At 66.6% G+C, this 57,671-nt stretch carries 48 protein-coding genes, 1 pseudogene and 1 CRISPR repeat array (1 of these 50 only partly in view); of the genes and pseudogenes, 28 read left to right on the top strand and 21 right to left on the bottom strand.

Annotated elements, in window-relative coordinates; translation table 11 throughout:
- From AB0B50_RS04310 to AB0B50_RS04290, 5 genes are all read right to left on the bottom strand, one after another.
- A protein-coding gene (locus AB0B50_RS04310; RefSeq protein WP_362325367.1) for an ABC transporter permease crosses the window boundary here: on the bottom strand, positions 1 to 696 show its 5' portion. Its footprint begins 378 nt before the window's first position; only the first 696 of its 1,074 coding nucleotides appear in the window; its start codon is at positions 694 to 696; its stop codon lies beyond the left edge, outside the window.
- Positions 693 to 1,712, bottom strand: coding sequence for a sugar ABC transporter substrate-binding protein (locus tag AB0B50_RS04305; protein WP_362325364.1), 1,020 nt, complete (start codon positions 1,710 to 1,712; stop codon positions 693 to 695). The genes AB0B50_RS04310 and AB0B50_RS04305 overlap by 4 nt, the downstream gene beginning before the upstream one ends.
- A gap of 118 nt (positions 1,713 to 1,830) precedes the next feature.
- Positions 1,831 to 2,826 (bottom strand): sugar ABC transporter substrate-binding protein, encoded by a 996-nt coding sequence (locus AB0B50_RS04300; protein WP_362325361.1) that lies wholly within the window; start codon positions 2,824 to 2,826, stop codon positions 1,831 to 1,833.
- A 156-nt stretch (positions 2,827 to 2,982) separates the two neighbouring features.
- Positions 2,983 to 3,774 (bottom strand): GntR family transcriptional regulator, encoded by a 792-nt coding sequence (locus AB0B50_RS04295; RefSeq protein WP_362325358.1) that lies wholly within the window; start codon positions 3,772 to 3,774, stop codon positions 2,983 to 2,985.
- 208 nt (positions 3,775 to 3,982) lie between these two features.
- The gene (locus tag AB0B50_RS04290; protein WP_362325355.1) at positions 3,983 to 5,629 is read right to left on the bottom strand and encodes a tyrosine-type recombinase/integrase; all 1,647 of its coding nucleotides are present in this window, start codon (positions 5,627 to 5,629) and stop codon (positions 3,983 to 3,985) included.
- A 177-nt stretch (positions 5,630 to 5,806) separates the two neighbouring features.
- Between AB0B50_RS04290 and AB0B50_RS04285 the strand changes: the two genes are divergently transcribed.
- The 3 genes from AB0B50_RS04285 to AB0B50_RS04275 all read left to right on the top strand — a co-directional run bounded on the left by AB0B50_RS04285 (position 5,807) and on the right by AB0B50_RS04275 (position 8,414).
- Positions 5,807 to 5,998, top strand: coding sequence for a DNA-binding protein (locus tag AB0B50_RS04285; RefSeq protein WP_362325352.1), 192 nt, complete (start codon positions 5,807 to 5,809; stop codon positions 5,996 to 5,998).
- Between the two features lie 306 nt (positions 5,999 to 6,304).
- On the top strand, positions 6,305 to 7,228 hold the full coding sequence (locus AB0B50_RS04280) for a recombinase zinc beta ribbon domain-containing protein (RefSeq protein ID WP_362325349.1): 924 nt from the start codon (positions 6,305 to 6,307) through the stop codon (positions 7,226 to 7,228).
- 235 nt (positions 7,229 to 7,463) lie between these two features.
- The gene (locus AB0B50_RS04275) at positions 7,464 to 8,414 is read left to right on the top strand and encodes an MBL fold metallo-hydrolase (protein ID WP_362325346.1); all 951 of its coding nucleotides are present in this window, start codon (positions 7,464 to 7,466) and stop codon (positions 8,412 to 8,414) included.
- Here AB0B50_RS04275 and AB0B50_RS04270 read toward each other — a convergent pair.
- Complete coding sequence (locus AB0B50_RS04270) at positions 8,333 to 9,205, bottom strand: helix-turn-helix domain-containing protein (RefSeq protein ID WP_362325343.1); 873 nt, start codon at positions 9,203 to 9,205, stop codon at positions 8,333 to 8,335. The two genes, AB0B50_RS04275 and AB0B50_RS04270, sit on opposite strands and share 82 nt — an antisense overlap.
- Positions 9,206 to 9,524: 319 nt before the next feature.
- Between AB0B50_RS04270 and fabG the strand changes: the two genes are divergently transcribed.
- The 13 genes from fabG to AB0B50_RS04205 all read left to right on the top strand — a co-directional run bounded on the left by fabG (position 9,525) and on the right by AB0B50_RS04205 (position 16,431).
- Entirely contained in the window at positions 9,525 to 10,235 is a 711-nt protein-coding gene (fabG, locus tag AB0B50_RS04265) for a 3-oxoacyl-ACP reductase FabG (protein ID WP_362325340.1), read from the top strand.
- Between the two features lie 139 nt (positions 10,236 to 10,374).
- Complete coding sequence (locus AB0B50_RS04260) at positions 10,375 to 10,716, top strand: hypothetical protein (RefSeq protein WP_362325337.1); 342 nt, start codon at positions 10,375 to 10,377, stop codon at positions 10,714 to 10,716.
- A 363-nt stretch (positions 10,717 to 11,079) separates the two neighbouring features.
- Positions 11,080 to 12,039: a ParB/RepB/Spo0J family partition protein gene (locus AB0B50_RS04255; RefSeq protein WP_362325334.1), complete on the top strand. Its 960-nt coding sequence runs from the start codon at positions 11,080 to 11,082 to the stop codon at positions 12,037 to 12,039.
- A 78-nt stretch (positions 12,040 to 12,117) separates the two neighbouring features.
- Entirely contained in the window at positions 12,118 to 12,414 is a 297-nt protein-coding gene (locus AB0B50_RS04250) for a hypothetical protein (protein WP_362325331.1), read from the top strand.
- Positions 12,411 to 12,626, top strand: a complete 216-nt coding sequence (locus AB0B50_RS04245; protein ID WP_362325328.1) for a hypothetical protein — start codon at positions 12,411 to 12,413, stop codon at positions 12,624 to 12,626. The genes AB0B50_RS04250 and AB0B50_RS04245 overlap by 4 nt, the downstream gene beginning before the upstream one ends.
- A 261-nt stretch (positions 12,627 to 12,887) precedes the next feature.
- Positions 12,888 to 13,460: an SMI1/KNR4 family protein gene (locus tag AB0B50_RS04240; RefSeq protein ID WP_362325325.1), complete on the top strand. Its 573-nt coding sequence runs from the start codon at positions 12,888 to 12,890 to the stop codon at positions 13,458 to 13,460.
- A gap of 848 nt (positions 13,461 to 14,308) precedes the next feature.
- Positions 14,309 to 14,548 carry a hypothetical protein gene (locus tag AB0B50_RS04235; protein ID WP_362325322.1) on the top strand — a complete coding sequence of 80 codons (240 nt, stop codon included), beginning with the start codon at positions 14,309 to 14,311 and terminating at the stop codon, positions 14,546 to 14,548.
- 37 nt (positions 14,549 to 14,585) lie between these two features.
- Positions 14,586 to 14,858 (top strand): hypothetical protein, encoded by a 273-nt coding sequence (locus tag AB0B50_RS04230; protein ID WP_362325320.1) that lies wholly within the window; start codon positions 14,586 to 14,588, stop codon positions 14,856 to 14,858.
- Complete coding sequence (locus AB0B50_RS04225) at positions 14,855 to 15,043, top strand: hypothetical protein (protein WP_362325317.1); 189 nt, start codon at positions 14,855 to 14,857, stop codon at positions 15,041 to 15,043. Before AB0B50_RS04230 ends, AB0B50_RS04225 begins: the two co-directional genes overlap by 4 nt.
- 200 nt (positions 15,044 to 15,243) lie before the next feature.
- The gene (locus AB0B50_RS04220) at positions 15,244 to 15,519 is read left to right on the top strand and encodes a hypothetical protein (RefSeq protein ID WP_362325314.1); all 276 of its coding nucleotides are present in this window, start codon (positions 15,244 to 15,246) and stop codon (positions 15,517 to 15,519) included.
- Positions 15,516 to 15,716 (top strand): hypothetical protein, encoded by a 201-nt coding sequence (locus AB0B50_RS04215; RefSeq protein ID WP_362325311.1) that lies wholly within the window; start codon positions 15,516 to 15,518, stop codon positions 15,714 to 15,716. The genes AB0B50_RS04220 and AB0B50_RS04215 overlap by 4 nt, the downstream gene beginning before the upstream one ends.
- A 259-nt stretch (positions 15,717 to 15,975) precedes the next feature.
- Complete coding sequence (locus AB0B50_RS04210; protein WP_362325308.1) at positions 15,976 to 16,161, top strand: hypothetical protein; 186 nt, start codon at positions 15,976 to 15,978, stop codon at positions 16,159 to 16,161.
- A complete protein-coding gene (locus AB0B50_RS04205) occupies positions 16,162 to 16,431 on the top strand; it encodes a hypothetical protein (protein ID WP_362325305.1) in 270 nt (89 codons plus the stop codon).
- A gap of 680 nt (positions 16,432 to 17,111) precedes the next feature.
- On the opposite strand, the gene AB0B50_RS04200 is transcribed toward AB0B50_RS04205, so the two are convergent.
- From AB0B50_RS04200 to AB0B50_RS04185, 4 genes are read right to left on the bottom strand one after another with little or no spacing between them, the layout of a single operon-like run.
- Positions 17,112 to 18,305: a TIGR02679 domain-containing protein gene (locus tag AB0B50_RS04200; protein ID WP_362325302.1), complete on the bottom strand. Its 1,194-nt coding sequence runs from the start codon at positions 18,303 to 18,305 to the stop codon at positions 17,112 to 17,114.
- Positions 18,295 to 22,614 carry an SbcC/MukB-like Walker B domain-containing protein gene (locus AB0B50_RS04195; RefSeq protein WP_362325299.1) on the bottom strand — a complete coding sequence of 1,440 codons (4,320 nt, stop codon included), beginning with the start codon at positions 22,612 to 22,614 and terminating at the stop codon, positions 18,295 to 18,297. Before AB0B50_RS04195 ends, AB0B50_RS04200 begins: the two co-directional genes overlap by 11 nt.
- Complete coding sequence (locus AB0B50_RS04190) at positions 22,611 to 23,789, bottom strand: DUF2398 family protein (protein WP_362325297.1); 1,179 nt, start codon at positions 23,787 to 23,789, stop codon at positions 22,611 to 22,613. The genes AB0B50_RS04195 and AB0B50_RS04190 overlap by 4 nt, the downstream gene beginning before the upstream one ends.
- Positions 23,786 to 25,459: a DUF2397 domain-containing protein gene (locus AB0B50_RS04185; RefSeq protein ID WP_362326770.1), complete on the bottom strand. Its 1,674-nt coding sequence runs from the start codon at positions 25,457 to 25,459 to the stop codon at positions 23,786 to 23,788. The genes AB0B50_RS04190 and AB0B50_RS04185 overlap by 4 nt, the downstream gene beginning before the upstream one ends.
- Before the next feature lie 163 nt (positions 25,460 to 25,622).
- Between AB0B50_RS04185 and AB0B50_RS04180 the strand changes: the two genes are divergently transcribed.
- From AB0B50_RS04180 to AB0B50_RS04170, 3 genes are read left to right on the top strand one after another with little or no spacing between them, the layout of a single operon-like run.
- Positions 25,623 to 26,288: a ParB/RepB/Spo0J family partition protein gene (locus AB0B50_RS04180; protein WP_362325294.1), complete on the top strand. Its 666-nt coding sequence runs from the start codon at positions 25,623 to 25,625 to the stop codon at positions 26,286 to 26,288.
- A complete protein-coding gene (locus tag AB0B50_RS04175) occupies positions 26,285 to 27,724 on the top strand; it encodes a methyltransferase domain-containing protein (protein ID WP_362325291.1) in 1,440 nt (479 codons plus the stop codon). The genes AB0B50_RS04180 and AB0B50_RS04175 overlap by 4 nt, the downstream gene beginning before the upstream one ends.
- Before the next feature lie 4 nt (positions 27,725 to 27,728).
- Complete coding sequence (locus AB0B50_RS04170; RefSeq protein WP_362325288.1) at positions 27,729 to 28,250, top strand: hypothetical protein; 522 nt, start codon at positions 27,729 to 27,731, stop codon at positions 28,248 to 28,250.
- A gap of 48 nt (positions 28,251 to 28,298) precedes the next feature.
- Here the strand turns inward: AB0B50_RS04170 and AB0B50_RS04165 are convergent, their stop codons facing one another.
- Complete coding sequence (locus AB0B50_RS04165; protein WP_362325286.1) at positions 28,299 to 29,123, bottom strand: hypothetical protein; 825 nt, start codon at positions 29,121 to 29,123, stop codon at positions 28,299 to 28,301.
- A gap of 132 nt (positions 29,124 to 29,255) precedes the next feature.
- On the opposite strand from AB0B50_RS04165, the gene AB0B50_RS04160 reads away from it, so the two are divergent.
- Positions 29,256 to 29,798, top strand: coding sequence for a hypothetical protein (locus AB0B50_RS04160; RefSeq protein ID WP_362325283.1), 543 nt, complete (start codon positions 29,256 to 29,258; stop codon positions 29,796 to 29,798).
- Positions 29,785 to 31,323: a terminase family protein gene (locus tag AB0B50_RS04155; RefSeq protein ID WP_362325280.1), complete on the top strand. Its 1,539-nt coding sequence runs from the start codon at positions 29,785 to 29,787 to the stop codon at positions 31,321 to 31,323. The genes AB0B50_RS04160 and AB0B50_RS04155 overlap by 14 nt, the downstream gene beginning before the upstream one ends.
- Positions 31,324 to 31,689: 366 nt before the next feature.
- Here the strand turns inward: AB0B50_RS04155 and AB0B50_RS04150 are convergent.
- Positions 31,690 to 32,458, bottom strand: a pseudogene (locus AB0B50_RS04150) (transposase).
- A gap of 235 nt (positions 32,459 to 32,693) precedes the next feature.
- The gene (locus tag AB0B50_RS04145) at positions 32,694 to 32,969 is read right to left on the bottom strand and encodes a Clp protease N-terminal domain-containing protein (RefSeq protein WP_362325277.1); all 276 of its coding nucleotides are present in this window, start codon (positions 32,967 to 32,969) and stop codon (positions 32,694 to 32,696) included.
- A 995-nt stretch (positions 32,970 to 33,964) separates the two neighbouring features.
- On the opposite strand from AB0B50_RS04145, the gene AB0B50_RS04140 reads away from it, so the two are divergent.
- Positions 33,965 to 35,698 carry a hypothetical protein gene (locus AB0B50_RS04140; RefSeq protein ID WP_362325274.1) on the top strand — a complete coding sequence of 578 codons (1,734 nt, stop codon included), beginning with the start codon at positions 33,965 to 33,967 and terminating at the stop codon, positions 35,696 to 35,698.
- Here AB0B50_RS04140 and AB0B50_RS04135 read toward each other — a convergent pair.
- The gene (locus tag AB0B50_RS04135; protein ID WP_362325271.1) at positions 35,676 to 36,203 is read right to left on the bottom strand and encodes a hypothetical protein; all 528 of its coding nucleotides are present in this window, start codon (positions 36,201 to 36,203) and stop codon (positions 35,676 to 35,678) included. The genes AB0B50_RS04140 and AB0B50_RS04135 overlap by 23 nt on opposite strands.
- Positions 36,204 to 36,451: 248 nt before the next feature.
- Between AB0B50_RS04135 and AB0B50_RS04130 the strand changes: the two genes are divergently transcribed.
- The 5 genes from AB0B50_RS04130 (at position 36,452) to AB0B50_RS04110 (ending at position 39,177) form a co-directional block, all read left to right on the top strand.
- A complete protein-coding gene (locus AB0B50_RS04130; protein ID WP_362325268.1) occupies positions 36,452 to 36,979 on the top strand; it encodes a hypothetical protein in 528 nt (175 codons plus the stop codon).
- A 124-nt stretch (positions 36,980 to 37,103) separates the two neighbouring features.
- Positions 37,104 to 37,535, top strand: a complete 432-nt coding sequence (locus AB0B50_RS04125; RefSeq protein ID WP_362325266.1) for a head decoration protein — start codon at positions 37,104 to 37,106, stop codon at positions 37,533 to 37,535.
- Positions 37,532 to 38,581, top strand: a complete 1,050-nt coding sequence (locus AB0B50_RS04120; protein ID WP_362325263.1) for a major capsid protein — start codon at positions 37,532 to 37,534, stop codon at positions 38,579 to 38,581. The genes AB0B50_RS04125 and AB0B50_RS04120 overlap by 4 nt, the downstream gene beginning before the upstream one ends.
- Entirely contained in the window at positions 38,578 to 38,787 is a 210-nt protein-coding gene (locus AB0B50_RS04115; protein WP_362325260.1) for a hypothetical protein, read from the top strand. The genes AB0B50_RS04120 and AB0B50_RS04115 overlap by 4 nt, the downstream gene beginning before the upstream one ends.
- Before the next feature lie 69 nt (positions 38,788 to 38,856).
- On the top strand, positions 38,857 to 39,177 hold the full coding sequence (locus tag AB0B50_RS04110) for a hypothetical protein (protein ID WP_362325257.1): 321 nt from the start codon (positions 38,857 to 38,859) through the stop codon (positions 39,175 to 39,177).
- A gap of 247 nt (positions 39,178 to 39,424) precedes the next feature.
- Positions 39,425 to 40,796: direct repeats of the CRISPR family, unit length 29 nt; unit sequence GGGTCCATCCCCGCGTGTGCGGGGAGCAG.
- Between the two features lie 5,002 nt (positions 40,797 to 45,798).
- On the opposite strand, the gene AB0B50_RS04105 is transcribed toward AB0B50_RS04110, so the two are convergent.
- The 5 genes from AB0B50_RS04105 to AB0B50_RS04085 are packed head-to-tail and all read right to left on the bottom strand — an operon-like array spanning position 45,799 to position 50,879.
- Positions 45,799 to 46,518, bottom strand: coding sequence for a type I-E CRISPR-associated protein Cas6/Cse3/CasE (locus AB0B50_RS04105; protein WP_362325254.1), 720 nt, complete (start codon positions 46,516 to 46,518; stop codon positions 45,799 to 45,801).
- Positions 46,515 to 47,363, bottom strand: coding sequence for a type I-E CRISPR-associated protein Cas5/CasD (gene cas5e, locus AB0B50_RS04100; protein ID WP_362325251.1), 849 nt, complete (start codon positions 47,361 to 47,363; stop codon positions 46,515 to 46,517). Before cas5e ends, AB0B50_RS04105 begins: the two co-directional genes overlap by 4 nt.
- Entirely contained in the window at positions 47,360 to 48,688 is a 1,329-nt protein-coding gene (locus AB0B50_RS04095; protein ID WP_362325248.1) for a type I-E CRISPR-associated protein Cas7/Cse4/CasC, read from the bottom strand. The genes cas5e and AB0B50_RS04095 overlap by 4 nt, the downstream gene beginning before the upstream one ends.
- A 14-nt stretch (positions 48,689 to 48,702) precedes the next feature.
- Positions 48,703 to 49,296, bottom strand: a complete 594-nt coding sequence (gene casB, locus AB0B50_RS04090; RefSeq protein ID WP_362325245.1) for a type I-E CRISPR-associated protein Cse2/CasB — start codon at positions 49,294 to 49,296, stop codon at positions 48,703 to 48,705.
- Positions 49,293 to 50,879 carry a type I-E CRISPR-associated protein Cse1/CasA gene (locus AB0B50_RS04085; protein WP_362325242.1) on the bottom strand — a complete coding sequence of 529 codons (1,587 nt, stop codon included), beginning with the start codon at positions 50,877 to 50,879 and terminating at the stop codon, positions 49,293 to 49,295. The genes casB and AB0B50_RS04085 overlap by 4 nt, the downstream gene beginning before the upstream one ends.
- 76 nt (positions 50,880 to 50,955) lie before the next feature.
- Between AB0B50_RS04085 and AB0B50_RS04080 the strand changes: the two genes are divergently transcribed.
- Positions 50,956 to 51,822 (top strand): HD domain-containing protein, encoded by an 867-nt coding sequence (locus AB0B50_RS04080; protein ID WP_362325239.1) that lies wholly within the window; start codon positions 50,956 to 50,958, stop codon positions 51,820 to 51,822.
- 131 nt (positions 51,823 to 51,953) lie between these two features.
- Here AB0B50_RS04080 and AB0B50_RS04075 read toward each other — a convergent pair whose 3' ends face one another.
- Both AB0B50_RS04075 and AB0B50_RS04070 read right to left on the bottom strand, forming a co-directional pair.
- A complete protein-coding gene (locus AB0B50_RS04075; RefSeq protein WP_362325236.1) occupies positions 51,954 to 56,402 on the bottom strand; it encodes an AAA family ATPase in 4,449 nt (1,482 codons plus the stop codon).
- A 38-nt stretch (positions 56,403 to 56,440) separates the two neighbouring features.
- The gene (locus AB0B50_RS04070; RefSeq protein WP_362325233.1) at positions 56,441 to 57,304 is read right to left on the bottom strand and encodes a hypothetical protein; all 864 of its coding nucleotides are present in this window, start codon (positions 57,302 to 57,304) and stop codon (positions 56,441 to 56,443) included.
- Positions 57,305 to 57,671 lie beyond the last annotated feature (367 nt).

Raw genomic sequence — 57,671 nt, 5'->3', positions numbered from 1 at the left:
GCCCACCGCGAAGATCCAGTTGCCGACGCGGGTGCGAAGCAGGATCCAGGTGGCGACCGCGATCAGGGCGAGCCACCAGACGATGGTGATCTTGAAGTCGACGCCGCCGATGGTGATCGACGAGGCGAAGACCTCCTTGGCGGAGGAGAACCCCTCCATGTCGGAGATCGACTTGGTGGAGACCGTGCCGCTGATCAGCTTGGTGAAGCCGAGATTCATGCCGGTCAGCATCAGGAACGTACCGAGCGTGATGATGAAGCTCGGTGGATCGGTGCGGGTCAGCATGACGCCGTTGAAGACGCCGATCGCAAGGGTGGCCAGGAGGGAGACCCCGACGCCCACCCAGACGTTCGCGGTCATCTGGTAGCTGAACATCGACGAGATCAGCGCGGAGGTCGTCACCATGACGCCCGCCGAGAGGTCGAACTCGCCGCCGATCATCAGGAGCGCCACCGGCACCGCCATGATGCCGATCGTCGACGCGGCGTAGAGGACCGTGGCCAGGCTCGTCGTGCGCAGGAAGCTGTCCGCGACGATCGCGAAGAAGATGAAGACGGCCACGGCGCCGACGACCGAGCCGAGCTCGGGGCGGCCCATCAGCTTCTTCACGGGCGAGGTCTTCAGGAGGCGCTCGTCCGTCGGGGTGCCCGGGGTGCCCGGTGTGCCCGGTGCGGGCACGAGGTCTTTCGCGGTCATCGGGTCCCTCGCTTCGCGTATTCCTCCAGCTCGGCGGCCTGGTCCTTGGTGATGATCTGCGGGCCGGTCAGCACCGGCTTGCCGCCGCCGAGGACGTCGGCGTTGTACTTGTACAGCCACAGCAGGTCCACGGCCTCGTAGCCCTGGAGGTAGGGCTGCTGGTCGACGGCGAAGCCGAGGTCGCCGGACTTCAGCCCGGCGGCCACCTTCTCGTTGAGGTCGAAGGTGTCGATCTCCGCCTTGCTGCCCGCGCCGTCCTTGGCCTTCACGGCGGCGTCCGCGAAGGGCGCGCCGAGCGTGACGACCGCGTCCACGTCCTTGTCGGACTGGAGCCTGGCCTCGATGGAGGACTGCACGTCGGGCATGTTGGTGCCCGTCACGTAGAGGTTCTCCAGCTTGCCGTCGAAGGTCTTCTTGGCCCCCTCGCAGCGCTGCTCGTGGCCGACGTTGCCCTGCTCGTGCAGGATGCAGAGCGCCTTCTTCTTGCCGCGCTTGTTCAGCTCGTCGCCGACGGCCTCGCCCGCGATCGTCTCGTCCTGCCCGATGTGGGTGAGCGCCCCGAACTCCTTGGACTCCGCGGAGCCGGAGTTCACCGTGATCACCGGGATGCCGGCCTTCTTGGCGCGGGCCAGCGGGCCCTTCATCGCGTCCGGCTTGGCCAGCGACACGATGATGCCGTCGACCTTCTTGTCGATGTAGGAGTCCACGAGCTGGGCCTGCTGCTGGGCCTCGTCGTCATGGGCGTACAGGAACTTGATGTTGTCCTTGCGTGCCGCCTCTTCGGCGCCGTTCTGGACGATGTCCCAGAAGGTGTCGCCATCGCCCGAGTGGGTGACCATGCCGAAGGTCCAGCGCGGCGTGCTCACCGCGGCCTTCCCCTGTGCGGCGGCCGCCTTGCGGGCGTCCTCGGCGCGCTTGCCTCCGGTACTGCTGCATCCGGTGAGGCCCGCGGTCACACCGAGCACCGCGACCAGCGCGGCGCCCACCGCTCGTACCCCTGTCTTCACCCTTGCCACGACGCCGTGCCCTTCTTGCTCTGCTGCTCTGTGCGGCCGGTCCGGATCCCCGGCCCCAGCCGCCCAAGTATCGACCACGCGGATCGCGCGTGTGTTCATCGGGTACCGCGGCGTGTGGTCACCTGGTTCCCCTGGCGGTGTACTTCTCCAGCTTCGGTACGTCCTTCCCGGTGACGATCGCGGGTCCGGTGAGGACGGGCCTGCCGCCTCCCAGGACGTTGGCGTTGGTCTTGTAGAGCCACAGTTCGTCGACGGCGAGGTAGCCCTGGAGGTAGGGCTGCTGGTCGACGGCGAAGCCGACCTCCTTGGCCTTGAGGCGCTTGACGACCTCGGCGTTCAGGTCGAACGTGTCGACCTCCGCCTCGCTGCCCGCGTCCTCCTTGGCCTTCACCGAGACGGCGGCGATCGGCGCGCCCAGCGTGACGACGGCGTCGATGTCCTTGGTGGCCTGCAGCTTCGCGCTGACGGACGACTGGGCGCCCGGCGCGTTGGTGCCCTCGACGTTCAGGTTCTCCACGGTGCCGTCGAAGGTCTTCTCGACGCCCGCGCAGCGCTGCTCCAGGGAGACGTTGCCCTGCTCGTGGATGACGCAGAGGGCCTTCTTCTTGCCGCGCTTGTTCAGCTCGTCGCCGACGGCCTCGCCCGCCACGGACTCGTCCTGGCCGATGTGGGTGAGCGCGCCGAACTTCGCGGAGAACTCGGCCCCGGAGTTGATCGAGACGACCGGTATCCCGGCGGCGGTCGCCTTGGCGAGCACCGCCTTCATCGCCTCGGGCTTGGCCAGGGTCACGACGATGCCGTCGACCTTCTTGTCGACGAACGACTGGACCAGCTCGGCCTGCCCCTTGGCCTCCTTGTCGTTGGCGTAGAGGAACTCGACGTTGTCCTTGCGCGCTGCCTGCTTGGCCCCGCTCTGGACGATGTCCCAGAAGGTGTCGCCCTCTCCGGAGTGCGTGACCATGGCGATCTTCAGGCGCGGCGTGGTGACGCCCTTGCCGCCGCCGTCGTCGTTCGCCTTGTCCTCGTCGTCCTTGCCGCCGGATCCGCTGCAGCCTGCGGCCAGAGCGATCACGGCGATCAGGACTGCGGCCGTGCGGGATGTGCGCGTACGCATGGTGGGACCACCTCTTCTCCCGGCCGCCTCGGTGCGGCTGGGGGAGTTCTAGCGGTGGGCGCACGGGAGCGTCAATGGCTTTGTCAGAACATTCTGACGACCGTTGGTGAGTTGGTATCTACGGCCGTACGCGGCGCCTGCGGCCGCGCTCGGCCGCTACGGGCGTACGAGGAGCTGGAACTCGAAGGAGTAGCGCGCCGCCCGGTAGACGTGGGAGCCGAACTCGACCGCACGCCCCGTGTCGTCGAAGGTCGTGCGCCGCATCGTGAGCAGCGGGGCACCGGCCGGCTCGGCGAGCAGCTCGCCCTCCTGCGCGGTGGCGGCGCGGGCGCCGACGGACTGGCGCGCGCTGTGCAGGGTGAGCCCCGCGGCACGCATCAGGCGGTAGAGCCCGGTGGCCTCCAGACGCTCGGTGTCGAGGTCGAGGAGGCCGGTCGGCAGATGGTTGCGGAGCCGGGCCATGGGCTCGCCGTGCGCGAGCCGCAGCCGCTCGACGAGGTGCACCGCGTCTCCCTCGGCGACCCCGAGCGCCGCCGCGACCTCGGCGGACGCGGGCTCGACGGTGTTGCGCAGGACGCGGGTCTCGGGGCGCTGGCCCGCGGCCTCGAGGTCGTCGTAGAGGCTGCTGAGCTCCAGGGGGCGCTTGACCTGGCTGTGCACGACCTGCGTGCCGACGCCGCGGCGCCGTACGAGCAGGCCCTTGTCGACGAGGGACTGGATGGCCTGGCGGACGGTGGGCCGGGACAGGCCGAGCCGCCCGGCGAGCTCGATCTCATTGCCGAGGAGGCTGCCCGGGGTCAGGGCGCCGCGCTCGATCGCCGCCTCCAGCTGCTGGGCCAGCTGGAAGTAGAGCGGGACCGGGCTGCTGCGGTCGACGCCGAGCCGCAGCGCGACGGTGGGGTCCTTGACCGGCTTGTCCTGGGCTGCTTTGGCGACTGGTTTGGACACGGGGCGAGCGTAGTCCCGGGAAATGATGACGGGAAGTTCTGAAGTTCTGTTGTCCGGACAAAAGTTTGACAGTACGTGAGAAGCCTTTGCCTACCTGACCAGCAACGATGCATCAAATCGCCCCCTCGGAGAGAGCTCCGAGGGGGCGATCCCATATCCCGGGGGACAACCGGGGGACAGCGTGTCAGGCAGCGTCTGGGGGACTCCATCAGGCAGCAGAAGGGTGTACAAGGTGAAGATGGCTCTCGCTGCCCTGGCCTGGCCCGCTGGCTTCGGGTGCTGTCTCCCCCAGTTCCACGGCAGGTTCCTCCTCGGCCACAGGGGCCGCAGCGAGGGGCTCCTCCGGGGTGGGCGGCTCTACCGCATGGTGGCGCGGTACGAGATCAACGGTGGCGTTGGCGGCTGCCTGCTCGAATTGCGGCATCAGTGAGGTGTAGGTGTCGGCGGTGAGCTGGTAGCTGCTGTGGCCGAGGAGGGCCTGGATGGCCTTCATGGACAGGCCGGCGGCGAGGCTGAGGGATGCGGCGCAGTGGCGTAGGTCGTGGAGTCGGATGGGTGGCAGGCCGAGGCGTTTGACGAATCGTTCGAAGTTTTGGGAGACGTTGATGGGGTTCCAGGGGCTTCCGTCGGCTTGGGTGAAGACTTTGCCGGAGTGGACGTAGGGGCCGTAGGTGTCAGGGTTGTCGCGGTGCTTTTGTTCCCACTCGTCTCGTTGGGCTGTCTGTACGTCCCGCAAGGCTTTGAGTAGGGCGAAGGTGGCGTGGTCGAGTGTGAGGCTGCGTCGGCCTGCGCGGCTCTTGGGGGTGTCTTCCCATACTTCGTAGGCGTTGTTGACGGATAGCTGCTCGACGATCCTGGCGGTGCCGTGGGTCATGTCGACTTCGGTCCAGGGCAGTCCTGTTGCTTCGCCGCGGCGTGGGGCGCGGAACACCATGAGGTGCCACATGATGTACATGGGGTGTTGAACTGCGGCGTCGAGGAATTCGCCGGTCAGGCTGGGGGTCCAGACCATGACGGGGCTGGGCTTTTCGCCGGTGAGCCTCCAGCGGGCGATGCGTTCTTCTGTCCAGACCAGGGCTTCGGGGCGTTCGTACTTGGGGAGGGTGACGGACTTCGCCCAGTTTTCCGGGATGAGCTTCTCGGTGACTGCGTCGCCGAGGGCTGAGGCGAGGGTGTCCTTGAATCTCTTCTGCGTGGCGGGGCCGGTGTCCTGGCGGGGTCTGGCACGTGCTTCTTTGAGAGCGGCTTTGGCTGCGTTCCACCGTTGGCGCAGGTGTGGGGGGCGGGGCAGGGGCGCTTGCTTCCATGCTCGGTAGGCGTCGTCGCATTCGGCCTTGGCTTGTTGGGCTGCTATCCGGTTGGCTTCTTTGACCTTGTTGTACTCCCAGATCTGTTTGAACATCTCCTGGATGTGGCGCTCGCGCAGTTCGCGCATGGCGAGGTGGCCGAGTGTGGGTATGAGGACGCGGTCGATGGTGTCGCGGTAGCCCTCGCGGGTACTGCGCTTGAGGTCGACTCGCTTGTCGAGCCAGCGGTTGAGGTAGGCGGCGACGGTTTCTTTGGAGTCGACGTCGATGCCGCCTGCGGCTTCGTCCCAGAGTTTCTGTGCTGCTTCTTGGGCCTTCTTGGAGGTGGCGAAGCCGCCTTTGCGGGGTCGGCGGCGTTCGCCTCCGGGTCCGTCGGGGAGGTTGAGGTAGTAGTACCAGGAGCCGTGGTCGCGTTTTTTCAACTGTGGGCATGCGGAGCCGAGTTCTCGGACCTTTGGTGTGCCGTTCGCGTTGAGGATCGGCTGGCCGTTGGCGTCGAGTTTGGGTTCGGTGCACTTGCAGCGGCGGTAGGTGCTGCCGTTGAACACGTTGGGCCCCCTGGTTTGGGCTGGATCATCCGTACGTGTCCTGATCTTGCTGTAGCGAAGGGGATGCTTCCTTGGCCGCCGTATGCTTCCGGTCAGGTGGCGCGGGGATGAAGGATTTGACCACCTATGACCTCATCTGCGAGTGCTCATGCCGCTCCTGCCCGCGCGCGGGGCGGGATGTCGATCGAGGAGCTGCGGTCGCTGCCGGCTGCGGTGAGTGTGGCTACGGCCGCGCGGGCATTCGGTATCGGCACGGACAAGGCGTACGCGTTGATCAAGGCGGAGAAGTTCCCGGCGAAGACGATCCCTGTCGGTGAGACGCAGAAGGTAGCGACGCTGAGTTTGTGGGCAGCCCTGGGGGTGTCGTAGCGGGGCGCAGTCCGGGGCCGGGAAGCTCAGCCGCCCGCACTCCCGGCCCCGCCCAGGCTCCCCTCGTCGCCCACCCGTGCGTGTTCGATCGGGTACGGGGAGCCGTCGCCTCCGGATACGCGATCTTCGTGGCGTGCGTCACGTCAACTTAGGCACGTAGAGCTTTGACGTGGGCAAACGCCACTCCCCCAGGCCAGCCAAGCCTTCATTGTCTACTTTGACTACTCAATGAAGCTATCGTGACCTATTACCGGGCTAAGGGGTCGCTACTGGGCAGGCGATCGGCTCGTGATCGGACGGAGACGCATGGCACGGCTGACTGGCTACCTGAGCCACCGCGGGGGGCTCCATCCCCAGGAGGCGGCAGGTCTGCGCAAGGCCGCTTCACTGCTGTTTGACCAGCAGAGCAGGGCAGAGACCTGCCGGTCGATCAACGCCCAGGGATACCGCACCACACACGGCAACGAGTGGGCGCCGGAAGTTCTGGCTCGAGTCCTCAGCCATCCCCGGATGGCTGGACTAGACGACGAGGGCGAGCCCATCGAGGGCTTCGGCGACACAGTGTTGACACCGGATGAATACCGGCGCCTGCTCGCCCTGTTCGCTTCTCAGGCTGAGCAACAGCCCGCACCGCGCGAAGCGTTCGACTACCTCCTCACCGAGGGCCTGTCGGAGTGCGGCCTGTGCGACTGGAACATGGTGGGCACGCGGGTGACCAGCGGCGGCAATCCCGCCTACCGATGCCCTCCACCTCGCCCGGGACAGGCCTCTTGCGGACGAGTGCGGATCAACGCCGACCGGCTCGAAGGCCCCGTGGCGGAGGAAGTGCTCGCCGAGTTGCTCAGGCCCGGTGCGCAGGAGCGGCTGATGTCGTTGCTGGAGGATCTTCGCGGGGAGGCGGAGCGTTTGAGGTCGCATGTCGAGGGTGCGGAACAGCGTTTCGCGAAACTGCGCGAGATGCGTGACGTGTTGGTGCCTTCGGCGTATGAGGCAGCGGAGAAGGCAACCAGGCAGGACGTTCGTGAGGCCCGCAACCGGCTCCGATACCTGGAGCAGTTGATCGATGTCCCCGTTGCGGGCGTCTCGGACTTGGTTGCGTGGTGGAAGTCGGCGCCGCGGACGTGGCAGCGGGCCCTGATCGGCGTGGAGATCGTCAAGGTGCGCGTGCTGGCTTCGGGGCGCGGGAGGCATCGCGATCCCAGCGCCCGGTTGCAGATTGAGTGGCGCTGACCGCCTTCTCACATCCTTCCGTGCCGTCGATCGGCAGGGAGACTCACGACGTCGGCGCCGTTCCACTCAGCGGGACTTACCCGGACCGCCAGGTGGCACGAGGCGTGCCGTTGGGGGCGGCGGCCCGTTGCCCGGCATGGTCCATGCGTGCAGTAGGGACGGCCCCGGCTTGCCCTGACCAGGGATGTCGTCCATAAGATTCTGCCGCTTTGCCGTCTTTGGTCGCTTACGCGACATGAATTGGAACTTCACAGTGCCTTCCCCTGCCCTTCAGCAGCTGTCCGCCACGACGTGGGCGTGGATCAACGACCGCCCCCACTGGGGTTTCAGTAACTGCGGCGTGATCGCCAGCGATAGCCAAGGCCTGCTGGTCGACACGCAGTTCACGCTCGACGCGACACGCGATCTACTGGCTGCAGTCGAAGCGGCTCTGCCGGGCACGGAGATCACCGCGGTGGTGAATACGCACGCCAACGGGGATCACACCTGGGGCAATCAGCTCGTCGAAGGCGCCCAGATCATTACGTCGGAGAGTTCCGCCCGCCACGCGTGCAGCGAGATGAGCCCCGAGCAACTGACCGCGCTGTGCGAGGCCGGACGCACAACGGCCGTGGGCACGTACGCAGCGGAACACTTCGGGCACTTCGACTTCTCCGGCATCACCGTCACCAGCCCCACCGAGACCTTCACTGGCCGACTAGAAGTCAAGGTGGGGCAGACACTGGTCGAACTCCTCGATCTGGGGCCGGGGCACAGTGCGGGTGACGTCGCCGTCCACGTTCCCGATGACGGCATTGTCTTCGCCGGGGATGCCTTGTTCAGCGATTCCCACATGGTGGTGTGGTCCATGTCGCTGTCCGCATGCATCGCGGTCTGCGATCAGCTCTTGGCGACTGGGGCGGAGACTTTCGTGCCGGGGCACGGGCCAGTGCTGGATCGCGTCGGCGTTACCGAGGTGAGGGATCGTCTGGCCGCGGTCGCTCATGCCGCCGACCGGTATGCGCTTACTGGCACGCCCCTGACGGAAGCGGCCCGACTGATTGCGGCAGAGCACGCGGGGGCGTGGGCACACCCGGAGCGGTTGTTCACACAGGTAGCGGCCGCCTACGCGGAGGCCGGCGTAGGCGGTGTGCCGACGGGGACGCTGGCGTTGGTGGAGGGCATGGCCGGGGTGGCCTGCGGGTAGCCGGAGTCGCCGGGCGGCATGACGACCATCATCTTGGTGTTGTTGCACAGGCGAGCGAAGGTGATGAACTCCACCTCGAACACCCCGTCGCGGTTGGGTAGATGCAGGCGGCGAAGGTCGCCGTCGGGGTGCGTTTTGGCGGTGTGGTCCTCTTCGAGGATCTTCTTGGCGTCCGGGTCGCGCTCCTTGATCTCCTCGACGACCTCGGCGAGCCGCCTGTGGCCCGGGTTGACCTGGGCGGCCAGGCGCAGCTGGGAGGCCATCGGTTTGGCCCAGGCCTCTTCCCAGTCGATGAGCTGAAGACGGGCCTCGGGGTAAGTCAGGGCCCAGATCATCACGTTGATGCCGTGATTCATCCAAGGGAAGTCCCGGCCGGCGGCCTCGTTGAAGACGCGGATGTCCCAGTCCGGGCCGAAGGTGTAGGCGGGCCATATCTGTTGGTGCACGAGCGCCGAGACCGTGGGGTCGAGATGGGCGGCGTCGGGGCGCTTAAGCGGTGCGGGTTCCTGGCCGGTGGCGAAGTAGAAGAGGTGCACGCGTTCGGCGTCGTTCAGGTTCAGGATGCGGGCGACGCGGTCGAGGAAGTCGGCGCTGTAGTTCTCCTCGATGCCGGTCTCCAGCTTGCGGTACCAACCCTCCGACATGCCGGTGAGCAGGGCCATGTCGAGCTGCGTGAGGCCTTTGCGGTTGCGCTGACCGTACCGGTCAGTGAAGCCGGGTACGGCGCGCGGGTCTTGGCGCTTTCGCCAGGTGCGCAGCATGCGGGTGATTGGCGGCAGGGCAGTCGGCATGGCTTTTGACACCTTATTAGGTCACAAGAACGAAAATATTTGGCCAGACCTTAACGCACTTTTTGTCCCTGATGACCCACCCAGACCCTGAGGTTGACCACCCACAAGCAAACATAACGCCCATAATTATCTTCTGACGGATGATTCCGACAGTGTCACTACCGGTGGCGTCACAACCGGTAGTGACAAGGGCGAACTAACGCGCAGAAATCAGGGCAAGCTGTGCGGTGCGCAGGGGAGCACCCTGTCGGCCGCCCTCGGACAGGCAGTCCATCCGGTGGCCTGATCTCTCACGTCATACTTGGAAGGTGACCCCTCTATGGGCCGCAGCGTCTTCATCACCGGTGGCAACCGAGGCATCGGATTCGCGATAGCCAAGATGATGGCCGACGCCGGAGACAAGGTCGCGGTCACCTACCGCTCGGGCGAACCGCCCACCGGCCACGGCATCTTGCCCGTGCAGTGCGACATCACCGACCCCGAGCAGGTGGAGCTCGCGTTCAAGCACATCGAGGCGGAGCACGGACCGGTCGAGGTACTCGTGGCGAACGCGGGCATCACCCGCGACAGCCTGCTGCTGCGGATGCCGGAGGAAGACTTCGCCGCGGTCATCGACACGAACCTGACGGCCTCTTACCGGGTCGCCAAGCGTGCCGCGCGGGGCATGCTGCGGGCCCGCAAGGGCCGCCTCATTTTCATCTCCTCTGCCGTCGCGATGCACGGCGAGGCGGGCCAGTCCAACTACGCGGCCGCCAAGGCCGGATTGATCGGCTTCTCTCGGTCCTTGGCACGTGAGCTGGGCTCGCGCAGCATCACATCCAACGTCGTCGCCCCCGGACTGACCTCCACCGACATGACGGCAGCACTGCCCGAAGACCGCCTGCAGACTCTGCTCGCCCAGATCCCTCTCGGCACGGCCGCCCGGACCGAGGACATCGCCGCAGCGGTGCGGTTCCTCGCCAGCGACGAAGCCGCCTACATCACCGGCGCCGTCCTGCCCGTTGACGGCGGCGCGAGCATGGGGTACTGAGCACGGCGGCACCAGGCTGACAGGGGGACGCCGCCCATCATCACCCAGGGGCCTGGACCTTGGGGTCAAGGCCGCCTGCCACGGCGGTTACTACGCAGGAACCAGAGGCAATCCGGTCCTGACGTTCCCAGGGGGCCACGTGATTGACGAAGAGCGCATCAAGGCGCTCGCCAACCTGCCCAGCCCTCGACGGGCGGGTCCCGGGATCGACGCCGCGGGGATCGTTCGCACGCTGAGCGGCCTTCACGGCGAAGCCGCCCTGATCGCACAGCCGGTCCAGTGGAGCAACGGCCTGTGTGCGCAGCACCCGTTGAAGACCGGTGATGCGCACACTCCGGTTGCGCCCGACCTGGCCGAGCGTGTGTGTCGCGTCTGCCCGATCCGCTCCGCCTGCCAGGCTGCCGTCAGCGCCGGTGTACCGGCGCAGGTACGCCGATGGCGCAACTGGGCGGACGACATGGATGGTTCGGCCGAGCAGTAGATCGAGAATGCCTGTGGGCACCGGTTACCACCGGGGCCCACAGGCATTCTCTGTTCACCGGCACCGGCGCCTTCAGGACCCGGCATCCGTAGCGACTCCTGACGGCACCACTCGGCCTCCTCGGCACCGGCCCAAAGCCGCTCGTTCACCCGCCCAGACGCGGCATGGCGTTGTCGGCTTGGCCGTCCTCCACTCCTGAAGCGGCAAGGGAATCCACATCTCCGCAGGTCAGAGCCCTGACTCTGCGTGATCGAGGTCACTCCGGGGTGCACTTCCGGGAGTAGACACCCCCCTCGTGGAGAGTAGAATTTACGTACAAGGTGAGGGCAAGGAAACCTCACCACCTACTCCAAGGAGCATCCCGTGCAGCGCGTCCTCAAGATGAGCCAGGTCCACCGCAACCCGCGCCAGCCGCGCGAGTACTTCAACGAGGACGCACTGAACGAGCTGGCCACGTCGATCGACACGTACGGCCTCATGCAGGCCATCGAGGTCCGCCCCGACAATGAGAAGGGCGGCTACGAGATCGTCGCCGGAGAGCGCCGCTGGCGTGCGCACCAGATCCTTGGCCGCACCAAGATCCGCGCCACGATCACCTCGGAGAAGGGTGAACTCCAGCGGTTCAAGCGGTCGATGTCGGAGAACGTCACCCGCGAGGACATGACGCCGTTCGAGGAGGCCCACGGCTACCAGCGGATCTTGGATGAGGAAGAGGGCGCGACCATCGAGTCCGTGGCCGCTGACTTCGCCAAGACCACCACGTACGTGAAGCTGCGTCTGGCGCTGCTGGACCTGCGTATCGAGATTCAGGAACTGGTGCAGGACGGGAAGATCGGCACGCAGGCAGCCGTGCAGATCGCCGCGCTCAACCTCGCCAACCAGGGCTCGGTCCTTTCGAAGTTCGTACGCGGCGAGTTCGCCTCCGACAACGAGATCGTGCACTTCGCGTACGCGATGAAGCAGCAGCAGGACCAGGCGGTTCTGCTGGTCGTCGAGGAGATGACCGAGGAGCAGCGCACCGAGCGCGCCGCCGCGCAGAAGCAGACCCGCAGCACGCTCGACAAGATCGAGCAGGTTCGTGAGCTGCTGGATGAGATCGCCCGGACGAAGCCGATGAAGCTCGCGGAGACGCTGGAGACGCAGGTCGGCGCTCGCCTGGACCAGCTTGACCGGGTCGCGGAGTCGCTGACCAAGGCGCGCTTTCAGCTCAAGCAGGCCAAGGCGCACGCCGAGGCCCTCGAACTGGTCACCGTCAATCCGGAGGCCGAGGCGGACAGCACGGCCGAGGACGTCAGTGCCAAGCCTGAGATGGCTGCCGCCTGACCATCACCCACCCCGGGGCGGGCGCTGCCGCCCCCCGGCTCCCTCACCAACAGCACTGCACCGGAAGGCCATTTCGTCATGCGCTTCAGCGCGCCCCTCACTGCCGCGCAGGCCGAGCTGCTCGGCAAGGACATCGGCATGATCGCCGCGATTGCCGCCCAGGCCCTCAACCACGCGCACGGCGTGAATATCGAACGCCTGGTGGCCACCTTCACCTCGTCTGCCGCTCTGGACGTCACCGCGGGCCGCTACTTGAAGCACCTCGAGGACGGCTTGCCGCGCGGAGAGGCCGCAGGCCGCGCAGCCACGGCCCTCGTTCACGACTGGGCGGATGCGGTCCTCGAAGCCTCCTCCGACAGGGAGCCTCGCGCGTGAGTGCCGGACCGGAGTGGAGCGGCATGCAGCCCACCGACTTCGACCATGCCGCTGCCTACCAGCTGCCCGTGCACGCGCCCGTACGCGTTCCCGCACGGTCCGACAGGTACGGCACCGAAGCCCTCTTCGGCGACCCCGTCCACGACAACCGCCCCTCCCCCAGACCCACCACCCGACCTGGCGACATCGAGGGCCAGGACGAGCTGTTCTAACTCTCCGGAAGGAACCCCACTCTGATGAATCCGACCTTGGGCACCCTGAAAACGGGAGGACGCGAAGATGAGCTACGGGACATGGCCGCCGGGCAAGGCGTCCGCGCCGTGCCGACCAGAACACCGACCGTCGGCCGGGGTCTTCCCCCTGCCACACGGCAGGACTTGTCCATAGCGCAAAGTCGTTGATCCACACGCGGTGCCCGCCTCCCAAGGGCAATGCGGGCACCGCGCTCAGCACAGGGGCAAAGGAGTGGCCGTATGACGGTTGAGGAGTCTTGGGCGAAGATCGAACGCTGGATTGCCCAGCAGGCCCCGGAGGAGGACCCACTGCCGGCCCCCTGCACCCGTGAAGACCTTCAACGCCTCTATGAACACCTCGGGTTGTGGCTACCTGAGGACGTTGAGCGGTCACTGTTACGGCATGATGGGTCCGGCCTCACCGAGATCCTGCCCCCGGGGTACACGCTCCTCGGCGTCGAGGAAATCCTCAGGAACCGTTCGATCTGGCTGGAGTATGCGACGCCCGATGACACGAACCTGGACTTAGAAGACAAGACCTTCCTCGTTCCAATCGCTGAGCTCAGCGTCACGAAGCTGATGGTCGACACCAGAACAGGCAGACTCGGCTCCTGGGACATCGAGGAAGGCTACTTCCTCAGCACAGACCCTCTGCGCACCTCTTTGTCCGTGGCCCTTGCGTTTGTTGGGAACCTGCTGGCCTCTTCGCCGCCCTGGATCGTGCCCCTCCCAGGAGGGGGCGAGTTGGAAGTAACCGACGTAGACCCAGATTTTCCCGGGACGCTCGTGTGGACCGATGGCCCCATTGACTGACACCCAAGAAGTCTGAGCATGGGGAAACGAATCTAGCGGCATGTTGCCGCCCGGCCTGCCCACCGAGCTGACGGACCCGGGCGAGCGGAACTCGCGCGCCACGGCTCCCAAATCGACGGATCGGCACGCGGGTTCTCGCTCACTCTCCTCCGGAAATCCGCGAACCTGCGCGCTTCCCCGACCCGTTAGGAGGAGCGGTGTCCGCGCAGCTGGCACTCCGGGCCGCTCTGCTACAGCCCAGCCGACAAGTTGCGAGCGCAGGCTGAGGAGATCCACCGGCACCACCAGGCGCATCCGCACTATCCGCCGTCGCGGCCGGCAAAGGCCCGGCGCAAGCGGCGTCAGCGGCCGCCGTTCCGGCATGTTCCCCGCGGCCCGGGCGATATCGGGCCGGGGACATGGCTGTGGGTGAAGCCGGGTGGCCTGCACCCGGGGTGGGGGGACATCCACCGCCTGGCGATGCTGATCCGCCCGGACCGCGAGGTCTGTGACGTGTGGGTGTATGACAACGGCACCGTACATCAGGTCAAGCCTCACTTGCTGCTTCTCGATCCGAGCCCGATGCGGGCTGCTGCCGACGCTGCGGACCGGGCGGCTGGAGCGCCCCGGCGGTGGCTTCGGTGGACTGTCGCCGAGCATCTGACACAGGGCGATCTTGGTGCCGGTGCAGCCTCGCAGGATCGGTCTGTTCAGCCGAGCCTGTTCGACTGCGATGCAACTCGGCAGACATGAGCGCCAGTTGCAGTGGTCGAGGTTACATCTGGGGGCTGGACACCCAGATAGTAAAGAGTAGAATTTATACAATACGGAGGGGTTCACCAGGCCAGGCGAACCCAGAGAGGGGAATCATGCCGACCACCACGACCATCGTCGACGCCTACGAGGCGCTCGGCGCCCTGGCGCCCGAGTGCGGCATGTGTGAGGGCTCCGGGATGGTCACCTTCCTTCTCGGCCCTTACGAGCACTCGCGGGAGTGCGACCAGTGCCACGGCGTGGGTCGCTACCTCGCATGCCCGCACTGCACGGACGGCGTCGCCCCGTCCGGGGACACCTGTCGGACCTGCGAGGGCTTCACCGCTCTCGTTTGACCTCATATAGGTCACAACCTAACGGAGGAATCGCATCATGCATCTCGGAGATGGCCTCGTCTGCGAGGCCCTGGCCAAGGGCCTGCACGCCAACCGGTGGTCCACCGGCCAACTGATCCACCTCGCCATCGTTCTGCCCGACGAGGCGGTACAGCACTTCGAGCGCCCCACAGACGGCGGCCCGGACTCCTGGCGTGCCACGACGTTCGAGGGCAGAGCGTCGGGCTTCACCTTCGACGAACCCGTCACAGCCGAATGGGGCGTCACTCTCGACACCCTGACCACCAAGAACGAACGGACCACGTCATGACCTTCGACCAGCACACCGTCGTCACGCCCGCCAAGCCCACCCCCAGCGACAAGCTCAGGCCGTTCGGCCGCATCGTCAGTCACGCCGAGGCCCCGCTCACCGGGGAACGGATGAACATGGTCCTGTGGGACGGCGCGGCCAAACCGCTCGCGTACTACGACGACGAGCTCGCCATCGCCGACTGACCTTAAATAGGTCGCGATCGAAATTCGTGTTAGGTTCGTTCACGTGATCGAGCCCAGGCATGGCCCGACCACCCTCCCGCTTCTGGTCGGGCAGCGACCCCCCGCGCCCCGCCCGCCCAGAACGGCTCGTCCGATACGAGCCACCCCTTGGGCCGGGACCCGCCCCCAGCGGGTCCCGGCCCACCCATGGAGAACCAGAGATGCCTGCCACCCACCACACCGAAACACCCCCGGTCGCGCACGACGACCTGTACCAGGCCCACATCGCCGAACGGTACGGCCGCCCGCTGCACGAGATCCTCTGGGAAGAAACCCGGCGCCCCCTGCCCGAACTCCTCAAGGAACGCCACCGCCCCCGGCTCTCGCAGGCATCCACGCCCCAGCGGCGCACGCCACAGCCCGACCCAAACGCCGCCGCCCACCGCGCAGTCCTCCTTGAGGCCGACATCCCTCGTCGCCGCCGGAGCACCCCGTGACCGAAGAACAGTTCCGCCGTCACGTCCGCAAGATCGCGACACTACGCGGCTGGGCCCTCACCTACCACACCCACAACTCGCAGCGCAGCGACGCCGGATGGCCCGACGAGGTCTACGGCCACCCCAAGGCCAAGCGCGTCATCTTCGCCGAGTTCAAGTCGAACACCGGGCGCATACGCCCGGCGCAACGCGACTGACTCAACCACTTCCAGGCATGCGGATTCGAGACCGCACTGTGGCGCCCCAAGGACCTCGACCACATCACCGCTGTCCTCGCCCCCGACAGCCCCCGAGCCCAACTTCCCGACTCCTTCTGACTAAGGACCCACCTCATGCACCACAGCTCCAAGCAGGACACCGCCATCCCGCCCATGCCCGGCGCCACTTGGTGCAGTTCCTGCGACAGCTGGTTCAACCCGATCACCAACACCTGCCGCTGCAACAACCGTTGAACTCATGAATCCCACCGCAGACCACCCGGGCAACGCCCCCATGCTGGGCCCACTCCCCGGGCAGGCGCTCACCGAGATCGCCCGCCTTGCCAACATTCTGTGTGAGCACCTCACCGACGATCAGTGGCGCCTCTCGGCCCGCATACGGCAGCTCGCCGAGTCCAACCTGCACCACGCCGGAGAACACTGAATGCACGCCCGATTCCAACCCCTGCCCAACAGGCGGCACCCGCACGACACCTACGAAACCGCCGCGGCTCTGCGCGACCGCCCCGGCGAATGGGCCCACGTCGACACCCACCCGAACAGCAACCGGGCCTCCAACCAGGCCCACCGCATCCGCACCGGCAAGCTCGCCGCGTTCCGTCCCGCCGGCGAATTCGAAGCCACGGTCCGAAACAACGGTGAAGACGTCATCTACGTCTATGCCCGCTACATCGGAACCGACGCCACACTATGAAGCCCAACGACCACACGACGGCGTCTTCCCGCTCGTTGCAGGCAGCCCAACCCACGCCACGCCCTGCTTGGGCCCGCATCGGTTCCGGCGCATCAGCCATATCTTTCACGAAGTCTCGGTACGCATCCGGCAACGCCGTCATGACCAGTCCTCCCGCCGTGGCGCACCCTGAGACAGGGCAAACCGGCGCCGTAGGCGGCGGGCACAGGTAAGCCACGGCATCCCCTTCGGGGAGGTGAGGGCCCTGTCATTACCAGACGGAGACCTGTCAAAATGTGATGCAGATGTGTGAATGCGGGAGACGAACGGGGACGCATGGGGAACGAAGACGCGTCGGCAGGTCGGCCCGGCGGCGGATTCGGCGGGGGGAACTCTCCGATCACGGAGGCGATGACGCGCGCTGAGATGATTGAGGCTTGGCAGACACACCGGGCCGCCCGCCGCGCTGCTGTGGCGACTAGACCCGAGGATCGGGTTGACGGATTCGCTTTACGCAAGTGGAGGAAGGCTGGAGTCTTCGGCGCGGAGGCGGCGGCTCGTGTCGAGGACATGCTGCGGGCGCTCTTGACGTCGGTGGATGCCGAAGATGACGCCCTGAAGTGGGGCGCCGACACCGTTCGCGCGTGTTTAGGTGGGCAGCCAACGCCCCAACTCCTCCCTGCGGTCAAAGCCCTGCTGGTTCAGATGGCGCCCAGATCACGTAGGAGCTGAGGAAGCACCTGCTCCTCGTACTCGTGGACGGTGTCGTTGGCTGCCGTCGTCCGCAGCTCGTACCTCCACAATCGGCTGGAGGGCGCGTACTCGCGTAGTAAAGCGACGATCCTTTGGCCTGCGTTGTCGTCATCAGCACGAACGCGGAGCTGCGCTCCCGCACGTTCTAGGCCAGTGATCAGCTCCAGTGCGGCTGATGAAGGCCAGCCGTATGTGCAGACAAGCGGAGCGCAGCTGGCACCGTACTGCTCGGCCGCAGCTTCGACGATCGCAGGGTTTTCGCAGATGTAGACCGTGTCCACGTCCGGGGTCGGGGACCAGGCCCCGCGGAGTGAGCGGTGGGTGAGCCATACCGGCTCTCCGACCGTGGCCGCCGCGGCGGCAATGGGCACGGCTGGCGCCGCGCCTGTGAGCGCCAGGTTGAGACAGAGCACCAGACTTGAGACCTCGTCGCAGGCGATGCCTCGTGCCGCCCAAGCCGTACGCCAGTTCTCACCCGCAGTGATGGTGCTCGGCGTGACGCAACTGGCCAAGTCCACCTCAGCATCGGCTTCGAACGCTGTGCACCCAGCGATCAGCACTGCCACAGCTCGGCCGAGTTCGTTGTCCTTGTCCAACGCGTGTGGATCGTCCAGAACGGCGGCCGCGAAAACGGGGAGGGATATGGAACCCTGATCCGCAGTTGGCAGCTTCTTCCAGATGGCGCTCACCTGGTCTGTTTGGTGCTTCAGTTCTCCAGATCCGGCTCTGGGACGGGCCCTGAGCTTAAGGAACCACTGAGCGACTGCGTTTGGGATGCCGACAGAGGCGAGACTGCATAGAGACTCATGCAACTCGCTCTCCCGCTCAGCTCGCGCCTTGGCCTTGAGGACCCGCAGGTCATCCAGCTTGCCCTTTGTCTCTGCGAGGGACCTGAGTGTCACAGACCGACTAGCGAGCGCATTCTCCAAGGGGGTAACGCTGACGCCCTTGCCGGAGGCCACCCAGGTGAGTCCCAGGAGCTTCCCTACTTCACGCCTCTCCGACTCGGTGAGTTCCACGTTGATTTCGCCGCGCACGACGCCTCGCTGTGCGATCCGCCGTCGTACTTCCTCGATGACCTTGTTGGGGCCAGGCAGTTTGGCCCAGGCCAACAGTGAGGCGTCGATGTCGTTACTCGCCACTGAACTCTCCTGCCGTAGAGAAGAGGTCTGGGACCGGCTCTTGGCCCTCACCCGCAGCGGTTGCCGCGGCACGTGCCGCCAGGTGGGCTGGATCGGGGAGCTCCAGGGGCTCCATGCGTCCTGCTGCCCAGAGCATGAGCGTGAGATCGGCTCCGGGCAGGGGATGTGGTGCTCGAACGACCTCGTACATGGCGGCGCTGGGTACGGATGCGGTGTTCACCAGCGGGCCCGGGCCAGCCAGGAGGTAGTCCATGTCGAATTCGTGGAGCAGGCCGAGGACGCTGGAGCGGTTGGGGCCGTCCACACCGTCGAACGCTTCGTCCAGCCACAAGGGCCGAGGCCCCGCCGGCGTGCCCTGGTACATCGTGGCGAGAGCCGCGACCAACGGAAGCATGAGGGTGACGACGCGTGCGCCACCGGAGAGTTCTCCGTGTGCATCACGTTCGAGCGGTGTCCACCGGCCCGTACCGATGCGGCTGTCGATGACGACGGTGAACCATCGTCGGTAGTCCAGGACGTCCGTTAGTCGGCCGCGCCAGTCTGTTTCTCCTTCGTCCTTGGCTCTGCGCTGTGCTTCCTCAACGCGGCTACGCAGGAAGAACTGGATCTGGTCTTGGGCCTCCTTGGACAGCAGGTCGAAGGTCTCGCCGCTAAGGGCTTCGAGGACCTCGGCGCCGTGGGGGTCTTCCTCCAGGGGTGCGCGGCGAAGTCGGAGGGTGATCCGGCTGGTCCCTGTCGGATGCTGTGCGAGCGTCTCGTTGATGGTCTTCTCAAGTGAGTGGACGGTCTCAAGCCGGTCGCGTAGGTGCTCGATAAAGGTGGAGCCGAGCAGTTCGTCCAGGGTTTGGTGCCAGGCCTGGTCGTAGCCTCGTTGGAGCTCTTCGTGCTGCTGTGCCAGCCGGATGAGGGCTTCGCGTGGGCTGTACCCGATGCCCGAGCTGTCGACGATGACTTCGACCACTGGCTGTTCTTCGGGGTCATCGGAGTCGATGATGCGGACGGTGCGTCCGGCCGACACTTCCAGGATGGATCGCAGTTGTGTTGTCTCTTCAGCGAGCTTGCGCCAGGCTCGCTGAATGCGGATGTTCTGCGCGTGGGTGTCTCGCTCGGGCCAGTCCGTCAGAGTGATCGCTGCTCGCGCCGCGCGCGCCGATTCCAAGGCGCCGGAGGTCGTTTGAGATTGCGTCGCCTCGATCTCGAACGCTTCGATCAGGCCGCAGTCGACCAGTCTGTTCCAGTCTCCTGTGGCGGTCTCGCGCAGCTGCCTGGCTTTCGTTCGTTCCGTTTCAATCGACTGGAGCTGGGTTTCTGCCGCCACGCGTTCTTCAACCTGTTTGGAGCGCGACTTCCTCCTCGACTCTGCGCTGAGGTTCTGCTCCTCGAAGAGTCTGTCAATCTCCTGCACGCGATTCAGGAGATCTCGCCCGTCCTTTGAGAGGGCATCCAAGGCTGTACGTGCCTGCACGTCCAAGAGTTCGGCCTTCTGCCTCATCTCCTGCGCCTTGGTCTCCTCCTTTGACGCCCGGGCGGCCTCCCGTTCTGCGATGCCCTGCGCTTGTTGAACGTTCCGCCGTTCCCCCTGCAAAACCCTTCGCTCAGTGCGCAACGTCTGCAGCCGTCCGCTGAGTGAGACAAGCTGCCGCTCAAGCAGTTGCAACTGCTCATCTGCTTGGGGAAGGCTGTGCGCTTCGCGCCAGGTCGAGGCTGTCCTCCGGGCTTCAGAGACCTTCTCTTCGAGCTTGTCGAGCGACTCCTGCTCGAATGCGAGGCGGCCCGCAGTCTCGTCCTTGTGCTTCTCCGCCGCGGAGACCGCACGCGCCAAAGTGACGAGGGTCGAGTCATCTGGGGCTTCCTTGGACAGTTCCCTCAACTGCGATAGCGCGTCACCGGCTGCCTGGGCCGCCGCGCTGGCCTCACCGATCTGTACGGCAAGCGTACGCAGCTCGTTGAGGAGCGTGGCGATGCGCTGCTCTCGGCGTGCTTGGCGTGCCGCGCTGCCGATGTAGCAGGCTCCGTTGTCTGGGGCCTTGCACTGCCCGCTCATGTCTGCGACGGACCAGCGACCGTCTGCCGCGATGTACGGGCCGCGAGAAGGGAGCGGTCCTGTAGTGACCCATGCGATGGAAGACAAGAGGGTCGTGACGGAGTCGGTCAGGGTGTCCGCATCAGCTGCAGGCGCGAGTACGGTGGCCAGCGAGATACCAGTGGGCTTCTCGCTGCTGGAGGACACAACCACTTCGATTCCATCCCGGTCGGCATCCCACTTGCCGTCGGGGGTCACCCAGGAATCGAGGAGCCCTGCCGCCGCGAGAGCCGCCTCGATGACGCCGAGTTCCGCAGCATCCGTTCGTTCGGCAGGGTCGACAAGCCTCCAGAGCGGTGCACCAAGATCAGACGGAAACGAAGGCCTGGCCCGCCGAGACCAACCGTATGGTTCCGGGGGATCTTCGTCAGGGTGACTCTGAAGGCGGTCGATCTCTCTCTCCTTCTCATCGGCCTGCTCCTGGAGGCCTTCGGCTGTCGCCTCGGCCTTGTTCTTCGCTGTCATCAACAACTCGCGCCGAGGCCCGAGAAAGTCCTGCTCGATGAATTGCCGAAGCACAGGGCTGGCGTGCGCCCCCTGGAGTCGACTAACCACTTCCGTCCAGGTCTGGACTTGCTGTTCCGGCGGCGGGTCTGAAATCTCGACGGACCACCGCCCGATGTGGTCGACGAGCTGCTGTCGTTCGCCGTCTGCGTGCTCAATCGCTGCGGTGAGACCTCGGCCCGCCTTGTCATCCGCCTCCCTGAGCGTGCGGACCTCCGCATCCTTCACTGCCGCGTTATGCCGGGCTGTCTTGAGATCTCCGAGCAGGCCGCGCAGGTGGTCTAGGTGGCCGCGGCGTGCCTCATACGAGGCTTGGACACGGGCGTCATCCCCGCTGGCGATCCATTGCTGGACGGCTTCACTGAACCCCGCCTCACCGGCAAGCTGGGCCGTGCCATCGGCAGCCTCCTGGATCTTCTCCTCATGAGTAGCCGCCCCCTCGCCGAGTTGTTTGGCCCCCTCTAGGGCTTGATCAGCGGAACCCCTGGTGCCCTTCGCGTACGCGTCCTGCTTTTCGGCATCCTCAGAGTGACGCTTCGCTTCATCGGTGAGTATGCGAGCCCGCTCCTGCGCTGCTTCTGCATTGACGTAGGCGTCACGCCGCCGGATCTCGTCCCGCTCGGTCCCCAGGTCGCCCCGCAGCCGTTCCTCGACGGCTGCCTCCTCGTCGAGCGCGTTGATCTTCTCAGCCGCCGTGTCACGGCGTTCGCCCTCGCTGCGCGCCCTTCGGGTGATCTCGTCGAGGCTGCTCTGTGCTGCCACGACGTTGTCTGCAGCGTGGCGGACCGTGGCTCCGGCCCAAGGAGTCCAGGCGCGCCGGTTGAAAACGCTCAGAGCGTCCCGTGCCTGCTGTGCGCTGTCACGGTCGCTGGTGATCTTCTCCAGCTGGTCCCAACCTTCAGCGAGCTGGCGGATCTCGTGCTCCCGCAAGGGAGGGAAGGCCATCCGCAGCTGCTCGGATAGGAACTTCATATCGAGGTGTTCGCCGAGCTTCGGGGTTCGGATCACACGCAGCATGCGGACGTAGCCGTCGAGGGCGCTCCCGTCGCTGTCGAAGACGAGGCGCGCGAGGTGCCTCTTGTAGGTCTCCGCGGTATCGCAGCTGTGCCATCCGTCGGTTGATTCAAGATCGCTCGCGGGTACGGTGACGGCACCCTTCACGAGCAGAATGCCGTCTCGGACGCGGGCTGGCCCTTCACACACTGCCCAAGTCAACTGCGGTCTACCGGATTTGGCGCGTTTGGCTTCTGCGTAAAGCAGAGCGGTCACGTACTCCGGCCCAGTGGCCGTCATGCGGCCATACTCGACCCAGATCCATCCGCGGCTCGCCGACTTGGATGCGTCCCGTCGGTCCTTGTCGGAATCAGTCGGCTCCAGGTAGTACCGGAAGCGTTTCTTACTGTCCCCGAGGGTGTCGATGAGATGAGGCCCTGTGTTTCCGGCGAGCATGATCAACGTAGTGAGGGTCATCAGCGTCGACTTGCCGGTCTCGTTGCGCCCCATGAGCTGGGCACGCCCCCCGCTGGCCCAGAACTCCGCCACTTCGAATTCCCACATGTTGACGACACCTGCACGCAGCTGTTGCCATCGGTCGGTGCGTGTGGGTTCTGGGAGCCCTCCCGACAGTGCCGATTCGCGCCAGCGCAGCAGCCGTTCGGCGGAGAGCATGTCACCGTCTGCACCACGGAATTCGGGGCTGACAGTAGGGGTAGTGTTGTTCACTCTGAGGCCTCCGTGAGGGACGTCGAGGCGTGCCAGCCCGCGCCCGGTTCTGGGTCCCGGTATCGGCCAGCGGCAGCCGTCAGCGTCCAGTTGCCTGAGTCATCCACATGGACAAGACCCGCATCGCGCAGTGTCGATTCGGCGGTAGGTCTGATCCGTTCAGGGCGTTGCTTGAAGTAGTCGGTGAGATCAGCGTGATGCTGTCGGTGCAACCCTGAGGCCAGGGCGTCGACTTGGTGTGATCGCAAGGAGACGGTGCCACCAGCCGCTGGCTGCCCCGTAGCGCCTGCCGCGTCACACATCATGAGGGCCACCCACGACGCAGCGGCAGCCTTGGGCCAGTCGAGCGTCGCCTCCGCCGTCCATGTGTGGTCGGGGTGGAGGATGAGGACCAGGCCCTCGGCACGGACTTCGACGGTGCCTCCGGTCATAGTCCGCGCTGCCTCCGCCAAGCGGCCTGCCATGCTCTTGGCGTATGCCGCGTCGTCTTCGTTCAGGTCGACGTACAGCAGCGCCGGCGTCTCGATGAGGATGCGCAGCATGCGCGACCAGCGGGTTGCTGCCAGGAGCTCGCTCTCTGCCGTGGCCGCCAGGGCCAGGGCCACGGTGTGAGGGTCGAGGAACTGAAGGAGCGCGGCACGGTCTATGTCGTACCCGGCTCCAATGCCGGTACGTGCCGCCTCCCAGACTCGCAGCATCTCTTCGTCGCGTGTGCGCCGGACGAGCACCCCGTGGGACTCCAGACGCCGGACCGCAAGCAACAGCATGGAGCGTTCTGGACCGTGTTCCGGATCGTAGGCAGTCACTGGGCTCGTCTCGAGACTGGTGGTCACGCGTACCTGGTCAGAGATGGCTTGCAAGGTGGTGCTGCTGTCCCTCTCTTCGCAAGCGGCAGCGGCCAGGAGCGTGAGAACGAGCTCGCGCCGCCTCGGTGCTTCCGAGGTGTAAGGGGCTGCGATTGTCCCGGCATGTGGCGTGCGGTGGAGTCTGACGATCTGCCCGGCAATGATGAGTCGGTAGCCGAGTCTGCGGAACCATTCGGCAAGTTGCCGCTGATGGCGTATGGCGAGCCGGTGCAGCCTGCCGTCGTTGGCCGTGGTCACCAGCGGCCTGGTCAGGAGTCCGACGAAGGCACTCTGCTCCTCGAACCGCTTGTTGACGGTAAGTGCCTTCATCCTTGCTCAAACTCCAAGGTCACGTCATCGAGCACGATGACTCCTTCGGGCAGCTGGACGATCGCTGACGGTGCGGCTTCGGGGGCCGGGACCATGCGAATTTGCCATCGCGCGTCCTCGGTGGAGGCACTGAGAGAGCCGTCCGGATGTTTTACGCCCGCCCGCGCAGTGGACAAAAGCTCGAAGAGTAAGACCCCTTCCGCATCGGTAAGTTCACCCCATGCGCTGAGTGGTTGACCGGATCGACGCAGGACGCCTGCTTCCGCTTCGGCAAGCTCACGGCGAGCCTGGGCCGCCTTGCTCCGGGCGACGGCACGGCCACGGGAAAGGTCGGGGATGCGCCCCGGTGTGCCTTTTAATGCTTGGTGGCCTCGTGCTCGCAGCCGACGGTCGACTGCTGCGGGAGGGGCCTCCCAGAACGACGAGCCGGCGGGTGCAGCATCCGGAGCGTTGAGCGCCAGGTGGACTGGCTGGTAGAGGCCCGTCGCCCTCCGCCACAGGTTCCAGGCTGTCTGGTCGTCTTCGGCTCGTTCCAACTCGCCGGCCAGGGCGAGCACCTCTGCCCGTCGGCTTACCGCTCCGCCGACGGAGAGCAGTGTTCTGTGACTGCGCAGCACGTCCGGCACAGCGTCCCTGACCTGACGTCGAAGGCGGCGAGACTCGTTATCCCGGCCACAAAACCAAGCCCTCAGCGTCACTGACGCATCCGTCAACTCGTGGACCGTGTCGGCGAGAACATCATCAGGCGCCTCTGGGCCAAGACGATGCAGAGCAATCGCTCGCCAGGTATCCACATCGATCTCTGCCACCTGCACAGCGAGAGTCCCGATAGCCGGCGTATGCAGGTCGACGCTCGCGCCCCATACATCAACGTAGTTCCGCAGCAGGGCAGTAAGAGATTCGATCTTGTCCGTGCTGGGGGCACCGCTCAAACCGTGAGCCATCGCCGACTGCCAGCGATGGGCGGCGCGTTGCATGTCGCTCAGGGTCAGCTGGACCTGGGCCCACGCTGTATCCGCCGTCTCGTGGTCTTGTCCGAGTGCCGCACCGCAGAACTCCTCGACGTGCTTGGCGATGAGAGCGGGCCCAAGAAGCGCAGATGTCGACGTGTCATGCTGCGCCCGCTCTTGAGTAGTAACGAAGCGATGGAGCTCAGCTGCCTGCTGAGTGAGCTGGTATCGCTCACGGTTACGGAGGAAGTCCGCTTCAAGCTCAGCACGGTCCTGCCAGCTCTCGACGGTCCCCCACTTGAAGAGCTGCGTCATCTTCTGGTCGAGTTCCAGAGCATCCTCGCGGAGCAGACTCTCCACGACTCCCTCGCCATAACGCTCAGTTGCGTGCTCATGGAGCAGCCGCGGAAGATCCGCCCGAGCAACTCCCGTGAGGGACCGCGCCTGCGATTCCAGAAGTACATCGACAATCAGCCGATACGGAGCAGAATTTCGGACAGTTAAATAGGAAGCGAACCGAATGCGCCCGGGAAGTCCCGCAAGAGCCCACGCATCCACCTCTGTTGCCGCTCCATCACCGCTCCCTCGCTGCCGAGGCAACGCACTCGCACGAGCGTTCGGAACTGCGCTAATTGCTACTCTCTCATCCACCGGTGATTCCTCCCAGCAGTGCCTCGATGCGCTACTCAAGGACCGTAGCTTCGGACACTGACAATCCATCGGCGGTTGCCGCTCGCTGCCGATCAAGAAACGTTCCCAGAGAACATCGACGCGAGACATGACACATGTGATTTGACAACCCCTGGCCTGTCCGCCCCACTGGCGAAAGCAATCTTGCTTGGCTCGCCTAGGCTCGAGGATGGGCGTGGGGCTGGAGAGCCTCGTGCCCATCGCTCCTCACATACCGGCCTCGCTCGCGGATCTAGCCGTCCCGGTCGATGAACTGGCCCTGTATCACCGCAACCCGCGTACCGGCGACCTCGACTCGATCACCGAGTCCCTGTCCACACACGGCCAGTACAAGCCGATCGTCGTCAACCGTGGCACCCTGACCGGCCGCCCGAACGAGATCCTCGCCGGCAACCACACCTTCAAGGCGGCCAAGCAGCTCGACTGGAGCGAGATCGCCGTCACCTGGCTCGACGTCGATGACGACACGGCCGCGAAGATCGTCGTCGTCGATAACCGCACCTCCGACCTCGCCGGGTACGACACCCTGCTCCTCGCGGACATCCTCCAGGACCTCCCCGACCTGACGGGCACCGGCTACGACCAGGGCCAGCTGGATCAGCTCCTGGACGAGACCGCGCTGCCCGAGCCGATCGAGCTGCCCAGCGACGGCGCCGGCACCGGAGCGGCTGCCACCGTCGACTACCTGCAATGGGGCTACCTTCAGTGGTCCTCCACGCGGGTGCGCGTCACCCAGGCCGAGGTCGAGCTCCTCGACGCCCTGTACAAGCGTTTCGTCGACGACAACGACTCGGACATGGGCTTCGGCTGGCACGTCCTCAACGACGAACACCGCGCCGAGGAGGGGGCAGCGGCGTGAAGAGCCTCAACGTCCGTTTCGATCCCGCCTACCCGCTGTCGAAGCTGCGGCCCGCGGACTACAACCCGCGGCGCCTATCCGAGGACGCCTTCGTGCGGCTGCAGGCATCGCTGCGCAGGCACAGTGTGGTCAAGCCGGTGATCCTCAACGCCGACGGGACCCTGGTCGCGGGCCACCAGCGAACCAAGGGACTGAAGGCGGTCGGCCTGGACACGACCCCGGCGATGATCCTGCCGCAGAAGGTGCGGCTCCAGGACGAGATCAAGTTCAACCTCCTCCACAACCGGGTCGAGACCGAGTCGTCCGTCGTCTACGCGGAGCCGGGGCCAATCGGCCAGTGGTCCTGGATTCCGTGGCAGACCATCGAGGTCGAGGAGTCGAAGAACCTCCCCTTCCAGCAGGCGATCGGCTTCATGACCGCCGCCCACGGCCCGTGGGGCTCGGTCGTCATCGACGACCAGGGCCGCATCGTCCTCAACGCCGAATACGCGGCCGTCGCCAAGTCCCAACGCTTCGATGTCCTGGCCTGGACGGTCGCCTCCTTCGACGCCGGGCAGCTTGTGCAGGATCTGACCGGCGAGTACGGCGTGTACGACTGGTCCGGCCTCGAGGACCAGGCCCCGGTGTGGAACCAGCACATCGTGCAGCCCAACCGGCTGCGCGAGCACTCCTCCAAGGCGAAGGCCGACAAGGTCCGTTACAAGTCCGAGGTGTGGGAACGGCTCGTGCTGCCCTGGCTCACCACTTCCGACCGTGTGGTGGACTTCGGAGCCGGCCACGGCGACTACGCCCGCCACCTGCGCGCCAAGGGCTACCGGGTGCAGGAATACGAGCCGTACCGCACCCTCAAGGGCAAGTACTCCCTCGACATCCGCACCATCGTCGGCCAACTCCGCGGCATCGAACGCGAACTCCGCAAGAACGGCCTCTACGAGGTCGTCGTCCTCGACTCCGTCATCAACGCCACCACGAGCCTGGACTACCAGCACTGGGTCCTCACCACCGTGAACGCCCTGTGCGCCGCGGACGGCCAAGTCTGCATCGGTACACGCAACTTGGACCGCGAGGTGGCGTACGAGAACTCCGATCACTCCATCAGCCGCGATTCCACCCGGCTCGCATTCCTGGACGCCGAGAACGTCGACATGCGCTTCGTCCGCGGCAAGTGGCAGCGCATCCGCTACCACACCCCCGAGTCGCTGCGCGGACTCCTGTCCCGCTACTTCGAGGACGTGGAGATCAGCGATACCACCCGGGCCACCGTGAAGGCGACCTGCCGCAAGCCGCGCCCCCTCCCCGACACCGAATACGAGAGGGCTTTTTCCGAGGAATTCAACATGCCCTACCCCAACGAATTCCGGCACAACAAACATGACGGAATATCGTCAATTTTGATAGAATTGACCAAGGAAAGGAATTGTAAGCTAGAGGGGTAAGCAAGTGGAAATTGGGGCGGAATCGGTCCGCGTTCGCGTAGACATCGAAGCTCGCGACAGATACAGCATCATGTGGCTGGCCGGCATACGCGAACTCGACCTGACCCAACACTGTCTGAAGACGTTCGCCGACTGCGACCGTCCTCACATCAGCACCAAACTGCGACACCAAACACTGCACCTGCCCTACGCGAACCCGCCTGCGGCCTGGTACTTGTGCGCACTGCCGATCCCCTGGGACTGGTCCCGCAACGCGCATCTCGCCTTCGAGTACGCACCCGGCGAGACCTGGCAGGGGGACGCGCTCGTCACCGGGCTCGGCGTCAGGCTCACCAACGCCGTACCGGTCACCGGATGGGGGGAGCACTCGATCCCATCAGATGCTTCCAACAGGAACTCACGGCTGTACCGAACATGCCGCAACTGGCAGTTCGCATGGTGGCTACGCCAGAACCGCAACACTCCACAGGTCCCACCGCAAACCGAGCAACACCGTGGAGGAGCAGAGCAGCTGACCCTGAACTGATCCCTTTGCAAACATTCCAACCAGGCTCAAACAACCTCTGCGAGGTGGTCACTCAGAATTTAGATACTCAGATATCGCTGTAATGAGGTCCTCCCTAGCAGCCTTGAAGGGAGAAGCTGCCTCACTGACGCGTGTATCGAAGGCGTCCCTATGAGGGTTCGCCGCCCAACGAAGGAGCGCGCCGCGATCAACATCGGAGAGAAACTCGCAGCGCGCGAGCTCCGCCGTCGCGGCGCGCTCCAGCGGCAACATGGCGCGCCGGTACGCCACACCGTCAGGGCTGTCGAACGGGGCAAAGACGGCCGCCGTCTCAGAGAGGCTGCACATCTCTTCCAGGGCCGTCGTCGCGTCAGTGGCAGGGGTTTCGACAGCCGTGCTGTCACCGAGCATCGCGGGGTGCTCGTCTTCCGCATCGTGGCGATCGGTGAGGAGATTCCGGGCCCGATGGTCAGTAGCACCGTTCTCCAGCAGTGCCGCGTACTCCGAGCACTTGGCGCCCAACGCCCGCCCCGCCTCGGTCAAACGTGCTGGCCCTTCGGCTTCCGCTGCGCCGAGAGCCGCGCGAAGTGCTGTACGGGCCGCATTGACCTCGCCTGTGTGTGCCTCCAACGTCCCGTCTTCTGGGCGGCTGTAGAGCGTCCAGGCCGCGTCCATGAGTGCGTCGGCAGCCGAGAGGAACGCGAGCCATGCTGTCCGCTGCGAGTTCTTCCGCCACTGCACATGCTGAGCCCGGGCGCCGATGCGAGCGGCCTCAGTCGCCGCATCCGCCGCGCGATGGGCAGCACGCGCCTGCCGGTAGACCGCCGGCACCCCCACAGCGGCAATCGCTGCTGACAGTAACGCCCCCACGGCAGCAACCACTTCAGGTGACATGGACGCGATTCTGCCGGACCCCACCGGTACACAGTTCAGCGGATCCCCACAGTGTCCGCCTGCCGCGTCGATCTGGCTTACCGCTTCAGTGCGGGATCATAGAAGGAGGGTGCGGGGCCCAGGGAGTTGTTCATGGGCCGCCCCAACCGGGCCACTCGGGCTGCCATCACCCAGCGCCGTGCCGACGCGATCGACCTCAAGCTCGCCGGTGTCGACTGGCTGACCATTGGCCGCAAGCTCGCCGCTGACCCTTCCATCAACTCGGACGGTGTCGCCTACCCGCAGGGGTACGGCATCGACAAGTACAAGCGGCAGCAGGGCCCGCCCACCGACAAGCGGCTCATCGAGCTCGCCTGCAAGGACGTCTCCAAGGCCCTGGCCGAGCGCACCACTGCTCTCGACGACCGGACCGACGAGCTGCGGCAGCTCATGGTGGAGCGCCTGGAGCGGCTGTTCTTCGGCGTCTACCGGGCCGCGATCCGCAACGGCGACTATCAGGCCGTCGATCGCGCGGTACGCATCATCGAGCGCAGCAGCCGCCTCCTCGGCTTGGACCGGCCCGTTCGCACTGAGCTGTCCGGCCCGGACGGCGGCGCCGTCCAGGTCGAGGCCGCGGGCCTTGAGGAGCTGGAGCGCCTGATCCACCTGGCTGGCGGCGAGGGTGGGAAGGGCTGACGAGGCGGCGGTCCTCGACCTCTACCGGACGCTGCCCGCCCAGCGCCGCCGTGAGATAGCAGCCGCCTCCAGTCCTGAACTACGCACCCGGCTCGTGCGGATCGAGCGAGAGTTGGCGATGGACCGCTCGCCGGGTGCGATGGCCTCCGTGCTCACGGACGGGCGGGAGATGCAGGCCCCGCACCTGGGGCTGATCGACGCCGCCTTCGAGCAGGTCGCCGCGGGCAAGCCGACCCGGCTGCTGCTGACGATGCCGCCGCGGCACGGCAAGAGCCGCCGTGCCGCGAGGTGGGCGCCACTCTGGTATCTGCGGCGCCGTCCCGAGCACAGGGTGATGATCGCCTCCTACTCCTCCGACCTGGCCGACGATCACGGCAGGTGGATCAGGGACGCAATCCTCAACTACCAGTCGCAGCTCGGCATCAGCCTGCGGCCCGGCTCGTCCGCGGCCAACCGCTTCGACCTCACCGGCACCGAGGGTGGCGCGGTCATGGCCGGTGTCGGAGGCGGCCTCACCGGCAAGGGCGCGCACCTGGCGGTGGTCGATGACCCGATCAAGGACGCCGCCGAAGCCTCCTCCCCCACGATGCGGAAGCGGTTGTGGGAGTGGTGGCAGGCCGTCCTCCTGACCCGCATCGAACCGGGTGGCTCGGTCATCCTGATTCAGACCCGTTGGGACGAGGACGACCTCGCCGGCCGCGTCCTGGCCGATGAGGGCGACCGGTGGACCGTCATCGACCTACCCGCCCTCGCCCTCTCCGACGACGACGCCCTCGGCCGTCCGGTCGGCGCACCGCTGTGGCCCGAGCGGTACGACAGCAACGCCCTCGCTGAGATCCGCCGCTCGGTGGGCGAACGCGTGTGGTGGTCGCTGTACATGCAGCAGCCGCGCCCGCAGGACGGCGGCGTGTGGCAGTGGTCGTGGATCACCAACAACCGTGTCACTGCTGCCCAGTTCCGCGGCATCGACCTCACGCGGATCGTTGTCGCCGTCGACCCCGCGGGCGGTGAGTCCGCCGTGGGCGACGAGACCGGCATCGTGGCCGCCGCCCGCGACCGCGACGGTCACCTCTACGTCCTGGACGACCGCTCCGGCAACCGGGGCGCCGACGCCTGGGGCCGCGAAGCCTGCCTGCTCGCCATCGAACTGCGCGCGGACGCCATCGTCGTCGAGTCGAACTTCGGCGGCGACATGAGCAGCCAGATCCTCCACCAGGCATGGCAGGAACTCGCCCGCGACCAGCGCACCGAGAACATGCTCATGCCCGCCGTGCTGCCCGTGACCGCCAAGAACGGTAAGCGACTCCGGGCCGAGCCGATCGCCCAGCTCTACGAACAGGGGCGCGTCCACCACGTCGGCGAGTGGCCCACCCTGGAGCAGCAGATGGTGACCTGGGTGGCCGGGATGGACAGCCCGGATCGAATGGACGCCGCCGTGCACGGGCTGACGCAGCTCGCCGACCCCCAGCAGGCGTCCGCCGGGGCTACGGCGTACAGCGACAGGCGCTTGGGCGGGCGCAGATGAAGCATTCCTTCATGCAGAGTGAACTGTCTTGGGCCAGTAGAAGGCAGGCGTCTCGTTTCGTGACCATGGAGACGAGACGCCTGCGCCCAGAACAGGACAACGCCCTGACGGCCACGGTGGAGGAGCACCCCTGAATGTTCGGGGTGGTCACCACCAGTGAACCACGGGGTGCACTGTGGTGCGGCTCTGGACGCTCTGAGAGGGCACACCACCTCGGAAACAGTTCCTAGCCTCGCTCTTTCACTTTGAGCGGGGTGCTGGTGTTGATCGTGAACTGGCGGATGTCCGGGCTGGTTTGAGGGTCCGGGCATGTCGCAGGCCCCGGCGCGTTGGCCGGGGTCTCCGAGTCCTTCAGATCGTGGGCGGTCAGGGACGCGCGGGCCAGCCGGCCGGGCGGGGCAGGGCCGCGAGGCGGTGGAAGGCCGCGGTCAGTTCGTGGCGCCAGGGCCAGGTTGCGGAGATCCGCAGGTGGAGGCGGCGGCCGCCGCGGGTGAGTCGGGCGGCGACGTGGAGGAGCCGGTAGCGCAGTCGTTTCGGCTCGTTCATGGCGAGTTCTTCGTCCAGCAGCAGGAGCTGGGTCCAGACGAGCAGGTCGGTCGCGGCCAGCGAAAGCTCGAGCCAGGCGGCGTTGATAGCGAAGTGACGGGAGGGGAAACGGCCGATCCCGGTGTCCTTGCCGCAACGGATCCCTCGTGTCCGCCGACCCGCACCACGGGTAGGCCCTCGCCCCTCTCGGCGGCCTGCAGCCAGGCGATCTCCCGCGCGGTGGCGCGGGCCGAGCGCAGCCGGGCGAGCACCTGCTCGTCGATGCCGGCGAGCAGCCGCCAGGAGGTGGCCGTGGACGCCACCGGACCGAACACCCCAGCCTGGTCCCGCAGCACTGTGAGATCGGTGATCGTCTCACCGCCGTCGGCGACCATCACCGCCAGGTCCACGGCGATCCAGCCCGGATCGTGCCCGATCCCGCGCGGCCGCAGCGGCCGGAGCACCTCTGCGTACGCGGACGTCAGCCCGGTCACTTCATGAGATCCGCCAGCAGGCGAGCCCCGGCATGCCCAACCACCCCCGAACCATCCGCCGTGACATGGACCTTGGGACGCGAACCGATACCCTTCACGCAGAAAGTGCCTTCCAACCGAGACAACAGAGACCCTAAACAAGTCTCATCGTCCCTGGTCAGGAGGCACTTTCCCGTTCACGGCATGATGACCGCCCTCACCCCCAGTGAAAGCGCGAGGCTAGTGGCTCGAGCACCGCCCACTCGACGTCGGAAGGATCCATCGGATAGGCACGTCGTCCGGTCATCCCGCCTCCCCGAAGTGCAGGAACTACCAAGTCGCCTGCCCTGAACGGGGCTTCTCAGACACCCACTAATTGGTCCCCGGAATGGTCGACGAGTCTTGCATCGTTCCCAGGTACTCTGGCGCGCTCATTTCTTCCTGCAGCGTGTGCGCCATTTGCTTTCGGTCGCCGAACTTCCCCAAGTGGCGAGCGGGAAGTGAATCAGGGTCATGGAGAATGGCCAGAAGGAGATGCTCCGCACCTACATGACCATGACCCATCATGCGGGCAATGGTCGATGCCGAACCGAGAATCTGTTGATACCTCGGCGTAAAAACGAGGTCGTCCTCATCGCCATGTTCCATGAACAGTACCCTTCGTCAGTCGGTCGAAGAGGGTGAGCGGGAACCGACCGTTACAGTCACGCAGCCGCTTCCCTAGCAGTCTGCAGGTTTCAAGTTGAGGGCTGGCGCTGCCATTAGGCAACCCTGGGTCGCCCGCCAGGCCCATCGCTTGTCGACTTGTTGGTTATGAGCCCATTGCCCCTTGTAGGGCCCCCCGCACCGGAAGCGGGTACCGTAGCTGTCGCTATCGGTCGCCCCATCGCGAGACGCTGTGCAGATACCAAGCCCTGGATGGCCGTAGTCTGAGCAGTAGAAGAGAACGCCGCCGGTCGGGTTGCCTGAACGACCCCAACAGATGGCGCGCGCAGCATCGACGTCTTCAGGTTCGGCAGAGAGCGGTATCACCCCATCAGTCTCGGCCGCAAGTGGTGCTGCAACTACAGTGGCACCTTGTTGGGTCGCCGCTGACGCACCGTGCGCGCTGACTCCAGATAGCGTCAGTGTGGCGATCAGCCCGAGTGTTAAGTTGAGTGATCTAGCTTTCGGCATCGATTGCCTTACCTCCTGTTGGTCGCTACTCCAAGCGGTTCCTGGAAGCTTGATTGAGTTTGCCGCTCGGGCGAGTTAGGGGACGGCATCGGGTCCTTTTGTTACAACTCCTGCGCAATTGGAGCTAAGTGTTCCGCAGGCCTGTACCACAAGGAACCCGTAGGCGCAGCCGAGGGTTTCAGCCAGACCTTCCAATTGCGCTTGCTCTGCTCAACCGGAATCTCAGCATTGTGATTCGCCGAGGTGACACAGTCCCGGCGATAGCCTGCGGGCCCACCTCCGAGAGGCGGTCCTGCGAGCTTCGGCACAACACGATCAGCACGCATCGCAGCAATGCTGGCAACTGACCGGCCTGATCAATCAGCCGGACATCGCGGATTCAATTTGAGTAACCGAGTCCAGGGGCGTGGATCTCTACGGCACTACCCTAGGAAGCGGCGCGGGGCTGACGATGGGGACTTTCCTCCGTGGGCCTGCGCACCTTCCTCACCGACGCGTGGTCGTGGCTGAACTACAAACCAATGATGGCCAGCACGCATGACGGGCTTCCCCACCGGACGCTCAGCTCGGCAGTGCAGGCGACATGGCTCCCGGACTACTCAGTCCGCCGCCTGGCCGCGTACAAGCTCCTCGCCGCTTACGACAACAACCAGGCCGGTGAACTCGCCAGCCTGGCCGGCAACGATGCAGCGGCCGAGCGGCGCGAGTTCGGCGACCCCTCCGCCTTCGTGGACACGACGCTCGCTCACCTGCTGGGCAAGTCACAGCAGATCATCGTGCCCGGCGCCGAGCACGCCAAGGACGAGAACGCGAGCCCCGAGGCGATCGCGGCGGCCGCCGTGCAACAGCGCCTTCGCGACTGGGCGGAGGCAGAGTTGCTGCCGCTTCGCCTGCAGGCCGCAGAACGCAAGGCCGTACTGCTCGGTGACGGCCTCTACCTGCTGGCCTGGGACCCCGAGAAGCAGCGGGTGCGCCTGCGCACCCTCGACCCTGGCTTCTACTTTCCTGTCCTCGAGGACGACGCCGACCCAGGCGACTACCCGCGGCGCGTACACCTGGCGTGGGAGATACCTGAAGACCCGAAGCAAGGACTGAAGGCGCGGCTGCGGCGCATCACCTACGAGCTCGGCCCGATCGAACCAGACTCCACCGCCCTGTCCTTGGGCGAGACAGCCGAGGGTCCGTCTCGGCCTTCAGGCCAGGCCGGGGACACGTACAACTCTGCGCTCGACCGCTTCGAGCGCACGTATCCGTGGGCACCCGATGCCCCGTCCGCGATCACCTGCTACCTGACCGACGCCGAGTGGACGCTCGATGACCTGCGCCACGGCCAGCAACTCGATGATCTGCCGCTGGACAAGGCGCGGTTTCGCACCCGCGCGCACGGCGCCCTGCTGCGGCGGCTGGACCTTCGGCTGGACTTCATGCCGCTCGTCCACATCAGCAACACCATCGCGGATGGCGAGCACTTCGGACAGTCCGCCCTGGCCAAGGTGATGCAGGCCCTTGATGAACTGGCCGAGACCGACACCGACTCGGCCCGGGCCTCCGCAACCACCGGCGCGCCCATCATCGGCTTGGCGGGCGCCCGCGCGGAGGTGGACCGGGTCACGGGCAGGCCGAAGCCGCTCGCGATCGAACCCGGCACGATCTTCTCGCTCGCCGACGGCGGCCGTATGGACGTCCTGGACACCTCGCACCAGCTAGCGGAGCTGCGGGCCCGCGTGGAGGAGATCCGCGACCGCGCCGCCGTCAATGCCCGTCTTCCCGCCGTGAGTCTGGGCACCGTCGACCCCTCCGATGTCCCCAGCGGGTACGCGCTCCAGCTGTCCCTGGGCCCGCTGGACTCCCTCGTCGACGCGATGCGCCTGGCGCGCGCCCACAAGTACACGCTGCTGCTGAAGCTGGTACAGCGCATCCACCAGGCCGGGCACGCTGAGGGTTGGCCCACCGGCACGCCGCTGTCCGCGCGACTCGTTTTCGGTCCGCACACACCGACCGATCGCACCGCGATCCTGAACGAGGTGATCCGCGGGGTCAGTGCCGGGGTGCTGTCTCTAGAGACCGGCATCCGCATGCTGCAAGACGCCGGATACCCCATCGAGGACGCCCGCGAGGAAGTCACCCGGATCAACGACCGGCGACACATCCACGAGGCCAAGCCGGGCAGAGAGCCCGTCAGTTCTTCTTCATCGTCTTGAACCGCTCCCGCTGCTCCTCGACCGACATGCGCAACTCGTCCTCGCCCAGCTCGGTCTTGGTCCCACCGCCCCACTGCCTGACGTAGGTACCTTCGCCGCCGGGAACGCCGTCGACGCGTGTGATGAACATGCAGTCGCCGGCGAAGTCCCCGAACTCCGGGCCCAGTCTCTGGCCTTCCTTCGGGTCACGGCCCACCGCGAGCTTGTGACCGTCCTCGTCGTAGATGACGGTCTCCTCCTCGGAGGAAGCCGTCCGAATGCATGAGCCGGCGGTCGAGCCAGACTCGGTGTACTTCCCCAGTGCCACCGACACGTCGTACGCGGTGAACGGGTCCCGGTCGACCCACGGCGCCCACCACCACACCACTGCCCCCAGGGCGGCCGCCACTAGGACGCCGGTCAAGGCCAGCACACGACGATTGGTCCGCCGGGTCTTCGTCAGCGAAGCATCCTGGTCCACCGCTGTTCTTGCAGGTTCCCCAACCGTATTCATGAAGTCGATCATGCCAGGGCGGGGCATAACAGCGGGTCCCGAGCCTTCCCGGGCTACCAGGCCACATCGCTGGCATCCGTACACTGGGACACGGCGCGGGGCCGACATGGGAGTAGCACCACCCAATGCCCCGTTGTCTGCCCACTCCACGCACTGTCCTCGGTTACCGCCGTGATGGCCGTCCGATCTTCCCGGTACTCGGCGCCTCCTCCGATGACCCGTCGAATGACGAAGTCACGGTCAGCGTCAGCCAGAAGCAGTTGAACACGATGATGGCCCGGGAGAAGGACCAGGGCGGCCGTGCGGCGGTCCGCTCCCTGGTCGAGAAGCTCGGCTTCACCAGCGCGGCCGCTCTTGAAGAGCACCTCACGAGCCTGCGACAGGCGGAGCAGGAACAGCTGACCGAGACCGAACGCCGCGAACAGGCCGTCGCTGTGCGGGAGAAGGCAGCGATCGACCGGGAGGCGGCCGCGCTCGCCCGAGAGCGGGACGCACTCCACCGCTCGGCACTGGTCACGGCAGGTGTGACCAGCCGCGATCTCGATGGCGCCGTGGCGCTGCTTCGGGTCCCCAACGACGCCGATGCCGACGCCCTGGGCGAGGCGGTGCAGGAGTTGAGCGGGCGCCGCCCCGAACTGTTCAACGCCCCCGCCCAAGGCATGCCGCCCGCGCCGGGGGGAGCTCCGGCCTCGGTGCCGCCGCCGCGCCCCGGCAGCGCAGAACGGAAGCCCGGCGCCGCCGGACTGGAGATGGCCCGCCGTCGCGGGCTCCTGCCCGACCCCAACTAGACCACGGCAGCCGCCCCCTGCGGGCGGCTGCCCGCCCGGGGACCACGCCCCTTTTCTCCTCCGTGGACCGCTCCACCGCCCTGGTGAGTGCGCGACCGCACCCGCACTACCAGGAGAAGACGGCTTGAGTATCCAGCCGTACAGCACCACCGTGACGGTGACCGCCGACCGGGATTGGCTTGCCTCCCGCCACGGCACCGACTCCACCGAGACCATCACTCTCGACCTGACCACGCTCACCAAGAACGTCCACTACGTCGAGCCGAGCGCAGCGCAGCTGCACGGCTTCGTCCGCTCCGGCGTCCCCGTCGGCCGTATCACCGCCTCCGGCCTGTATGGCGCCTATGACCCGGCGGCCGAGGACGGCCGCGAGGTCCTCGCCGGCCTCGTCTACGCCGAGGCGCCCTTCACCCCCGGGGCCACGAAGGTGCCCGCCGCGCTGTTCTGGCACGGCACCGTGACCACGGCGAAGATCCCCGGCGGCATCGACCCGGCCAAGATCGCACCTAGCCCGGCCGGGGCGCAGATCCGCTTCCTCGGGGCGGTGAGCGCATGAGCGTCGCCGACCTGCTGAAGAACGTGTCCGTCGCCGACCTCACCGTCTACGCGCGCACCATGCCCAGCCCGGACGACTTCCTGCTCACCAAGACGGTGTTCGCCGAGGCCCAGGTGCAGGACGTGAAGTGGCGCGTCCGGCAGAACAAGCGTCGCGTGAACGCTGCCTCCTACCGTGCCTACGACACCAGCGTGCCGTTCGCGAAGCGACAGGCCCAGTCCACGCAGACCGAGGGCACTCTCCCGGCGCTCGGCCAGAAGCTTCTGGTCGGCGAAATGGAGCAGCTGCTCTTGGACGCGGCCCGGGGCGCGGACGAGGACCGGCTCGTCGAGCTGCTCTACGACGACGTGGAACGGCACGTCGAGGCGATCCGATCCCGTCTCGAACTCGCCGCTGGTGACGTGCTGTTGGACGGCAAGTTCAGCCTGGGCGGCGAGAACGGTCTGACTGTCGAGGTCGACTATGGCGTACCGCAGGCCAACATGCCGACCGCGCCCAAGCCGTGGTCCGCGCCGGATGCCGATCCGATCGCGGACGAACTGCGGTGGATCGACTACCTCGACTCCATCGGCGCCCCGGCACCGGAGATGGTGCTCACCTCCCGCAAGGCGTGGTCGCATCTGGCGTCGAACGGCGCGTACAGGGCGGCCTATTACGGCACTCCTGCTGGCGGGCAGACGCCCACGGCGACGTTGAACCCGCAGCAGGTCAACTCGGTGCGTGGCACGTACGGTCTTCCGCCGGTCACGTTCTACAAGGCGCAGGTGTGGCAGGACGACGTATCGAAGCGGGTTCTGCCGGAGGATCGGTGGATCATGCTGCCACCGGACCGGGCGAAGTGGGGCCAGACTCAGTACGGCACCACAACCGAGTCCCTGGCGCTGTCGCGCGGTACGAATCCTCAAATCGAGCGCGAGGACGCTCCGGGCATCGTCATCACCCGTGACGTTGAGGACGACCCGGTGCAGATCTGGACCAAGGGCGCCGCGGCCGCGATGCCGGTCCTGTACTCGCCGGACTGCCACATCACCGCCACCGTCCTGTGAGCGCCGCCGTGAAGTCGCTCGGCGTACTCGCCACCACCGTCCACGTCCTCGACCCCACCGAGCGCACCCCTGTGGTGCTGCTCGCCGGCGAGCACGTGACGGATCCAGCAATGGCTGAGCAGATCACCAATCCGCGCTGCTGGAACGGCGAACAGCCGCCCGCCCAGCCCAGCAAGCCGTCCGCCCGGAAGGCGAAGCCCGCCTAGGGCCGGACTCTGCACGGTGGGGAGAAGCAGATTCCTCGCTTCTCCCCACCGCCCTATTCGAGGACCTGTGTGAACAGCGATGTACTGCGCTGGCTCCAAGCCCAGCTCGGCGCCGATACCGACGCCACCGATCTCACCACCCGCTACGAACGGCTGCACTCCGCCAAAGCCGTCGCGCTTGAAGTGCTCCACGAACGCCTCGCCGCACTCGTCGCCGAGCCATTGAAGGTCACCGTCAACGGCGTCGCCACCATCGACAACTCCGCCAACGCGACTGCCCTAGAACGCCGCGCGGCACAGATAGCCGACGAAACCCCGCCCGATGAGTCGCCTGCCGCGCGCCATAACCATCTGATCGCTGTGCACCTGTGCCCACGGCCCAGGCGATGACGACTTCTCCGTCCCCGCATGCGCGGGGAGCAGGGGTGCTGCTGGCCCTCGATCATCCAGGACCAGGGTCCATCCCCGCATGTGTGGGGAGCAGGGCGGTGCAGCAAACATAGGATACTTGCATGTGGGGCCATCCCCGCGGGCGCGGGGAGCAGATCATCTCCGGCTATCCCGCGATGCTGCCCGCGAGTCCATCCCCGCGCGCGGGGAACAGAAGTACGGCGACATCGCCTATCCATACCAGGCGGGGCCATCCCCGCGTGGCGCGGGGAGCAGCTGGTCGTGCTGCGGCCGAAGCCGTGAGTGTGGGGACCATCCTCGCGAGCGCGGGGAGCACTGGGAGGACCTCAAAGGCTTGTACCGGGCCGGGGGTCTATCCCCGCGTGCGCGGGGAGCAGGCAAGCTCGGCCGCGCGTGCGGGTGCACCGTAGGGTCCATCCCCACGTGCACGGGGAGCATGCCTTCTGCAGGGCCTGCCACAGCGCGAGCCGGGGTCCATCCCCGCGTGCGCGGGGAGCAGCAGTCGTCGGGAAAGACCACGTTCATGGCGTGGGGGCCATCCCCGCGTGCGCAGGGAGCAGCGCCCCCAGCCCAGCTTGTTGGGGGTGGCCCAGGGTTCATCCCCGCATGTGCGGGGAGCAGACAAGGGAAAGATCGCGGGCCCCGTGGGAGCAGGGCTCATCCCCGCATGTGCGGGGAGCAGGAGAATCTCCGCCACGGCCCGCTCAAGGGCCTGGGTCCATCCCCACGTGTGCGGGGAGCAGGGTACCGGTGTCGCCGCCATGGTTGTGATCGTTGGGTCCATCCCCGCGTGTGCGGGGAGCAGGTCGGCTCCGGCCTGGTGGCCCGGGCCCGCGCGGGTCCATCCCCGCGTGTGCGGGGAGCAGGGTCTGTTGGGTGAGGGCAAGTTGGGCGAGACGGGTCCATCCCCGCGTGTGCGGGGAGCAGTTGTTGAGGGTCTTCGCCGCATCGGCGGCCTTGGGTCCATCCCCGCGTGTGCGGGGAGCAGCGTCCACTATCGGCTCCTTGGCCGCCTCTGTCGGGTCCATCCCCGCGTGTGCGGGGAGCAGCGGTTCTCGGCGTAGCCGGGGAGTTCGAGGTAGGGCCCATCCCCGCGTGTGCGGGGAGCAGCCGCTCTTCCAGCGGCCCTTCAGGTCGTAGCAGGGTCCATCCCCGCGTGTGCGGGGAGCAGGGGCTGAAGAACAGCCTGCCGGGCCTGACTCCGGGTCCATCCCCGCGTGTGCGGGGAGCAGTGCGGGGGTGTGCTCCCGGTGGTGGCGGTCCAGGGTCCATCCCCGCGTGTGCGGGGAGCAGAGGCGGTCGGCGACCTTGTTGAGAAAATGGGCGGGTCCATCCCCGCGTGTGCGGGGAGCAGTCCTGGTGGCCTGGAAGGTCGGCGACGGCGTCGGGTCCATCCCCGCGTGTGCGGGGAGCAGGGGTCATGAGTCCGTCGATGCGGCTGTCTGATGGGTCCATCCCCGCGTGCGCGGGAAGCAGTGGCGGCGCGGGGTGACCAGGGTGTGCCCAACGGGTTCATCCCCGCGTGCGCGGGAAGCAGTGGGCCCCTGCGCCCCAGGCCATGTGGGACTCGGGGCCATCCCCGCCGACGCGGGGAGCACTTCTCACCGGAGTCCGGCCGTCAGCTTCGGGAGGGTCCACCCTCGCATATATGGGGAGCGGTACGGCGTCCAGCTGACAGCCTGCGACCCGTGAGGTCCTTCCCCGCAGGCGCAGGGAGCAGCGCGGTGGTCAACGGCACCCTGCACACGGTACGGGTTCACCTCCGCGGGCGTGGGGAGCAGTGCATCAGGATCCGCTGCGCGCATTCGTAGTTGGGACCATCCCCGCGTGCGCGGGGAGCAGCGGAAGGGCCGGTAACCGCTGTCGGACGGCCAGGGTCCATCCCCACGTGCGCAGGAAGCAGGCAATAGCCGGGTAGTGATGCAGGCCGTTGCGGGGTCCATCCCCGCGAGCGCGGGAAGTAGGTCTCCCCGCCGGCGCCCTGCCGACGAGGGCTGGGCCCATCCCCGCGGGTGCGGGGAGCAGCTGGTCGAGCAGTTCCTCCACAGTGGCGACGGGGGTCCATCCCCGCGTGCGCAGGGACCAGACGATGAGTTCCAGCACGTCGAACACGGGCTTGGGGCCATCCCCGCGGGTGCGGGGAGCAGTTGACCAGAACGTCTGTGACTCTGCTGAACGCGGGTCCATCCCCGCGTGTACGGGAAGCAAAACTGTGCTGATGAGAATGTCGCCGATAGTGGGGCCACCCCCGGAGCAAGGTGAGCAGAGCATCGGCTTCCGGCTGCCGTCGTTGTAGGTGGGTCCATCCCCGCGTACGCAGGGAGCAGGACGTCGAGACGTCCTAACCGGTGGATGACGTGGGTCCATCCCCGCATGCGCGGGGAGCAGACCACCCGGGCCTGTGTGGGTGCGTTCGCGGAGGGTCCATCCCCCGCGTGCGTGGGAAGCAGCCGTTGGTGACAACACCGAGGGTCCAGCCGTCGGATCCATCCCCACTTGCGCGGGGAGCAGCTCGGCGCGGGCCTGCACCGGCTGCTGACCACAGGTCCATCCCCACGTGCACGGAGAGCAGCCAAGGCGCTAATACAGGGTACGCCCGGCGGTGGGACCATCCCTGCTGTGCGGGGGGGCAGCTTGAGCGTCTCGCCGTCCTCGTACCGTCCGAGGGGGCCATCCCCGCGGGTGCGGGGAGTGGTACAGCCCCTTGTCCAACAGGAACATGTCCATGGGAACATCCTCGCGTGCGCGGGCAGCAGTTGCGGCCGGCCACAGTCTTCTTTGTGGTCGCGGGGGCATCCCCGCGGGCGCGGGGAGCAGCGGTCGTCGAGCGACGGCAGAGTGCCGGGCAGGGGGCCATCCCCGCGTGCGCGGGGAGCAGCTCATGGGCTCGCCGGCTCCGATCCCGGTGGAGGGTCCATCCCCGCGTGCGCAGGGAGCAGGGAGTCGGTGAACCATCCACGGTCCTTCAGTCGGGTCCAGCCCCGCGTGCGCGGGGAACAGATGCCGGTGTAGGGATGGGGCCAGGCTCCGCCAGATCCATCCCCACGCACCTGGGAAGCAGTTTCCCTGATAGCCGAGGACGAGCTGAACCTCGGGTCCATCCCCGCATGTGTCGCGGGGAGCATGACGACGGCGTGCACCGCCATCCCTCCTTCCGGGGTCCACCCCCACTGTCACGGGGAGCAGTCGATCTCCCTGGCCAGCACCGAGCTTGAGGAGGGTCCATCCTCGCGTGCGCGGGGAGCAGCAGGCCCGGCTGACCGATCATGAACATGGACGGGGGTCCATCCCCGCGTGCGCGGGGAGCAGTTGACGCCGATGGAGATCCAGCCCTGGTTGGCGGGTCCATCCCCGCGTGCGCGGGGAGCAGTGGCGCTCAATCCAGGCCAGTTCAGCCCCGTCGGGTCCATCCCCGCGGGTGCGGGGAGCAGTCGATCACCGTAGAGCCCTTGCCGTCGTACTCGGGTCCATCCCCGCAGGTGCGGGGAGCAGTGGGTCGGGGCCGGTGCCTGCTTCCCCAACCAGGGTCCATCCCCGGCGTGCGAGGGGAGCAGTCCACCAGCTCGATCTGGATCGTGTTGAGCGTGGGGCCATCCCCGCGGGTGCGGGGAGCAGGGGGACGCACTGCTCCCCTTCCCGTCCACCAGGGGCCACCCCCGCCTGCGCGGGGAGCAGGCTTTCAAGGTGCCCGGCTCCGGGCAGTGGCGGGGTCCATCCCCGCGTGCGCGGGGAGCAGCGGTGTCCGGTTGTGCGGTGACCATGCGCGGTGGGTCCATCCCCGCGTACGCGGGGAGCAGTTCCGCGATGACTCCTGCCAGCCTCTGGTTTCGGGTCCATCCCCGCGTGCGCGGGGAGCAGTCGACGTCCTTGGTCTCGGGGGTGGGTTCCTGGGGTCCATCCCGCGTGCGCGGGAAGCAGTCGATGACGACGTACTCGAGCGGGTCCGGGTTGGGGCCATCCCCGCGGGTGTGGGGAGCAGATCTCGCCCCTGCTGGGCGGTCTGGCGTCTGCGAGTTCATCCCCACGGGCGCGGGGAGCAGTTGACGTCCTCGGCCATCACGTAGTCGCGTTAGGGGCCATCCCTGCGTGCGTGGGGAGCAGGAGGTGAGTCCAGAGATCGCTCAGTACAACCTGGGGCCATCTCCACGAGTACGAAGTACCGGGCGTTGATGGACCAGGGGCCATCCCCGCGGGCACGGGGAGCAGAGCGCGAACGAGCCGTCCTCATGGCCGTCCTCGGGTCTACCCCCGTGGGCGCGGGGAGCAGATCGCAGCGACGTTCGGCACCACCCAGTTTGCGGGTCCATCCCCGCGGCCGCGGGGAGCAACGTGACCGAAGGTTCGGCTCCGTGACCCTGCAGGGTTCATCCCCGGGGACGCGAGGAGCAGGCGACCTGGACGCCGATGCCTCTAACGTTGTGGGGTTCATCCCCGCGGGCGCGGGGGAGCAGGCCGCCAATGACCGCAATCAGGCACGCATGGTGGGTCCATCCCCACGGGCGCGGGGAGCAGTCGAAACGGATGGTGTTCGCCACGGTGTTGATGGGTCCATCCCCGCAGGCGCGGGGAGCAGAGGAGTTCCCGGATTACTTCTGCTTTGTCGAGGGGTCCATCCCCGCGGGCGGGGGGGGCAGTCCCAACACCGTCGTGGGCGGCGGGCTGTTCGGAGGAACATCCCCCGGGCGCGGGGAGCACCTGGGTAGGGAGTACACCGCGCACGGAACGCTGGGAACATCCCCGTGGGTGGCGGGGAGCAGACCGGCCCGGGTGCGACATGGGTACTACACCCGGGTCATCCCCCCCGCGGGGAGCAGATACATGAGCTCTGCGCCGCCGACTCGAAACGGGGCCCATCCCTGCGGGCGCAGGGAACAGAGCGACAGCTATTGCCCGTACTTGTAGATCTCGGGGCCAGCCCCGCGTGTGCGGGGAGCAATTCTGCCAGCCCGTCGGGTGCATGACGACCGCGGGTCCATCCCCGCGGGCGCGGGAAGCAGCCGTCGGACTCAGTGCGGGTGTGGTGGGGCTTGGGTCCATCCCCGCGGGCGCAGGGAGCAGTTCTCCTCGAGCTTCTTCGCGTACTGGGCGAAGGGGCCATCCCTACGCGTGCGGGGAGCAGGTCTTGTTGATGCCGTCCTGAATGGGGATGACGGGTCCATTCCCGCGTGTGCGGGGAACAGCCGGCGGGCCGGTCCACGTAGACGACCGGATCAGGTCCATCCCCCGCGGGTGCGGGGAGCAGGCCGAGAAGACCGAGCCGAGGATCGACCCGACGGGTCCATCCCCGCGGGTGCAGGGAGCAGGACACACGGCTCGTCGACCTCATCCTCAAGACGGGTTCATCCTCGCGGGTGCGGGAAGCAGGAGGTGCACGTCGCCGTGATCCCCTGGGGCGCGGGGCCATCCTCGCGGGCGCGGGGAGCAGTTCCAGCTCCCGGCCCTCTCCGACTGGCCGGAGGGTCCATCCCCCGCAGGCGCGGGGAGCAGTCCACTGTGGTCGCCGCGCTCGCCGACTCCGTGGGTCCATCCCCGCGGGCGCGGAGTGCAGCCCTGCCGGGCGCGGCGCAGGGCCTCGTCCATAGGTCCATCCCCGCGGGCGCGGGGAGCAGCGGGTAGTGCCTGCCATGGCGCGGCGGGTCTCGGATCCATCCCCTCGGGCGCGGGGAGCACTTCTGGAACCCGTCGTCATCCATATCCTCCTGGGGTTCATCCCCGCTGCGCCGGGAGCAGCCCGGTCTGGGCGGCGCGTTCTCCATCTTGGAGAGTTCATCCCCGCGGGTGCGGGGAGCAGACACACTTGCCTTTCCCGCTGGCCTTCACTGTGGGTCCATCCCCGCGAGCTCGGGGAGCAGGGCGTAGGTGCGCTCCGCGATGGCCGCGTAGTCGGGTCCATCCCCGCGGGCGCGAGGAACAGCGGCTGCCCGTGAACACCACCCTCGAGGCCGTGGGTTCATCCCTGCAGGGGCAGGGCGCAGTCGGCCAGCATGCTCGCGCCGGGACTGTACTGGGGAACATCCCCGCAAGCGCAGGGAGCAGTGCTCCGAATATTGTGAACTTTGAGGACGTTACAGACCACCTCCTGCGGGTGCGGGGAGCAGGTGCCAGGCGGGCGAGACACGTACGCCTTCCCGGGTCCGTCCTCGCGGGCGCGGGGAGCAGGGGCGATCGCCCCAACTGGACCTGACAACGGGGGGCCATCCCCGCATTCGCGGGGAGCAGACAGGAGGCGGTACTGAGGGCCTACAGCGTGCAGGGTCCATCCCCGCGGGACGGGGAGCAGATGAAGGCGATCGTGGGCGCGCCGCGGATCCTGGATCCATCCCGCATACGCGGGGAGCAGCTATCCGGCCTCCTGTCGACACACCGCGACGGGGGTCTGCTCCTCGCGTACGCGAGGACGCAGGGCATCCTGTTGCTGCTACCTGCGGATGGTGCGGGTCCATCCCACGGGTTCGGCCAGCAGCGCAGTCCGATCAACGTCATCGACTCTGTGCAGGGAACATGCTCGCCCGTATTGGGCAGCCCAATCGGCTGTCTCGACACCGTCACCCAGAACCTCTGTGCGGCAGGACGCAGGCTCTAGCAGGTGTGTCGCTGCCCTCATCGAGTCAGTAGGAGGCCACAACCGTACGCACGGGCGTGGCCGATACCCCGGGTCATCGCATCGACCAGTGTTGCAGGGTCGGTGACTGTGAGCGCGCCGCGGATCTCCGCACGGACAACTCGCAGGCCTTGGTGAGGGCCAGGGCTGCTCACCGTGGGGAGCATTCGGATGTTCAGGCTTGCTGGCTCTGTGGTGGCGCCGATGCGAACGACGCCATCAGGGGCGGTGCGTGGCTGGGTTTCGGGTTGGAGACGGCGGGCGAACCAGTTCTTGACGTGGTCGGGGCGGGTGTGGGCGGCGCGGCGGCCGCGGGCGCGTTCGGCAGTAGGTGGTCCGGTTGGGCGGTTATAGGTGGGGTTGACGACCGTGCGAAAGGTCAGAGTGTCTCCGGTCCGAAAGGTGCGGTCGACCGTGATGATGCGCGGCTTGTCGGTGAGCGCGGCGCGCGGGATGTTCGTCCAGTCCCCTGGAACCTGGGACTGCACGACCAGGACGAGTACACCGGCTTTCAAGTCGACGGACCAAGTGGAAAGTACGCCCATCTGGGCGCGCGCGTCGGCGTCGCCGTCCTCAGCCCAGCCGCGGAAGCCACTCATGACGGTGCGGTGCATGTCCTGGGCGTCGATGAGGGACTTGGCTGCGTAGGGGTGGCGGGCGTCGAGAGTGAGGACGCTGTGGGTGGCGACGAAGCGGGCTGCGGCGGTGGTCGTGGTCACGGAATGATGTCCCATTCGGTGGCGGTCTCAGCGATGGCGATGCGGGTGCGGGTCTCCCAGCGAGTGGTGTGGGCGCGACGGTCCGCGTCGAAGGTGACCGGCTGGTCCTGCACTTGGGTCGCTGCTGCGGCGCCTGGTGCTGCTTCGATCCAGGCCCAGGGACGGGTTCGCGAGTGTTTCTCGCCCCCCTGAAAGGGGAGTAAGGCTGTCGATCGGAAGGCTTCCTCGATGGTCCCGGCGTGTAGGGGGCCAGCCAGGGTCCCAGATGGGGGGCAGGATTTACGCCCCAACCACAGCAGGCGCTTTGGGCTCTCCAGAGCAATAGCAATTGCTTCAAGGAAGGCACGGTCCGGGTGCTGCAGAGCGGCGACGAACGCCGCGTCCGAGAGATACCAGCGTTCCGTGATGAGGGATTTGCGTGCGAGCTCCGCCGAGACCAGGGCACCCGATGCGGAGTCGGAGGCGATGTACTTCGGGACTCCGTACCAATGGGCGAGTTCATGATGCCCAAAGGATGGTTCGTCGGCGCTCGCGAGGTTTGCGGAGAGTGCTGCGGCCCGTCGAGGGTCGGTGATGATGTCTCGCGGTCGGAGAGGGTACGTGCCCGCGCCAACCGTGTGGTAGTCACGCACGGGGGTGCCGGGCTGGTCCGCCCGGACTCCGAAACGAAGAGCAGCGAGTTGACCGAGAGCATCAGCTCGATCGTGTCCGAGGGCTGCTGCGCAGAGGCCGATTACCCCAGACTTCGTCGGGCGACTGTGGGTGTCACGGCGGGAGAAGCGGGATACCACTCCCCAGGACTGCAAGGGGGCGGCGAGCCGGACGAGCAGGACGTGCGCTGTCACGAGGTCAGACCGTCGACGGAGTCCACGTCCTTGATCCCGAGCTCTTGGAGGACCGCATGGATCGTGGGGTCGTAGGTGAGGACTCGGCCAGCGGAGATGTCGGTACGCCGTTGGCGGACGAAATGGTGGTGAGAGAGAAGGCGTCGTACAGCGAGCTCCCCGGCAGGGCCTCCTTCGGCGACTTCGTCGATGGGCCTTTGGAAGGCGGCTGCGTAGTTGAAGGGGCGATCCCCGTCGAAGGCGAGGACAAGGGCGGGCAGCGACCCAGTGGAGGCGGTGGAATTCTTCTTGGCCTGCGGGAAGGCGTCGACGAACGCACTGACGAACTCCGCCTCGGCTGCGACAGCGGCGGACTCGGTGTCCTGGTCGGGCATGCCTGCGGCGCGGAGGTTGCCCCGCAGTTTGCGGCGGTCGAGGACCGCGTGGCGGTAGAAGGTGCCGGAGATGAGCGACTGGTAGCCGGTCATGCCGGCGCCTGCGTCGTCGGCGGCTTCCAGGAAATCCAGAGCGTTACTCTTCCGGTCGAGCTTGGCGTCGTCAGCTGCCGCGTAGAAGTCGTCTGTGTGCTCGGCTTCGTGGACGGTGAATGCATGGCTGCTCTGGATTGCCCCGTCAACGTTCGGGGAGTCCGCGATCTCGGCCAGGAAGCGACCGTATAGCGCGATATCGATGGCGTCGCGTGGCGCGAGCGCGGTCAGAACGGCATCCCGCGTCGTCTTGGGCAGGGGAGGCAGCTTGCTGGCCGGGCCCCCCGTATCAGACTCGGTGTCAGCTGGGGTCGCGCCCGCCTCGTGTTCCTCCTGTTTCTTGTTCCTTCGGCCGCTCCTTGCCGGCTTGGCTGCTGCCTGCGCCAGCGGGAGGTACTCGGCCGCCCACGAACCAACCGTCTCTCGTTGAGCGTGGACATGTGCGGCAATGCGCTCACCGGCATCAGATGGGGCAAAGAGCAGCACTTTTGTCAGGTTCGCCACGGTCTTCTTTGCTGGGTCGCCGAACTTCAGCCCGGTCGCCTGCAGCACGGCACGTGCCGTCTGAACGGCCTCCTCTTGCTCCCAACCATGGCTAGCTGCAAGGGCGCGGGCTGTGATGAGAGCCCACTCCCGGGTGCGGACGCCCATGGTGTGCCCAGCCAGGGGGCCCTTTTGGGCGTTGGCTCGGTCGCGCGAGTACACCCGCTCGGCGCGACGGCGGGCCTGACTCGTGATCATGTGGCGTTCGGCTCCGCCGTAGACGATGGCCTTAGGAGCGCCGTTTTCATCCCGGACAGGCAGGACAGCGACGAGTGTCTCCAGTAGATGTAGAGAGAGGAACTGGTGCCCGGTCACGGCAGGGTGGGTGCTCACGTCGCGGTGCCCTTCGTCGTAGTCGTCTCGGTGGTCTTCTTGTTCTTGGCGGCCTTCGGCGGCGCATGGAAGTCGACGGCCCAGCGGTAGCCGATGCGAGCCTCGCGGTCGGTCCAGCGGGCCAGATCGTCGGCGAGCCGGGCCCAAGAGGGGGGCGGCTCGCCGCAGGAGCGGAGCCGTTCGATGGCGTGCTGGAGATGGCGTAGGGGAGGACGCCGACTGGCGACGATCCGGTCCATCAGCCGACTTGCTCCGGGGTCATCGGGTCCTCGTCCGATGCTGTTGCCGATGCGTCGGGTGGCAGTACCCAGGCTCCCGTAGCCTTTCGACGCTTCAGCGGCACCTCGGTGGTAGAGCGCGAAGAAAAAGGCGACCTGCTCGAAGACTTCGCGACGCCGCGGATCGAACCAACCCGCCTGGATGTGCGCGTTCTTGCTGAGGTTCGGGCGGCGCAGTTCGGCCAACTTGCCCCAGTCGCGGCTCCGAACCAGGCTGAGGAGCCAGTCCGTCAGGTGCTCGCTGGGGGTGGGATCGCGGCGGGGTTCGACTCCGGCGGCGGCTCTCTTTTTCTCTCCTGTGGTGCCGGTCACGCTAGCTCCTCCGTCAGTTCGTCTGGGGCTGCAGGCTTGGTGAGGTCTCTCTCCAGACAGCGGATGGCTTCCGCCCGGGCTCTGAATCCCCGGGAGTTGGCGGGCAGCGAGTCGAGGCGGTTGCGTAGAAACCCTTTGGCTGTCGCGGCGGCGATGTGCGCGTATTCCACGAGTGCCTCGTGCACCTGGTCCTCGTCTTCGGCCGCTGCCGTCTCCTCCAGCAGGACGTGGAATGGCTCCTGCGTGTGAGCCCAGTGCTCCGGCTGTGCATCGAACCGGGCGATCTGAGCCGCCTTGTCGGCGGGCTTCGGATTGGGATACGTCACCGTCCAGGCCACGTAGGCGGCCTTCCACAGGCTCGCGGCGATGTACTCGGCAATCACCGATCCTCGTTCGGCCACGTACCGCAGTTCGCGCTCGCGGCCGGGTATGAAGGGGAAGGTGTCCGACACCCAGGTGACGGCTGTGGTCTGCTTGGCGAGGAGACCGACGGCCCAGAGATTCAGGCGACGGCTGGGGAGTTTGGCAAGGCGGTCATAGAGGTCGCGGCCGTGATCACGGTCAGCGACAGCGGCATAGAGGGCGTGCGCCTCGCGCCACAGGGCGCGGGACCCGGAGGGCCGCAGCAGCTTCGCCGCATCGCTGGTCGTGGTGGCGTAGACCGCGTCCTGTATGTGGTGGTGGGGCAGCGGCTCCAGTAGTTCGCCGGCAGCTAGGAGGACGCGGTCGACCGCGGGCTTCCCTTCCCTGGTGGTTACAGGGCGCATGAGGATGGAGCGTCCGAGGATGGTGTGCAGGTCTGCCGGTCCATCGATCGGTCGCCCGGACGGTTTCGTCACGAATCCGCGGCGGGGCTCGGGGGCCACTGTCCAGGTGCGGTTGAAGCGGCCGGGTGCTTGTTCGGTCGGCACCAGGTTGAGTCGCAGAGTGTCGCCGAGAGTCTCTCCGAGCGCGATAACGCGGATTCGTCCGGCTAAGCGCGCCAGGGCCAGGTTGGTGAGAGCGTCTCCGAGGGTCTTCTTGCCCGAAATGCGGGCACGCCCGCTGGGGCCGTAGGCGTGCTGCGTGAGCATGGCCCGGAACGCGGCGTCTGCGGCAAGCGGTGTCGGGTGTTCGAGGTGGTGGTGGTCGAAGAATTGGTTGTAATCGCCTGTGTGCTCGATCACCAGTTGGGCGGGGCCTGCGCCATGCTCGTCCAAGTAGGGGGCAAGGAGTGCGTTCTGGCCTAGGGGCTCGGTGGGGTGGAAGAGGTCCCAGTGTTCGTCAGGTCGCTCCTGCAGCCAGTTGGCAGCTGCGGTGAGTGGGGTCCGCTCATGGATCCAGTCCAGCCAGTCGTCGTCGGTAGCCGGATAGGCCTCAGCCGCGTAGCAGATGGCCAGCAGGTACTCCACCAGCGCCACCGTCTCTCCCGGTGTCGCCGCTGAGATGGCGAGCAGTTCGTTGGCGTGGTGCAGAGCGTGCACCAGAGAGACTGAGGTGTGGTCCCCGGCCGATGTCAGTGCGGGCAGGCATGCTTCTCGCCGGGGGTCCCATCGGGGCCGGAAAGCTGCGCCAGGAGATGGTTGCGTTTCAGACAGTGGCACCGTTTCGTACTCCAGTCTCCACAGTTGTCTGCTGGGATGAGGCTGGACCGTAGCACGCTGGACGAGGGCGGCATACATGAAACCGGAAACCCCAACTGCCCATGCCTACAAGTGGTGTTGGGGGACCTCCGACCTCGCTGACCTCTCGGTTCAGCAGGGCGGCGCGGCCTGGAATCCGCTGGTCTGCGAGTTGGTCGGCAGCAGCGCCGTCATGCTCGAACTGTGGGACCGGGTACTGCGGGACCAGCAGCGTGGCGACCTCGCCGAAGGCTTCGGGCTCCAAGACGGGCAGAGTGCCCGTCTGCTGTCGGCCTTTCTGGCAGGGGTGAGCCGCCTCGGCAACGCCAGCCCTGCGCACATGGATTCTCTTGGCCGGGGAGAGTGCCACTCCCCCGCCGTCGAGGAAGCACACAAGATATGGCGGCAGCAGGCGTCGGAGGTCGGGCTGCCGCTGCCCTCGACTCCCGGCCGTGTCCGCCACGCCAATCTGGAGCACATCACCGCAGCGGTACTGCCGCGTCTCATGGGCTGCGACTGTGCGGGATTCGTTGACGGCGAGCAATGCCGCAACCGCGCACACCGCGGGCTCTACGTGGTGGCATACGCACTCAACAGGCACGGCGGAGACATCCTCCATGCCGACACCGTGGCCAAGGCATATCGGGCCACCGGAGGAACCGCATGGGACGCGGTACGGGGCGATTTGGTGAAGGCCGTCGCACAGTACGTCGGAGTCAACCCCTGGAGCCTGCCGGAGATGACCCAGCAGGCACGTCCCACAGCTCTGTCGGGATTGAGTCGGCTGGTGGCCCAGAGCAACAAGCTCTCGCTCGGTAACGCGAGTGCAGGCTACTCGTCGCCGCTCGACTCGTACGAAGTGTGGTCAGACAGAGCACGACTGCAAGCGAGCGAAGCGGTCTCGCAGGTACGGGTGTCCGGGTAACGGGCTACAGATACCCTTTCGTCCCCGCAGCTGCGGGGCTGATCCTTTCTCCAGTCCCCACAAGGGCCATCCCCGCGCTTACGGAGTCACGACTGAGCGAACCGAAGCGTAGTGGGCCGAGCCCCGACTGACTACCCCGTGATCTCCCGCACCGTAATCGGCTGCTCGCCCAGTTGTGGCAGATGTACCGTCACCGCAGCGGTTCCCGCAGGGCCACCGAACGCGATCACGGGGGCGTTGGTTCCCGGGATATTGCCCGGCGGCAGGACACAGAGTGAGTGAACGGCGGCTCCGGTGACCAGGCGCAGCACTTCCTCACCCGTGTTCAAGTCCCAGAGCCGAACGGTGCTGTCGTGAGCACCGGCGCTCACGACCAACGAGTGCGCGCGGGTACGCTGGAGGACCGCGAGGGCGGAGACTGGCCCATCGTGTCCTGAGAGTTCCGGGAACGCCTCATGGTCCGGTGAGGCGGGTGACCAGCTCCGGATGACTCCATCGGCTCCTCCCGTAATCAGAAGCGGATCCTCGTCTCTGTCGCCGGGGTAAGCGGCGAGCGCGTTCACAGCGCCGATCCGGTCAGGAAGTTCCGCGTGCGGATCCTCCAAGGGGCGGCAAAGCCGTACACCCTCCCCAGCTGCGACAGCGAGGATGGTGCCCGTTGTGAGAGGCAGAGCGGCGAGCGCATGGACCGGGCCACTGTCATCGGCGCGGGGAGCATGGAGTGACCCCAGGCCCGCTCCGGTCGCAAGGTCGCAATACACAACAGCCCCGTCGCTCATCCCCGTTGCCAGGACGACTCTCTGCCCGTCCTGGAAGGTGGCGAACGTTGCCGCACGTGCCTGCGCTGTGGACCAGCCGTCCGTCAGGTACCAAGTGCCGTTCCAGCAACCGACTGTGCCATCCGGCATCCCCGCGGCAACAGTCACTGACCCGTCCGGCCAGGAATGCGTGGCGAGAGCGGTCGCGGGGCCCGGGACGGGTGAGTGGGGCAGCTCGGTCGACCACACCGTGTCGCCGGTGTCGGCGGACACTGCCCTGATGGCGTGCCCCGGTCCGCGGGACAGCAGCTTTGCAGGGCCCGAGGCTGCAGGCGATACCGCGAGCAAGGTTCCAGTGACCGGCCGGGCCGATACCGTTCGCCGGGCCCACGCCTCAGGGTTCCAGACCCGGACGGAGCGATCCAGCGAGCCGGAGATCACCACGGGGACATCCCCGCGACCGGCTACGACACCAAGTCCTGTCACCGTCTTGGTGTGATCGGCGGGGAACCGGCAGAACTCCTCTCCCGTGCCGGGGTTCCAGAGCTGCACAGAGCCGTCATCGCAGCCGCCGAGTGCAAGCAGGGTGCCTAACTCTGGATGCTGGTACGGCGCTATTACGGTGGCAGGCCGACGGATCGGCAAGCGTCGCTTCTCCTCACCGGTCAGTGCGTCCCACACGCGAACTCGCCCTGAGGAACCTGTAGCCACTGCAAGCCTCGGCCGACCCTCCGGGCCTCCAAAGAGGGTGAGTGCGCTGATATCTTCACCCAGCTCCGCGGTGGTGATGACTACGTTGAGAGACTCGGTATCCAGGACATCTACCGTGTCGGCCCTCCCCACCGCCAGCAGAGTGCGCTGCGACTCCACGGTGAGGGCGGACAGGGACCGCACCGATTGCGCTCGCTCTGGATCCCTGGCCGGAATGGTCTGCATTGTCCCGGCGAGCGGGTCGCACATGATAAGGCCGCCGGTGGTGCCGATCGCCAGTTGTGCGGCATCCCCCTTGCCGGGCAATGCGACCAGCGCCGAAACCTGATCAGTCACTGGCAGTTGCGTGACGGCACCGGTCTGCGGGTCGCACATCCATGCGCCGTCTTCGCAGCCGACGGCCAGCCAGGGCTCGCCGTATGGGCCGGGCAATGCAGCCAACGCGCGCACGCGGGCACCGCTCGGCCCTTTGACTGCACGTCCGACCATTTTGCCGGTCGACGGATCCCACACTGCGACTTGGCCTCGGGCGTCGCCGACGGCAATCAGTGAAGTCCCGTCTGCTGTAGTGAAGGAGCTGAGAGCGTGGATAGCGGCCGGTGCGTGGGCCAGCACATTGCCCGGCACCGCGAGGTCCTTCCACCGCGGCACCAGACGTCCGGCAGACGGTCCGCTCGCGGCGATGTCCGGGTCTGGTGCGGAGACGGAGCCATCCGAGTCGAAAGCGGAGAACACCAGACTGTCTGCGCGGCTGGCAAGCGGAGCATCTGCCAGGAAGGGCTCGATGCGCGTCCAGGCATATAGATGCGAGGTGTCCGGTGCATGCTCCGATAGCAGCCCAAGGGTGCCGCGTACGTTCGCATGCGTTTCCCAGGGCAGGAAAGTGTCGGGAATTACACCGTCGTTGAGCACACCTCCGGCACCGGCGTGTTGGACCAGATGACGGCGCAGATACGGATGCGGCGGCTGGTCCTTGCCCTCCAGCAGAACGCTGAAGGCGAGAGCCAGCTGCTTGTGGGCCAGGCCCGCCTCTGCAGTCTGCTCGCCTGGCGCAGCGCGTCCCGTCTCACGGCCCAGGAACGTGCGCGGTGCGTGCCGGAGTGTTTCGCTGATGCGCTCGTGGATGGGCCGGTAAACCGTCCTGCCATCCTCGACGCTGGTCGTGAGATAGCCCATCAGGCGGCTCTCAAGTACCTGCCGGATCAGAGCACCCGGAGCCCGGCCTAGTTCTGGAGATAGGGCCCTGATTGCTGCCGGCCAGATGTCGGCCCATGGCAGACCCGCCCCCTGCCCAAACGCTGTGGCCCGCAATACGTCAAGTAGCTGACCGGCCCTCATGCCGGTCTGCTGCGCCACCGCATCCAGATCCTGCCCCAGGAGCAGTTCGGTACCTTGCCGTAGGCTGTTCCGCCATTCAGGGTCATCGGGGTCAGGCAGCACGTCGCGCGCATGGAGTTGCTGGACTGCAATGCGGGCGTCCAAGAACGAGGGCGCCACATCCTCTGCAACCGCGCCTGCGAGCTCGCGCAGCCGCATGGTGTCAGGCCCAGCCGACGGACCGTCAGAGACGGGGAATGACGTCTCCAGCAGCGCGCTCACGTAACCGGCGACGTCTTGTCTGCTATCGCCGTCCGTCCGGACAACGTCACCGGCGTTCGTGGACCGGATCAACAGGCTCAGGAGGTCGGACGGCTGAGCTCGCGGAGAATACGACCCACTGGCAGAGCCGTCTGGGGCGCTACGAATCCCCAGAAGCAGGCGCACGGCGGGCTTCTCGTCGTCCGTGTACAGGCCAGCCAGCGGGCGCAGCAGATCCGTAATGACCCTGGTGGGATTCTTCGCCTCGTCGATACCGTCGATGACTACCGTCAGCGGAGCATTCCTATGCCGGGCTGCGTCCAGCACGCACTCAAGCAAGGCATCGAGAACGTCACCGCCCCAACTCGCAGATCCTGACTCATCGTTCAGTAGGACGTACAACCTCGCGGTCAGCTCAGCAGCATCCGTATTGCGGGCAAGAACCGCAGCATCGACGGCCCCCTCAGGTACGAGAAACTCCTCAGGAATGGCTTCGATGAACGGGCCATAAGTCGCATCCGCGCGGAACCCCGGGTCGCTAAGCGTCACGGCACGGGCCAAGAGGGCAGACTTCCCGGACCCTGCCTGCCCGGTGACGATGAGCGCCCCTTCTTCCCCTGTCAGAAACTCGACTATGCGTCGCACGAGAGCGGTACGGCCGGTGAAGTACCATCCCGGTTCGGCGTGATCCAGCTGGCCCGCGGCACGAGAGACCCAGTATGTGTCCAGCTCAGCACGGGAGAAGGCCACGTCACCACGTGACGCCTCTACCAGCGGGACAACCGGTTTGTACCCGGGGTTGGGTAGGCACGGGCTGGGCTGCTGATGGTCCTTTTGGGTCCGGGTACCCAGCTCAGGCCAAATGATCTGAACATCGGCCATGATCGCCGCGTCGAAGACGTGCACCATGTAAGCGAAGAAATCTTGGAAACTCAGGTGGGGAAGCGCATACCCAGTGGATTCGTTGATGCAATGCGAGTGAACCGCGCTCAGGGCGGCCGCGAACTCTCCCAGGCGCGGTGTATCGCCGCGGTTGGCGGAAGTGAGCACCACCAGCGAGCTCAGTTTGCTGCGTTCCAAGCTCAGCGCCTTGAGTCTTTGGGCCAGATCGTCACGGAGCACACCCGAGAAGCAGGAATCAACCATCACAAGAACGTGGCTAGCGCGGGAGTCCAGAACCGCCGTGATCAACTCAGCGGTCTGGAAGGCCGTTCCCAGCACGCGGTCCGCGTCGGAATCTGGCAGCAGCAGGAAGTGATGCCCGGAATCACGGCTCTCGCCGTGCCCTGTGATGTAAACGACCAGGGCCTCATCATCGTCGGCATCCTCCAATGCATGCTCATCGAGAAACCGCCGCAGGTGACGGACGCTCCGGAGCTCCTTCGGCTGCTCGGGAGTGAAACGGCGCTGCTCGTCGAGACGTTCGTCAGCCCACCATCCCTCGACGACCTTCACCTGTGCGGCAATACCGCTCTTGAAAGCGGTCCGCTCAGCAGGTGTGCCATAGTCGTAGTCCGAGATCGCGATCTCCACAAGTCGCCTCCGGAACGTCCCGGGAGCGGCAGTCTGACTCACTGCTCCGTACCCGCGATAGCGCGGGCGACTGGGACGGTACGCAGATACCGCAGCGCGCTGTGCGGATCACCGATGCCGTTGTCGACCTCGGCATCGACGACCGCGGGGGCAGCGTTCAATCCACCTCCACCGGTGATGAAATCACTCGGGTCGAAAACATTGATCCATCGAATTTCGCTAGGCAACTTCAAGGCTTCGCCCTCGGTAATGCCCAAGCCGCGACGCACCGACGGAATCCCCAAAGGTGAACCACACGTCACCAGTGTGCGCACGCCGGCCAACTGAGTGAGCGGAGTTTTCCCACGACTAAGCAGGTCGTAGGCGATCACACTGCCCAGCGAATGCCCCAAGACAACAGAAGTCGCCGCGCCAAAGGAATCAGCCACCAAACCCTGAACCTGATCGGCAAGATCCGGCTCATACAGGTAGTACCGCACCTCGCGCATCGCCTTGACGAAGAGCGCGCCACCGCCACGCGAGAAACGCCGGTCGTACGCCATTACCAAACGCGTCAACCGAGACGGCCACAACTGCGGAAGTCCCAACGTCTGCACCGATAGCTCCTGACTACGGGCTACATCGTCGGGACCGAGGATCTCCTCTAGCGCCCCGGAAGCAAACTCGACTTCCTCCTCACGCAATGGCACAGCAGCATCGAACGGGTCGTCCCCAGCCCCCAGCCGATCGGCACCGCGGGCCAGCAGCGAGGACCAGTGAGGCACGTCCAAAGCAGGCCCGCAGTCATGCAGTTCCCCCACACCGTCGAGACCGCGATGGATCGCCTTGCGCCATTCCCCTGTCAGCCGCGACTGCGACATCTTGGCCTGCCAAATCCCGTGAATCCCCACAATGTGCACCATGTGCGCATCGCCCCCGGCTATCGCCCCGCCATGTCAGACAACGAGACTAATGCGAGCCCACGCCACGACGGTGAACTCTGTCGTTTTACTCCTCCAGCCCTCAGGCCGCTACACCTCCGACAGTCTGTTGTCACCAGGACTGGACCACGTAACCATCGCCGTAGGTGCAGGCAGCACTGCTGTTCCAATCCACAGCCCTTCCCTCGAGCGCAGGGAGGATCCCCTCACCGACGGCCAGCAGCCCTCAGGGTGCGCGCGCTCCCGGCCCCCGCTCGAGTGGCCCAAGGACCCGACCGAAGCCTCGAACAACGGCAAGAACTCCCTACCCCGGGAACGTCTCCTTGGATGCTGTGCGACGCACATCAGC

The organism is Streptomyces sp. NPDC041068 (assembly GCF_040647455.1).
Lineage (GTDB): Bacteria > Actinomycetota > Actinomycetes > Streptomycetales > Streptomycetaceae > Streptomyces.
Note: the sequence above shows the minus strand (reverse complement) of the source record. Positions and strands in the feature narration are given on the sequence as shown.

Excerpts from the sequence above, each read along its gene's own strand:
- AB0B50_RS04300 (WP_362325361.1), bottom strand. The coding sequence starts at position 2,826 with ATGCGTACGCGCACATCCCGCACGGCCGCAGTCCTGATCGCCGTGATC.
- AB0B50_RS04285 (WP_362325352.1), top strand. The coding sequence starts at position 5,807 with ATGTCGATCGAGGAGCTGCGGTCGCTGCCGGCTGCGGTGAGTGTGGCT.
- AB0B50_RS04280 (WP_362325349.1), top strand. The coding sequence starts at position 6,305 with ATGGCACGGCTGACTGGCTACCTGAGCCACCGCGGGGGGCTCCATCCC.
- AB0B50_RS04275 (WP_362325346.1), top strand. The coding sequence starts at position 7,464 with ATGAATTGGAACTTCACAGTGCCTTCCCCTGCCCTTCAGCAGCTGTCC.
- AB0B50_RS04270 (WP_362325343.1), bottom strand. The coding sequence starts at position 9,205 with ATGCCGACTGCCCTGCCGCCAATCACCCGCATGCTGCGCACCTGGCGA.
- fabG (WP_362325340.1), top strand. The coding sequence starts at position 9,525 with ATGGGCCGCAGCGTCTTCATCACCGGTGGCAACCGAGGCATCGGATTC.
- AB0B50_RS04250 (WP_362325331.1), top strand. The coding sequence starts at position 12,118 with ATGCGCTTCAGCGCGCCCCTCACTGCCGCGCAGGCCGAGCTGCTCGGC.
- AB0B50_RS04240 (WP_362325325.1), top strand. The coding sequence starts at position 12,888 with ATGACGGTTGAGGAGTCTTGGGCGAAGATCGAACGCTGGATTGCCCAG.
- AB0B50_RS04235 (WP_362325322.1), top strand. The coding sequence starts at position 14,309 with ATGCCGACCACCACGACCATCGTCGACGCCTACGAGGCGCTCGGCGCC.
- AB0B50_RS04230 (WP_362325320.1), top strand. The coding sequence starts at position 14,586 with ATGCATCTCGGAGATGGCCTCGTCTGCGAGGCCCTGGCCAAGGGCCTG.
- AB0B50_RS04225 (WP_362325317.1), top strand. The coding sequence starts at position 14,855 with ATGACCTTCGACCAGCACACCGTCGTCACGCCCGCCAAGCCCACCCCC.
- AB0B50_RS04220 (WP_362325314.1), top strand. The coding sequence starts at position 15,244 with ATGCCTGCCACCCACCACACCGAAACACCCCCGGTCGCGCACGACGAC.
- AB0B50_RS04210 (WP_362325308.1), top strand. The coding sequence starts at position 15,976 with ATGAATCCCACCGCAGACCACCCGGGCAACGCCCCCATGCTGGGCCCA.
- AB0B50_RS04205 (WP_362325305.1), top strand. The coding sequence starts at position 16,162 with ATGCACGCCCGATTCCAACCCCTGCCCAACAGGCGGCACCCGCACGAC.
- AB0B50_RS04190 (WP_362325297.1), bottom strand. The coding sequence starts at position 23,789 with ATGAAGGCACTTACCGTCAACAAGCGGTTCGAGGAGCAGAGTGCCTTC.
- AB0B50_RS04185 (WP_362326770.1), bottom strand. The coding sequence starts at position 25,459 with ATGGATTGTCAGTGTCCGAAGCTACGGTCCTTGAGTAGCGCATCGAGG.
- AB0B50_RS04165 (WP_362325286.1), bottom strand. The coding sequence starts at position 29,123 with ATGTCACCTGAAGTGGTTGCTGCCGTGGGGGCGTTACTGTCAGCAGCG.
- AB0B50_RS04160 (WP_362325283.1), top strand. The coding sequence starts at position 29,256 with ATGGGCCGCCCCAACCGGGCCACTCGGGCTGCCATCACCCAGCGCCGT.
- AB0B50_RS04145 (WP_362325277.1), bottom strand. The coding sequence starts at position 32,969 with ATGGAACATGGCGATGAGGACGACCTCGTTTTTACGCCGAGGTATCAA.
- AB0B50_RS04135 (WP_362325271.1), bottom strand. The coding sequence starts at position 36,203 with ATGATCGACTTCATGAATACGGTTGGGGAACCTGCAAGAACAGCGGTG.
- AB0B50_RS04120 (WP_362325263.1), top strand. The coding sequence starts at position 37,532 with ATGAGCGTCGCCGACCTGCTGAAGAACGTGTCCGTCGCCGACCTCACC.
- AB0B50_RS04080 (WP_362325239.1), top strand. The coding sequence starts at position 50,956 with ATGAAACCGGAAACCCCAACTGCCCATGCCTACAAGTGGTGTTGGGGG.
- AB0B50_RS04070 (WP_362325233.1), bottom strand. The coding sequence starts at position 57,304 with ATGGTGCACATTGTGGGGATTCACGGGATTTGGCAGGCCAAGATGTCG.